The sequence below is a fragment of the Christiangramia flava JLT2011 genome (assembly GCF_001951155.1).
Classification (GTDB): Bacteria; Bacteroidota; Bacteroidia; order Flavobacteriales; family Flavobacteriaceae; genus Christiangramia; species Christiangramia flava.
This window is the reverse complement of the sequence record NZ_CP016359.1, coordinates 115,344-173,014: the sequence shown is the minus strand read 5'-3', so window position 1 is coordinate 173,014 and position 57,671 is coordinate 115,344. Positions and strand designations below refer to the sequence as shown.

General features: G+C 39.1%; 46 protein-coding genes (2 of these 46 cut by a window edge). 35 read left to right on the top strand and 11 right to left on the bottom strand.

Translation table 11 applies throughout. From position 1 onward, the window contains the following. The 4 genes from GRFL_RS00680 to GRFL_RS00665 form a co-directional block, all read left to right on the top strand. Nucleotides 1–1,524, top strand: partial view of a SusC/RagA family TonB-linked outer membrane protein gene (locus tag GRFL_RS00680; protein WP_083642578.1) — the end only. The gene continues 1,611 nt to the left of window position 1, outside the view; only the last 1,524 of its 3,135 coding nucleotides appear in the window; the start codon falls outside the window, past its left edge; the stop codon is at nucleotides 1,522–1,524. Between the two features lie 10 nt (nucleotides 1,525–1,534). Beyond that, complete coding sequence (locus tag GRFL_RS00675) at nucleotides 1,535–3,016, top strand: SusD/RagB family nutrient-binding outer membrane lipoprotein (protein ID WP_083642576.1); 1,482 nt, start codon at nucleotides 1,535–1,537, stop codon at nucleotides 3,014–3,016. 104 nt (nucleotides 3,017–3,120) lie between these two features. After that, nucleotides 3,121–3,522, top strand: coding sequence for a DUF2059 domain-containing protein (locus GRFL_RS00670; RefSeq protein WP_083642574.1), 402 nt, complete (start codon nucleotides 3,121–3,123; stop codon nucleotides 3,520–3,522). A 90-nt stretch (nucleotides 3,523–3,612) separates the two neighbouring features. Further along, nucleotides 3,613–4,452: a 1,4-dihydroxy-2-naphthoyl-CoA synthase gene (locus tag GRFL_RS00665; protein ID WP_083642572.1), complete on the top strand. Its 840-nt coding sequence runs from the start codon at nucleotides 3,613–3,615 to the stop codon at nucleotides 4,450–4,452. A gap of 68 nt (nucleotides 4,453–4,520) precedes the next feature. Here GRFL_RS00665 and GRFL_RS00660 read toward each other — a convergent pair whose 3' ends face one another. The 4 genes from GRFL_RS00660 to uvrA all read right to left on the bottom strand — a co-directional run bounded on the left by GRFL_RS00660 (nucleotide 4,521) and on the right by uvrA (nucleotide 13,527). Continuing rightward, nucleotides 4,521–6,920 carry an alpha-ketoacid dehydrogenase subunit alpha/beta gene (locus GRFL_RS00660; protein ID WP_083645901.1) on the bottom strand — a complete coding sequence of 800 codons (2,400 nt, stop codon included), beginning with the start codon at nucleotides 6,918–6,920 and terminating at the stop codon, nucleotides 4,521–4,523. A gap of 186 nt (nucleotides 6,921–7,106) precedes the next feature. After that, complete coding sequence (locus tag GRFL_RS00655) at nucleotides 7,107–9,851, bottom strand: gluzincin family metallopeptidase (RefSeq protein ID WP_236995851.1); 2,745 nt, start codon at nucleotides 9,849–9,851, stop codon at nucleotides 7,107–7,109. Between the two features lie 142 nt (nucleotides 9,852–9,993). Next, on the bottom strand, nucleotides 9,994–10,686 hold the full coding sequence (locus tag GRFL_RS00650) for an LOG family protein (protein WP_423738281.1): 693 nt from the start codon (nucleotides 10,684–10,686) through the stop codon (nucleotides 9,994–9,996). Between the two features lie 9 nt (nucleotides 10,687–10,695). Then, nucleotides 10,696–13,527: an excinuclease ABC subunit UvrA gene (gene uvrA / locus GRFL_RS00645; RefSeq protein ID WP_083642570.1), complete on the bottom strand. Its 2,832-nt coding sequence runs from the start codon at nucleotides 13,525–13,527 to the stop codon at nucleotides 10,696–10,698. 349 nt (nucleotides 13,528–13,876) lie between these two features. Here uvrA and GRFL_RS00640 point away from each other — a divergent pair, with 349 nt between their 5' ends. From GRFL_RS00640 to GRFL_RS00615, 6 genes are all read left to right on the top strand, one after another. Beyond that, complete coding sequence (locus tag GRFL_RS00640; protein WP_083642568.1) at nucleotides 13,877–14,890, top strand: response regulator transcription factor; 1,014 nt, start codon at nucleotides 13,877–13,879, stop codon at nucleotides 14,888–14,890. A 342-nt stretch (nucleotides 14,891–15,232) separates the two neighbouring features. Next, nucleotides 15,233–16,765, top strand: a complete 1,533-nt coding sequence (locus GRFL_RS00635) for a hypothetical protein (RefSeq protein WP_083642566.1) — start codon at nucleotides 15,233–15,235, stop codon at nucleotides 16,763–16,765. Between the two features lie 105 nt (nucleotides 16,766–16,870). Beyond that, on the top strand, nucleotides 16,871–18,571 hold the full coding sequence (locus GRFL_RS00630) for a hypothetical protein (protein WP_083642565.1): 1,701 nt from the start codon (nucleotides 16,871–16,873) through the stop codon (nucleotides 18,569–18,571). 67 nt (nucleotides 18,572–18,638) lie between these two features. Continuing rightward, a complete protein-coding gene (locus GRFL_RS00625) occupies nucleotides 18,639–20,288 on the top strand; it encodes a hypothetical protein (protein ID WP_083642563.1) in 1,650 nt (549 codons plus the stop codon). A gap of 446 nt (nucleotides 20,289–20,734) precedes the next feature. Further along, nucleotides 20,735–21,778 carry a M12 family metallopeptidase gene (locus GRFL_RS00620; protein ID WP_083645898.1) on the top strand — a complete coding sequence of 348 codons (1,044 nt, stop codon included), beginning with the start codon at nucleotides 20,735–20,737 and terminating at the stop codon, nucleotides 21,776–21,778. 198 nt (nucleotides 21,779–21,976) lie between these two features. Continuing rightward, a complete protein-coding gene (locus tag GRFL_RS00615) occupies nucleotides 21,977–23,212 on the top strand; it encodes a M12 family metallopeptidase (RefSeq protein ID WP_083642561.1) in 1,236 nt (411 codons plus the stop codon). Nucleotides 23,213–23,244: 32 nt separating this feature from the next. Here the strand turns inward: GRFL_RS00615 and GRFL_RS00610 are convergent, their stop codons facing one another. After that, nucleotides 23,245–23,853: an acyl carrier protein phosphodiesterase gene (locus GRFL_RS00610; RefSeq protein ID WP_341475761.1), complete on the bottom strand. Its 609-nt coding sequence runs from the start codon at nucleotides 23,851–23,853 to the stop codon at nucleotides 23,245–23,247. A 69-nt stretch (nucleotides 23,854–23,922) separates the two neighbouring features. Between GRFL_RS00610 and glmM the strand changes: the two genes are divergently transcribed. After that, nucleotides 23,923–25,308, top strand: coding sequence for a phosphoglucosamine mutase (glmM, locus tag GRFL_RS00605; protein ID WP_083642557.1), 1,386 nt, complete (start codon nucleotides 23,923–23,925; stop codon nucleotides 25,306–25,308). Here the strand turns inward: glmM and GRFL_RS00600 are convergent. Beyond that, the gene (locus GRFL_RS00600; protein WP_083642555.1) at nucleotides 25,305–26,210 is read right to left on the bottom strand and encodes a lysophospholipid acyltransferase family protein; all 906 of its coding nucleotides are present in this window, start codon (nucleotides 26,208–26,210) and stop codon (nucleotides 25,305–25,307) included. The two genes, glmM and GRFL_RS00600, sit on opposite strands and share 4 nt — an antisense overlap. A gap of 52 nt (nucleotides 26,211–26,262) precedes the next feature. Between GRFL_RS00600 and GRFL_RS00595 the strand changes: the two genes are divergently transcribed. Beyond that, nucleotides 26,263–26,910 carry a rhomboid family intramembrane serine protease gene (locus GRFL_RS00595; protein WP_083642553.1) on the top strand — a complete coding sequence of 216 codons (648 nt, stop codon included), beginning with the start codon at nucleotides 26,263–26,265 and terminating at the stop codon, nucleotides 26,908–26,910. A gap of 47 nt (nucleotides 26,911–26,957) precedes the next feature. Next, a complete protein-coding gene (locus GRFL_RS00590) occupies nucleotides 26,958–27,641 on the top strand; it encodes an SIMPL domain-containing protein (RefSeq protein ID WP_083642552.1) in 684 nt (227 codons plus the stop codon). A 49-nt stretch (nucleotides 27,642–27,690) separates the two neighbouring features. On the opposite strand, the gene GRFL_RS00585 is transcribed toward GRFL_RS00590, so the two are convergent. After that, nucleotides 27,691–28,809: a TlpA disulfide reductase family protein gene (locus tag GRFL_RS00585; RefSeq protein ID WP_083642550.1), complete on the bottom strand. Its 1,119-nt coding sequence runs from the start codon at nucleotides 28,807–28,809 to the stop codon at nucleotides 27,691–27,693. A 134-nt stretch (nucleotides 28,810–28,943) separates the two neighbouring features. Here GRFL_RS00585 and GRFL_RS00580 point away from each other — a divergent pair, with 134 nt between their 5' ends. After that, nucleotides 28,944–31,310: a GAF domain-containing protein gene (locus tag GRFL_RS00580; protein ID WP_083642549.1), complete on the top strand. Its 2,367-nt coding sequence runs from the start codon at nucleotides 28,944–28,946 to the stop codon at nucleotides 31,308–31,310. Here GRFL_RS00580 and GRFL_RS00575 read toward each other — a convergent pair. Next, nucleotides 31,302–32,486, bottom strand: coding sequence for a Pycsar system effector family protein (locus tag GRFL_RS00575; RefSeq protein ID WP_083642547.1), 1,185 nt, complete (start codon nucleotides 32,484–32,486; stop codon nucleotides 31,302–31,304). The genes GRFL_RS00580 and GRFL_RS00575 overlap by 9 nt on opposite strands. A gap of 57 nt (nucleotides 32,487–32,543) precedes the next feature. On the opposite strand from GRFL_RS00575, the gene GRFL_RS00570 reads away from it, so the two are divergent. Then, nucleotides 32,544–36,269 (top strand): metallophosphoesterase, encoded by a 3,726-nt coding sequence (locus GRFL_RS00570; protein WP_083642546.1) that lies wholly within the window; start codon nucleotides 32,544–32,546, stop codon nucleotides 36,267–36,269. A 68-nt stretch (nucleotides 36,270–36,337) separates the two neighbouring features. On the opposite strand, the gene GRFL_RS00565 is transcribed toward GRFL_RS00570, so the two are convergent. The 3 genes from GRFL_RS00565 to GRFL_RS00555 all read right to left on the bottom strand — a co-directional run bounded on the left by GRFL_RS00565 (nucleotide 36,338) and on the right by GRFL_RS00555 (nucleotide 38,144). Then, entirely contained in the window at nucleotides 36,338–37,216 is an 879-nt protein-coding gene (locus GRFL_RS00565; protein ID WP_083642544.1) for a mechanosensitive ion channel family protein, read from the bottom strand. A gap of 10 nt (nucleotides 37,217–37,226) precedes the next feature. Next, the gene (locus tag GRFL_RS00560) at nucleotides 37,227–37,724 is read right to left on the bottom strand and encodes a Dps family protein (RefSeq protein WP_083642542.1); all 498 of its coding nucleotides are present in this window, start codon (nucleotides 37,722–37,724) and stop codon (nucleotides 37,227–37,229) included. A 99-nt stretch (nucleotides 37,725–37,823) separates the two neighbouring features. Continuing rightward, nucleotides 37,824–38,144 carry a phosphoribosylpyrophosphate synthetase gene (locus tag GRFL_RS00555; protein WP_083642541.1) on the bottom strand — a complete coding sequence of 107 codons (321 nt, stop codon included), beginning with the start codon at nucleotides 38,142–38,144 and terminating at the stop codon, nucleotides 37,824–37,826. Between the two features lie 331 nt (nucleotides 38,145–38,475). Between GRFL_RS00555 and GRFL_RS00550 the strand changes: the two genes are divergently transcribed. The 20 genes from GRFL_RS00550 to GRFL_RS00455 form a co-directional block, all read left to right on the top strand. Then, nucleotides 38,476–39,483 carry a LacI family DNA-binding transcriptional regulator gene (locus GRFL_RS00550; protein WP_083642540.1) on the top strand — a complete coding sequence of 336 codons (1,008 nt, stop codon included), beginning with the start codon at nucleotides 38,476–38,478 and terminating at the stop codon, nucleotides 39,481–39,483. Nucleotides 39,484–39,576: 93 nt separating this feature from the next. Further along, nucleotides 39,577–40,578 (top strand): SDR family oxidoreductase, encoded by a 1,002-nt coding sequence (locus tag GRFL_RS00545; protein WP_083642538.1) that lies wholly within the window; start codon nucleotides 39,577–39,579, stop codon nucleotides 40,576–40,578. A 2-nt stretch (nucleotides 40,579–40,580) separates the two neighbouring features. Then, complete coding sequence (locus tag GRFL_RS00540; protein WP_083642537.1) at nucleotides 40,581–41,864, top strand: nucleotide sugar dehydrogenase; 1,284 nt, start codon at nucleotides 40,581–40,583, stop codon at nucleotides 41,862–41,864. 9 nt (nucleotides 41,865–41,873) lie between these two features. Beyond that, the gene (locus GRFL_RS00535) at nucleotides 41,874–43,268 is read left to right on the top strand and encodes a nucleotide sugar dehydrogenase (protein WP_083642535.1); all 1,395 of its coding nucleotides are present in this window, start codon (nucleotides 41,874–41,876) and stop codon (nucleotides 43,266–43,268) included. A gap of 6 nt (nucleotides 43,269–43,274) precedes the next feature. After that, a complete protein-coding gene (locus tag GRFL_RS00530) occupies nucleotides 43,275–44,210 on the top strand; it encodes a UDP-glucuronic acid decarboxylase family protein (RefSeq protein WP_083642533.1) in 936 nt (311 codons plus the stop codon). 179 nt (nucleotides 44,211–44,389) lie between these two features. Beyond that, nucleotides 44,390–44,623 carry an elongation factor 1-alpha C-terminal domain-related protein gene (locus GRFL_RS00525; protein WP_083642531.1) on the top strand — a complete coding sequence of 78 codons (234 nt, stop codon included), beginning with the start codon at nucleotides 44,390–44,392 and terminating at the stop codon, nucleotides 44,621–44,623. A gap of 2 nt (nucleotides 44,624–44,625) precedes the next feature. Beyond that, a complete protein-coding gene (rfbB, locus tag GRFL_RS00520) occupies nucleotides 44,626–45,684 on the top strand; it encodes a dTDP-glucose 4,6-dehydratase (RefSeq protein WP_083645897.1) in 1,059 nt (352 codons plus the stop codon). Further along, nucleotides 45,684–46,547 carry a glucose-1-phosphate thymidylyltransferase RfbA gene (gene rfbA, locus GRFL_RS00515; RefSeq protein WP_083642529.1) on the top strand — a complete coding sequence of 288 codons (864 nt, stop codon included), beginning with the start codon at nucleotides 45,684–45,686 and terminating at the stop codon, nucleotides 46,545–46,547. Before rfbB ends, rfbA begins: the two co-directional genes overlap by 1 nt. Next, nucleotides 46,547–46,957 carry a sugar 3,4-ketoisomerase gene (locus GRFL_RS00510; protein ID WP_083642527.1) on the top strand — a complete coding sequence of 137 codons (411 nt, stop codon included), beginning with the start codon at nucleotides 46,547–46,549 and terminating at the stop codon, nucleotides 46,955–46,957. The genes rfbA and GRFL_RS00510 overlap by 1 nt, the downstream gene beginning before the upstream one ends. After that, nucleotides 46,941–47,357 carry a sugar 3,4-ketoisomerase gene (locus GRFL_RS00505; RefSeq protein ID WP_083642525.1) on the top strand — a complete coding sequence of 139 codons (417 nt, stop codon included), beginning with the start codon at nucleotides 46,941–46,943 and terminating at the stop codon, nucleotides 47,355–47,357. The genes GRFL_RS00510 and GRFL_RS00505 overlap by 17 nt, the downstream gene beginning before the upstream one ends. Then, complete coding sequence (locus GRFL_RS00500) at nucleotides 47,354–47,893, top strand: acyltransferase (protein WP_083642523.1); 540 nt, start codon at nucleotides 47,354–47,356, stop codon at nucleotides 47,891–47,893. The genes GRFL_RS00505 and GRFL_RS00500 overlap by 4 nt, the downstream gene beginning before the upstream one ends. Next, on the top strand, nucleotides 47,890–49,005 hold the full coding sequence (locus tag GRFL_RS00495) for a DegT/DnrJ/EryC1/StrS family aminotransferase (protein WP_083642522.1): 1,116 nt from the start codon (nucleotides 47,890–47,892) through the stop codon (nucleotides 49,003–49,005). Before GRFL_RS00500 ends, GRFL_RS00495 begins: the two co-directional genes overlap by 4 nt. Nucleotides 49,006–49,529: 524 nt before the next feature. Beyond that, nucleotides 49,530–50,429: a glycosyltransferase gene (locus GRFL_RS00490; RefSeq protein ID WP_083642520.1), complete on the top strand. Its 900-nt coding sequence runs from the start codon at nucleotides 49,530–49,532 to the stop codon at nucleotides 50,427–50,429. Between the two features lie 2 nt (nucleotides 50,430–50,431). Next, nucleotides 50,432–52,225, top strand: a complete 1,794-nt coding sequence (locus tag GRFL_RS00485; protein WP_083642519.1) for an ABC transporter ATP-binding protein — start codon at nucleotides 50,432–50,434, stop codon at nucleotides 52,223–52,225. Between the two features lie 26 nt (nucleotides 52,226–52,251). Continuing rightward, nucleotides 52,252–53,136: a polysaccharide pyruvyl transferase family protein gene (locus GRFL_RS00480; protein WP_083642517.1), complete on the top strand. Its 885-nt coding sequence runs from the start codon at nucleotides 52,252–52,254 to the stop codon at nucleotides 53,134–53,136. Between the two features lie 31 nt (nucleotides 53,137–53,167). After that, nucleotides 53,168–54,277 carry a glycosyltransferase gene (locus GRFL_RS00475; protein WP_083642516.1) on the top strand — a complete coding sequence of 370 codons (1,110 nt, stop codon included), beginning with the start codon at nucleotides 53,168–53,170 and terminating at the stop codon, nucleotides 54,275–54,277. After that, the gene (locus GRFL_RS00470) at nucleotides 54,277–55,323 is read left to right on the top strand and encodes a sulfotransferase domain-containing protein (RefSeq protein ID WP_083642514.1); all 1,047 of its coding nucleotides are present in this window, start codon (nucleotides 54,277–54,279) and stop codon (nucleotides 55,321–55,323) included. The genes GRFL_RS00475 and GRFL_RS00470 overlap by 1 nt, the downstream gene beginning before the upstream one ends. Beyond that, nucleotides 55,316–56,863, top strand: coding sequence for an aldolase catalytic domain-containing protein (locus GRFL_RS00465; protein WP_083642513.1), 1,548 nt, complete (start codon nucleotides 55,316–55,318; stop codon nucleotides 56,861–56,863). The genes GRFL_RS00470 and GRFL_RS00465 overlap by 8 nt, the downstream gene beginning before the upstream one ends. Before the next feature lies 1 nt (nucleotide 56,864). Continuing rightward, entirely contained in the window at nucleotides 56,865–57,548 is a 684-nt protein-coding gene (locus GRFL_RS00460; RefSeq protein WP_083642511.1) for an acylneuraminate cytidylyltransferase family protein, read from the top strand. Continuing rightward, nucleotides 57,541–57,671, top strand: partial view of an HAD family hydrolase gene (locus GRFL_RS00455; RefSeq protein WP_083642510.1) — the 5' end (the start) only. Its footprint extends 499 nt past the window's final position; only the first 131 of its 630 coding nucleotides appear in the window; it begins with the start codon at nucleotides 57,541–57,543; its stop codon lies beyond the right edge, outside the window. The genes GRFL_RS00460 and GRFL_RS00455 overlap by 8 nt, the downstream gene beginning before the upstream one ends.

The following is a 57,671-nucleotide window of genomic DNA, read 5'->3' as shown; positions in this document are numbered from 1 at the left end:
TTCCTGGTGAATTTCACGAAAGACTGGAGTGATGACTTCAATACTTCCTTGACGCTGGGTAACCAGATTTCTGATACCAAAAGAGATTATGCTTACATAAGGGGAGAGACGCTGAATGTACCTGGTATTAACGATATTTCTAATACGATCAATATCTTCGGAAATAAGACCGAATCACAGATCAGGAACGTAGGTGTCTTCGGGGAGCTGAAAATGGATTATAAAAATGAGCTGTTCTTAACCGTAACTGGTAGGAATGACTGGGTATCCACTCTTCCGAAGGAAAACAGATCGTTCTTTTATCCATCGGTAAGTTTGGCTTATGATTTCCACAACCTGATTGACGAGAATAGCGATTTATTGTCATTCAGTAAATTGAGAGCTTCCTGGGCGGAAGTAGGAAAAGGGCCATTATTTGGCCAGGTTGGAAGCTATTATGTTTCTGATGGAAATTTCCCGTTTGGAGGAACCGGTGGCTACCGTGCCGATACGTCTATTGGAGATCCAATGCTGTTGCCAGAAAAGAACCGTTCTTTTGAACTAGGTGCCGATCTTCGCTTTTTCAGTAATCGTTTGCGTTTTGATTATGCGTATTATCAAACCACCGTTAATAACCAGATTTTCACAGTTGGAACGGCATACTCTACCGGGCTTTCAGGAATCGTAAGAAATGCCGGGAAATTCAAATCCTGGGGCCATGAACTTTTGATTTCCTATGATATTTTGAATAATGATGATCTCAAATGGGAAACCTACCTGAACTTCTCGACCAACCGTGGAGAAGTGGTAGAATTGCCGGAAGATATAGAAGCACTGATCTTCGCTGATGCCGGTTTTGCCGGAATCACTTCTGAAATTCGTGATGGAGACCGTCTGGGGTCCCTTTATGGATACACCTGGAGATATGAAAATGGCGAGCGCTATATTGATGAAAATGGTCTCCCCGTGATCAATCTAGATGAAAGAGTGAAAGTTGGAAATGCTTTTCCAGATTTTATCGCTTCCCTGGGTAACCGATTAAATTTTAAAGGAATTACCTTCGACTTCCTGGTAGAATGGAAAAAAGGCGGTGACCTATATGATTCAGGAAGAAGAAATGCCCTTCGAAATGGTATTCTGAAGGTGACTGAATTCCGCGATCAGACCACGGTATTTGATGGAGTAATGGACGATGGCAATGGAGGTTATACCACCAATACCACAGAAGTATTGATCGATCAGGATTACTACAGAAGTTCGACAGCTTACAATAGGGCTGCTGAAATCCTTGTTCAGGATGCTTCCTGGGTGAAACTCCGAAATATTTCTTTAGGTTACGATTTCAAAGGAAGCATTCTTAGCGCGCTGCATGCCGAGAGACTGTCAGTTTCAGCGAGTGCTCAGAATATCCTTGTCTGGACGCCTTACGATGGGTACGATCCGGAAGGAAATCAGTACAGTGCGGGAAGTAACGTTTATGGATTTGCAGGTTTGAGTACGCCACTGTCACAGATCTATTCTGTAGGATTTAAATTAGGATTTTAAAAAATTGATTATGAAGACTTTTTATAAAATATGTTGTTTAATAGCGCTCGTGGGAAGCTTTTCCTGCAGTGACGATTATTTTGACGTAAATACGCCCTCCGGCACGGCAGACCTGGACCAGCTGCGAATTAATGACCTGCTGGCTCCGGTGATTTTCCGGACTGTGGAAGGGCAGTATTCGGCAGAGTTGACCTTCGGAAATTATACGCAGTATTTCGTGGGGCAGGGAGGAACTGCTTCCGGTGAAACCACGGCTTCCGGGCTTTGGTCCAACGTATACCTGTATTCCTTTCCGAATATCGATGTGATCAAACAAAAAGCCGAAGCTTCTGGGGCGATTCATTACGGCGCGGTAGCTGATATTCTGAAGGCCATGAATATTGGTATCGCGACCGATACCTGGGATGATATTCCACTATCTGAAGCATCGATGGGCGATGATAATTTATTCCCTTCCTTTGACACCCAGCAGGAAGCCTACGACCAGTTGTTTGCCTTGCTGGATGGGGCAATCAGTGCCCTTCAAAGTACCGATGATTCTGGGATAAGCCTGGGTAGTGAAGACCTGATCTATAACGGTGACCTGGATAAGTGGCTCAGAGCCGCCTATACCCTCAAGGCTCGTTACCAGTTGCATTTGGTGAATAAAGGAGTCACTTCCCCTCAGGATGTTTTAACAAGTATTGAAAACGGGTTTACTTCCAATGATGATGATTTCCAGATGTTTTACGATGATAGAAGTATCAATCCAAGATATTCTACGGAAATCCTTGCCAGGAATACCGGGAATTTTCATAATGATCTTGCCAGCCAGATCGTGAGCATGATGAACGGAGATTATTACCCATTTGAAAGCGACGCTCTCGAGATCGATCCGCGTTTACCGGTTTTCGGAACGATTGATAACGACGAAGACACCGAGTGGAAAGGATATGTTAGTGGGGCCGGAGGAGTTTCTCCTGATGGTACTCCTGGAAACGTCCAGTTTGTTGAAGGCGGTTATTATACCCGTGCAGATGCGCCGATCGTAGTGATCACTTATGCGGAAGCCCAATTTATCAAGGCGGAAGCAGAATTTCTGGCTAATGGAGGAACCACAACAAGTGCTGGAACAACTGCTGAAGGTTATGAGGCATACCTGGAAGGGATCAGAGCCAGTATGGCAAAATATGGGGTGGATGGAAGCGCTTATTTGGACGATCCTGCTGTAGATGTGGGAATGGACAATCTGATGCTCAATCACATTATGAAAGAAAAATATATCCATAATTTCCTAAATCCGGAAACTTTTGTGGACTTCAGAAGATATGATTTTTCAGATGACGTATTTACCGGTCTTACTGTTCGTGAATCTGAAGGTGAAAGCGGTGATTACGCCGGTATGTGGTTCCGAAGAGCGACCTATCCTTCTACTGAATTGAACCGAAACGGCGACGTGGTACTGGCAAACCAGGAAACTCCTGTGACACCGGTCTGGTGGGACGCCGAGTAAAGTAATCTAACCAATGATAAGAACTGCTGCAATACTTCGTGTTGCGGCAGTTTTTTTTGAAATAAAACGATATCTTACGCCAAATTACAATCATAAATCACAACATGAAAAAAGTAGTATGCATCGGGATATTCCTGCTAAGTTTTTACGGTTTTAGCCAGGAAACTTCCAGTTTTGAAACTAAAACCATCGAATTGATCAAAATGACCTCGGGACAACAATTTGAAGTCATCATGGATCCGCTGGTTAAAATGGTGCCGGAAGAAAATCGAGAAGACTTCAAAAAAGAATTGCGGGATAGCACATTCGAATTATACGCGCAGATGGCTGAAATTTATATGAAAAATTTTACCGAAGAAGACATCGATAAGATCCTCGAATTTTATCACACACCAGTAGGCGAAAAAATGGTAGCCACTCTTCCGGAAATAACTAAAGAAGGAATGGAGCTGGGGCAGGCCTGGGGTATGAAATTACAACCAATTATGGCAAAATACATGCAGTAGAAAGATAACTGCTAATATTTAAAAGCCCGCTGTAGCGGGCTTTTCTTTTTCATACCAGCGGAATATGCTATTTTTACACAAAACAAGAATATGAGCAAGATAGACTGGAAAACTGTGAAGCAGTACGACGATATCACCTATAAAAAAGCGAACGGAGTCGCAAGGATCGCCTTCAACAGGCCCGATGTTCGTAACGCTTTTAGACCAAAAACCACTTCGGAATTACTGGATGCCTTTAAAGATGCGCATGAAGATACATCCATCGGGGTCGTTTTACTCTCAGCTGAAGGGCCGTCCAGCAAAGATGGAAAATGGGCTTTTTGTAGCGGCGGTGACCAGAAAGCAAGAGGGCACCAGGGATATGTGGGAGAGGATGGCTACCATAGGTTGAACATTCTGGAAGTGCAACGCTTGATCAGGTTCATGCCTAAAGCGGTGATTTGTGTAGTTCCGGGTTGGGCTGTTGGTGGAGGGCACAGCCTCCATGTCGTTTGTGATTTAACTTTAGCCAGTAAAGAACACGCGATCTTTAAACAAACAGATGCCGATGTTACCAGTTTTGATGCAGGTTACGGGTCAGCGTATCTGGCAAAAATGGTAGGGCAGAAGAAGGCGCGCGAGATCTTTTTCCTTGGAAGGAATTATTCTGCACAGGAAGCCTATGAAATGGGAATGGTCAATGCCGTTATTCCACATGAAGAACTGGAAGATACCGCTTACGAATGGGCGCAAGAGATCCTCGCGAAGTCACCAACCTCTATCAAAATGCTGAAATTTGCCATGAATCTTACGGATGACGGTATGGTTGGTCAGCAGGTTTTTGCTGGCGAGGCAACAAGACTGGCTTATATGACTGACGAAGCAAAGGAAGGAAGAGATGCATTTTTGGAAAAACGTAAGCCGAATTTCGAAAAGAAATGGATCCCATAATCGGAAAAGAAAAAGCATAAAAAACGCCGCGATGATCATCGCGGCGTTTTTTATAGCTCCTTAATATTTTATCGTAAAGACGGATATTTTTCAGGATTGGCTTCATGCATGATAGCATAGATCTTTTCAAAGATATCTTCCGGGGAAGGTTTTGAAAAATAATCTCCATCACTACCATAAGCTGGCCTGTGTTCCTTTGCCGTCAGGGTTTGCGGTTTACTGTCAAGATACCTCCAGGCATCCTGTTTCTCCATAATTTCCTGCAAAATATATGCGGAAGCACCTCCTGGAACATCTTCATCAATCACCAGCAGGCGGTTGGTTTTTTCAACACTTTTTACAATGTCATGGTTTACATCAAAGGGTAATAATGACTGTACATCGATCACTTCAGCATCAATATCAACTTCCCCAAGCTCTCGGGCAACCTGCTCCACAATACGCAGGGTAGAACCATACGATACCAGCGTGATATCCTTTCCTTCTTTCAGCGTTTCCACTTTTCCGATAGGTGTCTTGAATTCACCAAGGTTTTCCGGCATTTTTTCCTTGAGTCGGTAACCGTTCAGGCATTCCACGATCAGTGCAGGAGTATCCAGATCTAATAACTGGTTATAGAAGCCTGCTGCTTTTGTCATATTTCGAGGAACCAATAAATACATTCCTCTCAACAGGTTCAGCAAACCGCCCATTTGTGAACCACTATGCCAGATACCTTCCAGCCTGTGGCCTCGTGTTCGAACGATCAGCGGTGCTTTCTGGCGGCCACGGGTTCGGTAATGAAGCGTTGCCAGATCGTCACTCATGGTCTGCAGGCAGTACATGATATAATCTAAATACTGAATTTCTGCGATAGGGCGCAAGCCTCGCATGGCCATCCCGATTCCCTGCCCTAAAATGGTGGCTTCACGGATCCCGGTATCTGAAACCCTGAAGGCCCCAAATTTTTTCTGAAGTCCTTCCAATCCCTGGTTCACATCACCAATTTCCCCTGCATCTTCTCCAAAGATCAAGGTCTCCGGACGTTTGCTGAAAATTGTATCAAAATTGTCACGAAGAATGATCCTGGCGTCCACTTCCGTAGTTTCATCAGAATAAGATGGAAGTACTTCCTCTGTAAAATTCTCCTCTTTATAGAGTGTCGAGCTGTAATCAGCTTCGGTTACGGCCTCGTAATCTTTTAACCAGTTCAGTAATTCGGTTCGTGAACTGGAATTCTCTCCAATAAGAAACCTCAGGGTTCTGCGACCTGCTGAAACGATATCTTTTTTAAGTGGCTCACGATTTCCTTTTAGTTCCTCACGGATTGGTTTGATAAAATTGGCGTTTGCACTTTCCTCAAGCACCTGATCAAGAATCTTCAGTAGACTGCGTTTTTTCTCCATCATGGGTTTCAGATACGCGTTCCAGGCTTTTTGCTTGGCATTACGAACCGTCTTTTTGATCTGCTTTTCAAGATCAACCATCTGGTCTTCCGTCGCAAAATCATTTTCAATGATCCAGTTTCGGAGTTTCAGATTACAGTCGTGCTCTTTTTCCCATTTCAGCCGCTCCTCGCTTTTGTAGCGTTCATGCGATCCGGATGTGGAATGTCCCTGTGGCTGGGTTAATTCCACCACATGGATCAGAACAGGGCAGTGCTCCCTGCGTGCCAGCGCCCCGGCTTTTTCATAGGTGTCCATCAACGCGGCATAGTCCCAGCCGTTTACCACCAGGATTTCATACCCTTTATCCTCTTCGTCTCTCTGGAAACCTTTCAAAATTTCTGAAATATTTTCTTTGGTGGTCTGATGTTTTGCATGAACAGAAATACCGTATTCGTCATCCCACACGCTCATCACCATGGGTACCTGAAGTACTCCAGCGGCATTGATGGTTTCCCAAAAATGACCTTCGCTAGTACTGGCATTACCAATAGTTCCCCAGGCTACTTCATTTCCTTTATCTGAAAACTTTTCGGCATCGATGCCTTCTACGTTTCTATATATTTTGGAAGCCTGAGCCAAACCTAACAATCGGGGCATTTGCCCGGCAGTAGGAGAAATGTCTGAACTGGAGTTCTTTTGTTCCATCAGGTTCAGCCAGTTCCCATTCTCATCTATACTCGGAGTCATGAAGTGACCACCCATCTGTCTTCCTGCTGACATGGGTTCGTTTTCCACATCAGTATCAGCATAGAGGCCGGCAAAAAACTGCTCGGGAGTTAATTCGTTGATGGCCATCATAAAAGTCTGGTCTCGGTAATAACCCGATCTAAAATCACCTTTTTTGAAGGCTCTGGCCATTGCAAGCTGCGGTACTTCTTTTCCGTCTCCAAAAATTCCAAATTTGGCTTTCCCGGTAAGTACCTCTCGTCTACCAAGCAGGCTGCATTCCCGGCTGGTAACTGCGACGCGATAATCTTCCAGAACCTGGGATTTAAACTCGTCGAATGAAATTGAACTTTCCGTTTGTGTCTCGCTTTGCATGAACATATTTTTGGATGACAACAAATGTAACGAAAATCAGGATTAAATACAATTCATCATTTTTCCGTTTTATTGACAATTCAATAATTTTAACCTTTATTTATTATTTTTTATTAAAATAAGACGTTAAGTATTATGAATTTGTTGAAAATACTTAAATACGGTTTTGAAATACGGAATTTTTCCTTAATACCAGCGCCTGGTGAAGAGCCTGATGAGCGTATTGATGTCTAAGGATACGATAAACCGGATCTTCTGGTCATAATTAGGGTCGTCCAGTTCCCATCCTAAATTGGAATAAACCGGGAAAAAGAGTTCGAAATAATCCTGAACCAGGCTCACGCGAATACCAGAATCGTATAAAAATTTCCCATTTTCGCCCCTGTTTTTCACCATTCCAATATCACCGTAGGCATAGATCCAGTTCCAGATATTGGTACTGGCGTTCATGGACATCAGCCATTCATTGGCATATTCGGGTTGAAGCTGGGACTTGAAACCACCCTCGGCCATAATGATTTGCTGACTGAAAAGTCCACTGCCTTGGCTTCTTCCGTAGTAATTATAATCGAAAAGATAATCGGTAGGGCGATCCAGGGCAAAGCTGAAATAATCATTATTTCGCTTGTCATTGTACAAAAAGGTACCCGTGAAAAACCGAAGATTGACCTGGCGGTTATTGGTAAATAATTTTCGGTATTCAGCAGTAGCTGAGATCTTGCTGAATTTATCGGAAAGCTGCCAGTCTATCGAAGCCGTTAGATATTTGATGAAATTGGGGTTGCTATAGGCGTAATTTACATTGAAGACATTATAATTTGGTTGTTCCAGCGGAAATTCAGGATTTTCGTCCCGCTGAACTTTTACATTCCTGATCAGCAGGCGTTGCCCTTCATTACTTCGGAGATACGGATTTCTGAAGGCGAAAAGCAGGTATGGCGTGATCTTTTTGTAAAAGAGGTTATATCCATATGAAAAACGGTTTCCGGAGATCCCATAACGAATGGCATATAGCTTCTGATTATCGAACTGATGGGTGTTGGAAAGCCCGCCGGAACCCACAATCGTTTGACTATTAAAACCGTATTTCGGTGAAAAACTGAAATTGAAGGTTTTGCTGAGCACGGTTTTGTTGTAAACCTTCGGGCCAATCGCGATACCATCATACAGGTTATATTCAAATTCCGGCATAAAGAAAATCTGGTTGTAACGGGGATCTTCTATGTCCTGCAGGAGCCGGAACTGGATAGGCTTATTAAAGAGTTTCGTCACACCGCGGTAGTTATTGCGCTGGTTGAACTCCGGGATCTCCTGTTCGTAATTCAGCGCCAACCGGTCAATTCCTTCTCTGGGAACCACCACAGTATCATTGGAAGCGGGATCTTCCACCCATTTTTTGAATACGATATCTCCATCCTTGATACCATAAAGACTTACCGGCATATGCGTATTCCGTAGGTCCCGGATGACTGCCTGAACAGAGTCATCGGTTTTACGAATATCGGTCAGTTTAAAATCAATCTTTTTGTTGGTACCCACATATTCCTGAAAGAACCATGAGATGTCTTTTTCTGAATTATTTTTCAGAGTATTTTCAAAGTCCCGGGCACTCACCTTCCGAAGCATGTTTGCCTCGTAGAATTCTTTGATCGACTGCTGCACGCTTTCGTCTTCCAGGTAAGCCTGCAGGTATTTCATGCCCACACCGGCCTTGTAGGCATTGGCGATATTTTTATTGAATTTTACCAGGGAATCCTGCGAAGTAGTGAGTGGCTGGTCCAGGTTCATTCTGGCCATGTTCATATACAGGAACTGGTACTGGTCATTGAATTCCAGATCTGCCGCATGAAACCATCGTAAACCTATAATCTTGCTAAGATTCCCAAGCAGCTTCATATTCGGGTAATAGCGATCTACATAATCCATCATCAGCGTATACATCATGGCATCAATGACCCACTTTTCGGTACGCGGATTTACCAGGATCGTGTTGGTGAGGTAATTTTCAGTAAGCGTCTTGAAGATCTTAATGTCATACTGGAAACCATCTGGAAAGGGCCTGATGAAACTGGGCAACTGGTTGAGGCCATAGACCGGGTTGTTGAGGTAATCTTCCTGAGTGATGAAAATGTCTTTATGCGGATAAGTTCCCAGGTTTTCTTCCAGGAAATTCAAAGCCTTTGTGAGCACCGCTTTTTTCATATTGAATTCGATGTCTTCGTCTTCAATATTGGTAATGATCTGTTTATCATTGATCGCCAGCGACTCGAAAATATAAGTTTTGGTGATGTACATTTTGCTTTCCAGGCGTTCACTTCCGCTAAAGCTGAGTGTCTTACAGCCTTTCTGAGTCTTGGTACGATCGAGGTTGAGAGAGGAAGCCGCGTAAAATTCGGTTGGAATGTCCAGTTTGATCCGGATATTATAAGGCTGGACATATTGAAGGCCCAGATCCTGATGGCTATATAGCTTCCACCCGTTATCTAAGGGAGCGGGAACGAGGTACCAGTAGCGAAGCTTATAATTATGATCGCGATCCATTCCGAATCGCGTGAAATTATCTTCCGGCACCCGAACGGTATAATGGAAATTCAGGTCTATACTGTCGCCGGGTTGCAACGGTTGCTCGAGATTGATCCTAAGCAGGTCGACGATGTCGCCGGGACGATCCCAGTTCAGAGAATCTCCCTGAGAATCGGTAACTTCATGTATATAAGTATGGCCTCTTTCATGATCTTTGGCAAAATGAAAACGTCTTTTGTAATCTTCCGCAAAACGGCGGGCCAAAGCTGAGTTTTTAGAACTGAACGCATTGTTCCAGTCGTTGAGATAAATGCTAACCAGTTCCCTTTTTTCCGTATTGATAAAACGGATGTGCTGGGAAATTTCCAGGCTCCGGGTACTGTCTACCAGCCGGGCATCGATTTCCATGCTGTTCTGGGCCGAAACCCAAGATGAAAACAGACAAAAAATAAGGGAAAACTGAAGGTATCTCAAGTATGCTTGAATTTAAACTGCTGAGCAATCGGCACTAAATATAAACAAACTTTGATACCTTCAATAATGCTATTAACTAGAAATTAGGACTGAGGTTGTATTCGTCGTAGAATTTGTCCAGGATTTCAATGACCTCGTCTTCGGTATCTACCACCTGGACCAGGTCAATATCGGCCGCACTGATGTTTTGGAAGCTATCAAGCAGGGTAGTTTTGATCCAGTCTACAAGTCCGTTCCAGAACTCGCTACCCACAAGAATAATGGGGAATTTGTCAATTTTATGGGTTTGAATAAGCGTGATGGCTTCGAAAAGTTCATCCAGCGTTCCGAAACCACCTGGCATTACCACAAATCCCTGGGAATATTTAACAAACATTACCTTTCTAACGAAGAAGTAGTCAAAATCCAGGCTCTTGTCATTATCAATATACGGGTTGTCGTGCTGCTCGAAAGGAAGTTCGATATTCAGTCCTACGGAAGTCCCTCCCGCAAGATGTGCTCCCTTGTTCCCGGCTTCCATGATCCCGGGGCCACCGCCGGTGATCACGCCATAACCGTGATCCACGATTTTTTTGGCAATTTTTTCAGTAAGCTGATAGTATTTCATATCAGGTTTTGTCCTGGCAGAACCGAAGATGGATACGCATGGGCCAATCTGGCTTAGCTTTTCGTAACCGTTAACAAATTCTCCCATGATCTTGAAGATCGCCCAGGAATCGTTGGTTTTGATCTCATTCCAGGCCTTGTTTCTATTGTGCTTTTTAATCATTTTTTAATTCTATTTCAGTTCCTTTTTCAGGAATTGAGCGGTATAACTTTTTTTGTTTTTGATAATTTCTTCCGGAGTTCCGGTTGCGACGATCTTTCCGCCGCCTTTTCCACCTTCGTAGCCAATATCGATAATATGATCGGCCATTTTGATCACGTCGAGGTTGTGTTCAATGATCAGGACGGTGTTTCCTTTATTGGTTAATCTATTGAGAACTTCCATGAGCACCCGGATGTCTTCAAAATGTAATCCCGTGGTTGGCTCGTCTAATATATAAAAGGTATTTCCCGTATCTCTTTTGGACAGTTCGGTAGCCAGTTTGATTCGCTGGGCTTCCCCGCCGGAAAGTGTTGTAGACTGTTGGCCAAGGCTGATATAACCCAGTCCAACGTCCTGGATGGTCTTCAGTTTTCGATAGATCTTCGGAATATTTTCGAAGAAATCAGTCGCTTCATTGATGGTCATTTCCAGCACATCAGCAATCGATTTTCCCTTGTATCGAATTTCGAGCGTTTCACGGTTGAAACGTTTTCCCTGGCAGGTTTCGCATTCCACGTAAACATCTGGCAGAAAATTCATTTCGATCACCCGGAGGCCACCGCCTTTACAGGTTTCACACCTTCCGCCTTTTACATTAAAACTGAAACGCCCCGGTTTGTACCCGCGGATGAGTGCTTCCGGAGTTTTGGCAAATAAGCTGCGAATTTCAGAAAAAACACCGGTATACGTTGCCGGGTTAGACCGTGGTGTACGGCCAATAGGTGATTGGTTGATATCGATCACCTTATCGATATGTTCCAGGCCTTTGATCGATTTATAAGGTTTTGGCTCTTTCACGCCATTGAAATAATGGGCGTTCATGATTGGATAGAGCGTTTCATTGATCAGCGTAGATTTACCACTTCCTGAAACTCCGGTGACCGCGATCATTTTTCCTAATGGAATGGAAATATCCACATTCTTCAGGTTGTTTCCCGTGGCTCCTTTCAGTTCTATTTTTTTGCCATTCCCTTTACGCCTTTCTTCGGGCACGGCAATCTCTTTTTCGCCATTAAGATATTGCGCCGTTAGGGTTTCGTGCTGCATTAATTCCGCCGGAGTACCTTCACTAATAATCTCGCCGCCGTGTTTTCCAGCACGCGGACCAATGTCGATGACGTAATCTGCCCGTTCGATCATGTCTTTGTCATGCTCCACAACGATTACCGAGTTCCCGATATCACGAAGACTTTCTAAGGAATTGATCAGTTTTTCATTATCACGTTGGTGCAGCCCAATACTGGGTTCGTCCAAAATATATAGTACGCCCACGAGTTGTGAACCAATCTGGGTGGCAAGCCGAATTCGCTGGGCTTCTCCACCAGAAAGAGATTTAGAACTCCTGTTTAGGTTCAGGTAGGTAAGACCCACGTCCACCAGGAATTGTAGCCGTGTCCTGATTTCTTTGATCACTTCGGAAGCAATTTTCAGCTGTTTTTCTGAAAGATTCTTTTCGATACCATCGAACCAGTCGCTCAGGTCGCTGATGTCCATTTCAGACAATTCCGCGATATTCTTTTCGGCCACACGGAAGTAAAGTGCCTCTTTTTTCAATCGACTGCCTTCGCATTCCGGGCAATCCACCTTGTCCATATATTCTTTGGCCCATCGGCGCAAGCTGGTAGAATCGTTGTTCTTGTAGGTTGTTTCAATAAATTGGGCAACACCTTCAAAATCGATCTTATATTCCCGAGTAATACCCAGCGATTTTGATTCTTTGGAAAATTTCTCTTTTCCGCCGTAGAGGATCATTTGGAGAGCCTCTTCTGGAATCTTTTCAATAGGGTCTGACAAGCTGAACTCAAAGCGATCGGCGATCAACTGAAGCTGGGAGAAAACCCAGTTTTTCTTTTGTGGACCATGAGGTGCCAAAGCACCAGATTTGATCGATTTGGAGCGATCTGGAATGATCTTATGCTCGTTTACCTGGTAAAGTGTGCCAATACCGTTGCAAACCGGGCAGGCACCTTTTGGAGAGTTGAAAGAAAAGCTGTTCGGCTCCGGGTTAGGGTAACTGATTCCCGTTGTGGGACACATTAAATTCCTGCTAAAATACCGGATATCGCCTGTTTCCTGGTCCAGGATCATCAAAGTGTCCTCCCCATGATACATGGCCGTTTTGATACTTTCTTCCAGCCTTTTTTCAGAATCGGTTTTGTCTTCAATCTTCAGCCGGTCTATAACGATCTCAATATCATGCGTTTTGTACCGGTCGAGCTTCATACCTTTTTCAATATCGCGAACCTCCTCATCTGTACGAACCTTTACAAACCCCTGTTTGGCGATCTGTTCAAAAAGTTCCCGGTAGTGCCCTTTTCGACTTCTGATGACCGGTGCCAGAATAGACACCTTACGATCTTTAAACTTTTCTATTATAAGGTCTTTGATCTGGCTATCGGTATAGCTCACCATCTTTTCGCCAGTCTTATAGCTGTATGCATCAGCGCCTCTCGCAAAAAGCAGGCGGAGGAAATCATATATTTCCGTAATCGTTCCTACTGTACTTCGAGGGTTTTTACTCGTCGTCTTTTGCTCGATCGCAATAACCGGTGAGAGTCCGTCAATTTTATCAACATCAGGTCGCTCCAGGCTTCCGAGGAATTGCCGGGCATACGCCGAAAAAGTTTCGATGTATCGCCGCTGGCCTTCCGCATAAATCGTGTCAAAAGCCAGGGATGATTTTCCGGAACCCGATAGGCCGGTAATTACGACCAGTTTTTCTCGGGGAATGTTAACGTCTATATTTTTGAGATTATGGACTCTAGCTCCTAAAACTTCAATCTGCTCGTCGTTGTGTGCCATAAATTTATTCAAGAGGGCAAAGGTAATTATTGTAGTATAAATTAGAAAGGTAGAATGTAAAAGCCTTTTTAAATTAACAGTCCTGCCGTCACAAAATCCTCAAAATTTAGAAGGATTACTTAAGAAAAGTGAAAATCTTGTTAACGTAAACTGTTGATGTCTTAAATTCAGCAGTTTATCGATTTGTATTTTACTGATTGTCAGGCTAATATTACCGCTAATTTTTAGGAAGATACGGGTTTTCCTCTATATTTGGTACTACCAACCAACCTCCAAAACACTTCAATATCCCCTAATTTGACCCGCTATTTTGCTGATGGCTAAGTAGTTTAATGTTGAGAGGTAACCAATGGAAAAAAAGCAACTGCTAATTGTGAGCCGGGATCAGGCGTTGATTGATTCGATAACGGAAAAGGTGAGTGTGGTCTATGAAGTGACTACCGAAGCGGCTATACATGCTGCTTTCAACTGTGCACTCAGTCTTTTGCCAGACACCATATTATTCGATAAAACATCCTATAATAAGGTAACCGATTTTAAAAACCTTAAAAATTTTAAATCCACCCATTTTTTAACAAGAAGTTATCTCCTGGTGTTGAGCAAGAGGGAAGAGATCCCGATGCTTAACAGACGGTACAAATCGATCATAGACGAATTTATTCCGGCCATACAGGATGATGAGCGAATCGCAGAACGAATTAAAAAAGCTTCTTTTAAAAATCAGGTCAATTTCAATTACTGGTACGAATGTTTTATGGGGCTGTTCAATTTAATGGCAAAACCGGTCTTACTACTTCAGCAGAATGCCGTACTTGGAATGAACGACTCCTTTAAAAAGACTTTTAAAATCGAGCAGAAAGATGGCCTGAAGCTTACAGATTTTGTCAATATAGAAAACAAGGCGAAGCTGAAATCCAGTATCCGGAACTTTGTGAGAGGTAAGCATCATAAGGCTGTGACTCATACCTCGATACTGATTGGAAATGATAAGGTACGAAATGCCCGAATCAGTTTATCTAAATTAAGTCGCAACATTACTGATCAATTTATTATGATCATTGATTTTGCCGGTGAAGAATATAGTATTAACCAGGCAATTGGATCGCGTGCCGGCCAGATAGAAAAGTGTTTTGAAGAAAACAGTGAATTAGCAGAGTTCTGCTTCACAAAACGAGAAAAGGAAATAATGGAACTTCTTTGTAAAGGATATAAAACCAAGGAAATTTCCGAGACTTTATTCATTTCTCCGAAGACCATTGAAAAGCATCGTTCAAATATTATTAAAAGAACGAATTCAGAAACGATTTTAGAAAGTGTCGTGTTTGCTCTTAATCATAAGTTAATACAATCACCATTTTCTTAAAAGAATGTTAAACGATCACTAGTATGGAAATTATAGGGGAATTCCCCCATAAACATAAGAGAAAACCTAGCATACATTTACAGAAGTATTAAGTACAGAAGTCACCCCATCTTCCCTATTTAATTTTCAACCCTGCACCCCCAAATTCCTACAGCATATTGAGAAATTTTTGTTGAAATCGATGACGATCGATTTTGATGAACATATTTATTTATTAACCATTCTAAATAGTAAAAAATGCACAACCTAGAAAGACCACCCACCGGTAGGTAGTTCCGGTTTCAGAAACCGGTAATTCCCTTTATTAACCATTCTAAATTTTTTAAACCAAAACTTTGTAACATGAAATTAAATTATAATTACATGGTACTGGCTCTATTGCTGGTACTTTGCCTAACAGGCTGTTCGAAAGACGAAGCATCTTCAGTAAATACACCAGATGAGTCGCAATCAGCCACCATCACTTTCCAGGCTCTGCTGGATAATTTAGCAAACAGGTCTATGAATAAAGCTCATTTCGATCAGGTACCAACCTGTTCTGATGGGGTTCCGGAAATTGCTGTTATCGGCATAGAATACGGTAGCGAAAGTAAAACTGTTGTAGTGGATATTCTGGAAGATGAAGAAGGATATTTTACGGCCTACAGTGAAGATTTGAAAGTTCCGGTCCCAAGTGATGGAACAACTACGGTAACCGTAACCTCTTTCATGGTTTATGATGGGGCTACAGATGGTGATGAGACAGATATGTATTACAGTTCAGACTATGGAAACCTGATCTGGATTGCACCAATTTCCACCGATGATGAAAATGAAGATCAATTTGCTGGTTATGTAGACAATCCACTTCCTTACAGTTTTGAACTAAGTCCTGGAACTAAGCCTTATATTCCTATTGACGTACTTTGTTTCGACCGAAGAATGGTCAACGAATATGGTTATGTATTTTTCGATATCGATCAGAAAGAAATATTCAACTTCTGCCTGTTCGGTAACTACTGTACTCCAAGTGGCAGACACTACGTAGCAAATTACAGCATTGATGTATGGCTCGGTGACGATAATACAGGAATCCAGATCTATGATGGATTAATCTCTGAGGCTGTCGATTCCAACAATGATGGAATTTATGAAGAATCACCATTATGTATTGGTCTACCTGATGATCCGGATACAGCTAACGAAGAGTATTATTTTGAGATCACTTTAAGAGATTCTCCTGAATATGATGCCGGAGACGATGAAGGCCGTGTAGTTCTTGCAGGAGTACTTACTGAAGAAGAAGCTAAAAACCTATTTGTTGGCGATAGCATGTTGGAATACTACCACTTCCAGGTTGGTAATTGCGGCGAAAGCGATACTCCTCCAATCTTCAACGATCCTGAAGATGAAACCATGAGATATAAAAGTTGCTTGGGAGCCTTAAATGGTTCTGAAGCAGTCATCTTTGCGTATGCCAAGTTGGAAGGGAATTACCTCACTACAGAAGTTTGGGCGCCATACGTACCATCAGGAGAACATATGCAACATTTACATGGTTCTGCGGATGATACTTTCATCTCATCCTGTCCAGATGAGTCAGATGATGCTAATAACGATGGCTATATCGATATTAATGAAGGTCTTTCTGATTATGGCTTGCCTCAGTTGTTCTTGACTACTTCAGGAGCTACAAATGCCTCTGGCGGAACCTGGCCATCTGGTAGCAGTTATATGTATTCCAGAACGGTAACTCTTGGTAGTGCTGATACTCCTTCGAAAGCAGCTATGACCCCACTTGATCACAAAACTGTCGTGGTTCATGGTATGATGGTAGATGGAACATTTGATCCAAATATGCCAATCGCATGCGGACAATTAGAACTTAATAACTAATAACAACGGCAGGAGAATCTTTTTCTCCTGCCTTTTTTATAGAACCTTTCAAGGACCACCAATCCTTTATTAACCATTCAAATATTACAACTAAACTTTTTTATTATGAAACAAATCAAACTTTACCTGGGAGTACTGGCAATGTTTGCCATGCTGCTCACTTCCTGTAGCAAAGAAGAGACAGGAGCTGCACCGGGTGAAAATGCAAATGATTCGGCTACTTTAGAATTTGGAGCCGTTTTAAACGATCTAGCCAATAGGGCAATGACCAACAAAGCTCACTTTGATGACATTCCAGATTGCTCTGATGCCGATCCTGCAGTTGCGGTAATTTCATTCTCCTTTGGAGAAACCACTAGAACGGTAACCGTAGATATCATGGAAGATGAGCAGGGATTTTTCACAGCCTATGACGAAATGTTTAAAATTCCTGTAGGAGATGAGCCAACTGAAGTGACCCTGCATTCATTCATGGTCTATGATGGCGCTACTGAAGGAAGCGGACCTTTCTTCGATGAAGAAAACGGAAATCTAATCTGGATCGCACCTTCCGAAGCAGATAGCCCAGGATTGTTTGATGGTTATGTAGATCAGGCTTTGCCAATGACATTTTCTGTAGAGGCCGGAACCAAACCATATATCAGCGTAGAAGTATTATGTTTTGACAGGAGAATGGTCAATGAATATGGTTATCCTTTCTTTGACATCACTCCAAAAGAATTGTATCCACTTTGCTTCTTTGCAAACTACTGTTCTGATTCGGGAAGACATTATGTAGGAAATTATGCTGTAAGTGTATGGTATGATGACGGAATCGGGGAACCAATTCAAATTTATACTAACGAAGATCCAGAAACCGGTATGACCGGAGGGGAATACTCTGCAGATCCTTTATGTCTTGTGATCCCAGAATCGCCATTTGATGATCCAGATCAGGATTATATCATTTATCAGGTAACTCCATTGAGTTGGCCAGATTCTTACGGAACTATCGATGAAACTCCTATGCCAATGGTACATTTAAGCTGGAGTGATATAGAAGAACTATTGAGTGGTGATGATAACGATGAAACTACAGATTATATCCACCTATTTATCAATTGCGGAGATAACCCTGGAGGGGGGGATTGTATAGCAGGAGATTCTGACGAAGATGGTATATGTGATGATGTAGATGATTGTATCGATGTAGATCATGATGAGATTTGTGATGATCAGGACGATTGTATAAATGGTGTTGGTGCAGGGTGTAATCCAACCGGAGACTGTACAGCCGGAGATATTGACCAAGATGGCATTTGTGATGACATCGATGACTGTATCGACGTTGATGAGGATGGTATCTGTGATAATGAAGATTGTGATTACATAGATTGTGAAACTTATGAAGGTTGTGAAACTGCTTTCATGTTCGGAAACGATTATGACCTTGAATTCAGAGATATATATGAAGGAAACGGAAAAGGTAGATGGGGCTGGATCGCTCAAGGTTCAGGTACGTATACTATCTATGCGGCAGCCGGAAATAACTACAAAATGGATAATCCAGTCGGAACAGCAACCGTTTCTTCAGACGGCGATCATGTATATGTAACAATTGATTGGGCAGCAGGTTATGAGTTTACAGAATTGCATATTGATATTTTCTCAAGTATGCCTGACTATTCAGATTTAAAAGCTCCTGGACAGTATACTTATAATGAAAGCGATCATTCAGTTGAAGGTATGTACACTTATGACAACCCTTCCGGTGATGATACTTTCTATATTGTTGTACATGCTCAAAGTTGTTCTTTGGCAGATTAAAGATAGGTGTCGGCCTGCTCTCAACAGTGGGCTGATACTCACCATTCTAAATATTAAAACTTAAATTATGAAAAACATAAAATCATATTTTGCCTATGTTGGGATTTTCGCACTGTTACTTACTGCAGGGTGTAGTAAGGAAGAGTCAGGTGCGGTAAACAACGATCCGGCAGATCTCCAGTCGGCTACACTTACCTTTGGAGCAGTACTGGATGATCTCGCTGAAAGGGCAATGAATGCTTCCAGTAAGGCTCATTTCGACCAGGTGCCAGATTGTATGGAAGCGGAACCAGCGATCGCGTACATCAGGTTGACCTATGGTGATACGGAAATTATTACCACTGTTGATATCATGGAAGATGAAGAAGGATATTTTACAGCCTATAGCGAAGATCTGAAAATTCCTGTAGGAAGTAGTGCTACTGAAGTTACCTTAGAGGAATTTAAGGTTTACGATGGAGACACCTCAGAGCCAAGTGATGCATACTATAGTGAAACATATGGTAACTTGATCTGGATTGCGCCAAGAAGAACGAATGATAATCCTGATCAATTTGCGGGGTATGTCGATCAATCATTACCATTTAGCTTTGATGTGGAAGCTGGAACTAAGCCATATATTAATGTGGATGTATTGTGTTTCGACCGCCGTATGGTTAATGAATATGGATATGTTTTCTTCGATATCGTGCCAGAAACCATTTATCCGTTATGCATATTTGCAAATTATTGTAATGAAAGTGGAAGACACTGGGTTGCTAATTATGCAGTAGATTTAGTGTTTGGAGATGAAGAAGTAAGCCATCAACTGTATGATCATATGGACGATAACGCCATGGCTAGCGTTGGAACCACTCAGAGTGGGGAATTCTATGCAGATCCACTTTGTTTAGTAGTGCCTGGACCTCCAGCTAACATTGCAGATGATGAAACTTATCTAACATTGACCGTCTATCCAAAAGATTGGGGAGCCAGTTATGGAGATATCGATAATTCTCCAGTAGTCTATGAACTTTCATGGGAAGATGTGGAAGCCTTATTAAATGATGATGGAGAAACAAACGAGTATTTGCATATTTTCCTAGGAGAGTGTGAAGGAGCTATGACCGGTGACGGTGGTGGTGAAAACGAACCAATGGATTCTGATGGAGATGGTGTGTATGACAATGAAGATTTATGTCCTGATACCCCATCGGGTACACAAGTAAACAGTGATGGATGTCCAGATCAGGATGGAGATGGAGTAGCTGATACTGATGATAAATGTGCTGATACTCCCACAGGAGTACAGGTTGATGCCGATGGATGTGAAATCGTAAACGAAGTTTTAACTTGTACTGAAAGTCTTGGAGATCCTGCGCAAGGATGTACCAGGGCTTTGATACCAACCGTTGATCCAGTAGATTACACTTTGAAAGATGGATGGTTAATGCTGGTTAGTTCTGATGACGCAATTCCGATCCCATTATTTGAAGATGCTGGTACCGGTTATGGCCCATCGACTGGTAATATGACTCCAAGTTTAAGTGGAGGAGTAATGTCTTTTTCAGTCACTGCCAATGAAAATTACTCAATAAGTGGTTATCTTGTACAAGTGAAAGATTCTGAAGGAGATGATGTAGATGTATATTGTACTACTTCAGGAACTAGTATTGGAAGTGATTTGAGCTATCCAATCTATGTCAAAGCTATTGCAAACGTTTGTCCAACAAACTAATTTGCAAAACTCTTAACCCGACTGAATTAATTGACCGGGGGGTGACTAATTTTGCGGGTTAATTTACTCATCTTCCTATGAAGATGATGATAGGCTGCCTGGATTTTATCCAGGCAGTTTTTTTTATAAAAATTTTCCAGAATTATTTTTTATTACAGAAAAATATATATGTTAGTGACTGTACGTCAGTAAGATATAGTGCTGCTGCTAAAAGAAAACAAAACTGAAACATTAGATTTTTCAGCACTTTCCAAAGGTTCTTTTAAATTCTGTAAAGATTTTTTCGCGCTAACCCAAATCCCGAGGATCACTTTACAGATAGATGATGTGTAAGAAATTAATTGTTAAAAAATTAACGTTAATTTTTCTTAAAGATCATGGAATGAACTTTGCTTTTTACTGGCAAAACAAAAAGGAAAATTGAATCAAAACTTAAAAACCTACTTATGAGAAAACAAAAATTGTTTTTCTTGCTACCGGCTTTAGCATTTTTTGCCTGTAGTAAAGACCCCGTTACTGACCAGACCCAAATTTCAACGGAAAATCAAGCAACAATCATTAATGATGAGATAACTGAAATCGCCTTTCCAGACCAGAAGGGAAAAGTGTCAGATGTCTATTATACCGGGATGAAGCTTCCGGTTGAGAACGTAAACGGTAAACATGTTTACCAGGGAGATATATTGCTACCAAAAGGTAAAGTAAGTAAAAGTCCTGTTCAGTTAGTATATGAGAAAGGAGAAGCTCCAACCGAGAAGAGTACTGGTAGAACTTCACACTATTGGCCTGAGAATACCGTTTACTACGAAGTAGACGGAAGTCTGGGAAATAGTGATAGAGTTTATGATGCGATTCGTCACTGGGAATCGAACACGAATGTTCAATTTGTGAAGCGTTCAGGCCAGTCTAATTACGTATATTTCACTCCAGGTTCTGGTTGTTCTTCATATATCGGTATGATTGGCGGAAAGCAGGATATAACTTTAGCTGATGCTTGTACTACCGGGAATGTGATCCATGAAATTGGCCATTCTTTGGGACTTTGGCATGAACAAAGCCGTGCTGATAGAGATTCTTATATCACTATTCATTTTGATAATATTAAAAGCGGCCGCGAATATAACTTTGAAACCTACGTAGATTCAGGTTATGATGGTGATGAATTCACTTCTAAGCTGGACTTTGGTTCTATTATGATGTATAGTGCTTATGCCTTCTCGGCTAATGGAGAACCTACCATTACTAAGAAAGATGGCTCACTCTACAGCGCACAAAGATCTGCTCTTTCGAGTGGTGACATCCAGGGTATCAATTCTATGTACGGAACCTCCTCTTCTGGAGGAACTGAAATAAATTATATCAACGGCGAATATTATACAATTGCCGGGCTAACTGTGCTTCGCTCATGGGGGCTTTGGTATTATTATTCTGATAATCTTGGCTGGAGGGAAGTAAAACTAACCGACGCCGGTTATTGGACATATGCTTAATTGAAGAATAACCCGATAGGCATCTATCGGGTTATTTTAAACGTTTCTTCACACCTATCCACAATCACCTGTAGAATTAGTTCACAAAAATTTAAGAGGACAGAATTTCTCAGAAAATTTCGCACCAACAACCCAAGTCAAAATGCGTAAATGATCGATGAAATACATTTTTTGAATCTTAACATTAAATCCCTACTTATGAAAAATTCCAAATTACTACTGATGGGCTTATTGGCCTTTTTAACTTCCTGTAGCCAAGGCGAATCAATTAACGAAATCGCAAACGAATCGAATGCGATTGAAGTGCAGGATGACTTTACTGAAATTGCCTTCCCAGATCAGGAAGGAAACTGGTCTGACGTGTATCTCTACGGAAGAAAACTTCCAGTAGAAGAGATTGGAGGTAAATTTGTTTATCAGGGAGATATATTCTTACCCGAGAACCAGGTTTCCAGAACTCCCCAAAATTTAATTTTACAGGCCGGTGAAGATGAAGCTTCAAAAAGTGTTGGCCGTACAAGATTTCTGTGGCCCGAAAATATCGTTTTTTACTCCATAGATCCTTCATTGCCTTCTCAACAGCGTGTTCTTGATGCTATCGCTCATTGGGAAAGCAATACAGCTGTTCGTTTTGTAGAACGAACAGATCAGTCTAATTACGTATATTTTACTCCCGGTTCTGGATGTTCCTCTTATGTTGGAATGGTTGGAGGAAAGCAGTACATCACTTTGGCTGATGCTTGTTCTACCGGTAATGCTATTCATGAAATTGGACACTCCCTGGGATTATGGCATGAGCAAAGCCGTGCAGATCGCGATGAGGTGATTACTATTCACTATGATAATATTGTAAGCGGTCGCGAATACAATTTTTATACTTATGAAGAATCTGGCTGGGATGGAGCGGAATATACCAGCAGCCTTGACCTTGGTTCGATTATGATGTATAGCTCGTATTCTTTTTCTGCAAACGGCCAGCCCACCATTACACGTAAAGACGGTTCTACTTTCCGCGCTCAGAGAAGCGGACTTTCTGCCGGTGATATTGAAGGAGTCAATACCTTATATCCTGGTAGCGAACCAGATACTACCGATACTAGTGGAACTGATACTTCTACCGGCACCGATCCGGATACCAGTACTGGAGGTACTGAAACTGGTACTGGTGAGACAGGCGGAACTGGAACCGAAACAGGAGGTACTGAAACTGGAACAGGTGGAACCGAAACAGGATCGGGAGGAACTGAAACCAGCACAGGAGGAACCACTGAACCTACAACCACCACTCCAACTGAAACTGAATACATCAATGGGGAAACCTATACCATTGAAGGTGTTACCGTGTTAAGACTGGATAATAAATGGTGGGTTTACAGAGGGAAATCCTGGAAAGAAGTAGAACTGGTAAACGGCCGTTGGAGGTACGTGAAATAATTCTATAAAAGCCGGTCTATGACCGGCTTTTTTTATAATAATTCTTCAATTCTTTGTTCCGAATATGCCTGTAATTCCGGAAAGAATTGGCGAAATTCCTCTTCAAAGTCTTTATAGAATTCCTTTAATTGAACGATAGACTGGTCCATATTGGAGCGCCTACCCGTACGTCGGTTCATGCCCTGAAGCACTTTCTGAATACCCTCCAGACTGGCATAACTTAGCAGCCAGTTGTCCGCGATCATAAAATCCATAAATTGCTGAACTCGTTTTGGCAATATGCTGCGATTCTTCAGAAGAAGTTCATAGAATCCGGCTGTATATTGCGGTAAAGGGGTCGTTGAAAATTCCTCCCAGTTAGCTGCCAGAAAATGATCGTAAAAAATGTCAACGATCACCCCGCTATAATGACTGTAAAATGGAAAAAGCCGGTGAGTACTTTTTCTCACGATCGGGTGACCATCAGTAAACGAATCAATTCCACGGTGCAGAATAATCCCATTCTGGATCATTTCAGGAAATTTCAGATAAGCTTTCCCTTTCACGGAATCAGCTATGAAATTACCAATTTTCAACTCGTCAATTTCCGCAGAAAGATAAATATGGGCCAGGAAATTCATAGGCGGAAGATACAAATTCAAAAGGGTAAATTTCTGTTAACATTTGGTCTTTCTTTACAGTGCAATCTATATTTGTGAAAAATTTACTTCATGAGTTTAATAAAATCGATCTCCGGAATTCGCGGAACTATCGGCGGAAATACCGGGGATAATTTAACCCCAATAGATACAGTAAAATTTGCAGCTGCCTACGGAACCTGGCTGAAAGCACAATCTGATAAAAAATCATTAAAAGTCGTGGTGGGTCGTGATGCCCGAATTTCGGGAAAAATGATAATGGAATTGACCATGCAAACCCTTGTTGGTCTCGGCATCGAAGTGATCGATATTGGTCTTTCCACTACGCCTACCGTAGAAATTGCGGTGCCTAAAGAACAGGCAGATGGTGGAATCATTTTAACGGCCAGCCATAATCCAAAACAGTGGAACGCCCTGAAGCTTTTGAATAGCAAAGGGGAATTTCTGGATGCCCAGGCAGGAGCCAGAATCCTGGAAATAGCCGAAAAAGAGGAATATCATTTTGCTGATGTGGATGATCTGGGAAAAATCACTTCCCTGAAAAATTATATCGACAAACATATTGAAGAAGTGCTGGCTTTGAATTTAGTAGATGCGGAAAAAGTACAGCAAAAGAAATTTAAGGTAGTGGTAGATGCGGTGAATTCTTCCGGAGGAATCGCTATTCCGCCTTTATTAGAGAAAATGGGTGTTGAGGTCATAAAGTTATATTGTGAACCGAACGGTCATTTTCCGCATAACCCGGAACCTTTAAAAGAACACCTTGGAGATATTTGCAAACTGGTTCAGGAAGAACAGGCTGATTTTGGGATTGTGGTTGATCCAGATGTGGACAGACTGGCGTTTATAGATGAAACCGGCGAAATGTTTGGCGAAGAATATACGCTGGTGGCCTGCGCAGATTACGTGCTTTCCAAAACTCCCGGAAATACCGTGAGTAATTTGTCTTCTTCCCGTGCTTTGCGCGATGTGACCGAAAAGCATCATGGAAAATACCAGGCAAGTGCAGTAGGTGAAGTGAATGTGGTAACGTTAATGAAAGAATCCGACGCGGTTATTGGAGGAGAAGGAAACGGGGGCATTATTTACCCGGAATCTCATTACGGCCGTGATAGTCTGGTTGGAACCGCTTTGTTCCTTACTTTTTTGGCCGAGAACGGCATGAAGGTTTCGGAATTGCGGAAGTCTTACCCTGCCTATTTCATGAGCAAAAATAAGATCGAGTTGACGCCAGACCTAGATGTAGACGGAATACTGAAAGCAGTGGAGCAGAAATATGCTTCAGAAAATGTTTCTACGGTAGACGGGGTGAAGATCGATTTTCCTGAAAATTGGGTACACCTCCGCAAATCGAATACTGAGCCGATCATTCGAATTTATACGGAAGCTAAATCTCAAAAGCAGGCTGATGAGCTGGCGCAAAGAATGATTGCTGAAATAAAAGAAATAGCAGGTTAATCTACTATTTCAGCATGCGCGGGAGGTTGCGAATCTTTGTGTTTCCAACGCTTGTGCGTCCATAAATAATATTCTGGATTTTTCCTGATCTGGTTTTCCAGAAGGTCTAAAAAAGTTCGGGTGATTTTATGAGGTGGCTCGGCCGGAGCGTTTTCGCTGATCGGTTTAAAAGTAGCTTCGTAAAATCCCCGTTTTTTCTTTTCCACATGCAGGTAGATCACGTTCATATCGAGCTTTTTCGCCAGTCTTTCTGAACCTTCAAAAACCGGTACGCGTACGCCCATAAAATGGAACCAGTATTTGGCACGCTGTAATTTTGGAGACTGGTCTGCAATCATGGCATAATTCCCGGGCAAACCTTCAGTTTCATTTCGCTGAATAGTTTCAGTAGCTTCGTACATACTGATGAGTTTCGCATCAAACTTGCCGCGTATATCTCTGATCAATTGATCAAAATAATGATTCCTGATCTTTTTATAGATTCCGAAGGACCTGAATTTGAGTCCGTGAAGTTGCAGGGAGATAAGCCATTCGTAACTGGCGTAATGTCCGCACATGAAAATAATACTTTTGTTCTGTTCTTCCAGTCGACGAAGGAAATCCAGGTTGGTGTAAGTAAATCGGCGTTTGAGTTCTTTTTCAGAAATACTCATGCTTTTGATCATTTCCAGGAACATATCGCACATATGCGAATAGAATTTTTTGCGAATTTGCCTGATCTCGACATCCGATTTTTCCGGAAGAGCTAGTTTCAGATTCGCAGTAACCGTTTTCTTTCGGTACCCAATAAGATGATAGATCACAAAATAACAGCAATCTGAAAACAGGTAGAAAATGCGGAAAGGAAGAATGGAAACCAGCCAGAGGATAGGGTATATCAACCAGAAAACTAATCCTTGCATAAAAATTCTTTCCGCAAATATATGGTATATTTGACACTAAACTTGGCCGCCCATGGGAGATTTGCATATTGTAACCATTATCATCATCGCGTTGAACGTGATCGTTTCATTTAAAGGTTTTAAGGATCCGGTTTTCTTCAATACATATCGTTTCAATATTGGTGATATCAAGGCCGGTTCCAAGCATCAGATCTTTACCTCGGGTTTTCTGCATGCCAATACCAGCCATCTCTTCGTGAACATGATCACGTTGTACTTTTTTGCTAATATCGTGATCTATGCGCTGGGATCAACTGCTTTTATTATGGTGTACGTGGCCAGTTTGCTGCTGGGGAATTTCTTTTCCTATTATTTTCATAAACACGATTATAACTATACAGCTGTGGGAGCGAGTGGAGCCGTAATGGGAATTTTATACGCTGCCATTCTACTGCAACCAGATATGATGCTTGGTTTGTTCTTTATCATACCAGTCCCAGCCTATGTTTTTGGAATTGGATATTTGCTGTATACCATCTACGGAATGAAGCGGAATAACGATAATATTGGTCATGATGCACATTTTGGCGGTGCCACGGCTGGTTACATCTTAACCATTGTGCTTGCTCCGTGGGTTTTTGAAGCGCATTTACTTATGGTCTTACTTTTGGCCGTTCCCATCGTCATTCTCTTTTTCCTGCATAAAACCGGCAAGATCTAGTTTGGTATCTTTATTGAATTGGTCTTCCAAAATTAAAACCAATTGATATGAAAAATGTAATGCTAGCCCTGGCACTCCTCGCTGCCATTCCGCTTTTTGCGCAAAATCAGAAACCAAGTGTCTCTGTTAACGGGGAAGGAACCGTACAGGTCATTCCAGATGAAGTAGTGATCAAATCCCGAATAGAGCATGAGGGAGAAGACGCGGCCCAGGTCAAAAAGCAAAACGACCAGGTCGTGAACCAGATTATTAAATACCTGAAATCACAGGGTGTTGCTGAAAAAGATATCGAGACAGATTATATGAATCTCAACAAACGCTATAAAAATTACGAGCAGGGAACTTTTACTTATGTGGCCAATCAGGCAATCTCCATCAGGTTGCACGATCTTGATAGTTACGAGCAGATCATGAAAGGTTTGTTGGAAAATGGACTCAACCGTATTGATGGTATCCAATTCGAATCTTCTGAAAAAGAAAAATTTGAAGCGGAAGCCCGAAAAATGGCAGTTCTGGACGCCAAAAGAAAGGCTTCTGAATTACTGAAACCATTGGGGCATGAGCTGGGACAGCCCATTTCACTTTCAGAAAATCAAAGCAGCCCGGTTTTTCCTATGTATCGCATGAACGATGCCGTGGAAATGAGCGCCGCAAAATCTGACGGTCAAACAATCGCTCCGGGTGAGCTCGAAATCAAAATCACGGTGAACGCCACCTTTGAAATTCGATAAAAAAAAAGCGCCTCATTGAGGCGCTTTTTTTATGCTGTCAAATTGGGAATTATTTCAGTAGTTCACCAATTTTAGTTCTCAATTGTTCACCGCGAAGATTCTTCGCTACGATCACGCCAGTTTCATCTAAAATAAATGTTGCGGGAATTGATTTGATGTCATATTTCCTGGCAACTGGATCCTGCCAGAACTGCAAATTGGAAACGTGCGTCCAGGCTCCAAGATTGTCATCTTCAATGGCCTGCACCCATTTGTCTTTTTGACCCGGTCTGTCCAGAGAAACGCTCACGATCTCCAGGCCTTTATCTTTGAATTCGTTGTACGTCTTCACCAAATTCGGACTTTCTTGTCGACAAGGTTTACACCAGGCTGCCCAAAAATCAAGAATGGTTATTTTTCCAAGGTTTTCTGAAAGGCTTACTGTATTGCCTTCAGGATCTGGCGCAGTAAAATCTGGAGCTTTGGAACCCACATCAGTCGCGCTGCTATTATCCAGTTTTTCCTTGATGGATTGGGCTAAAGAAGTTTTCTTAATCTCGTCTGAAAGCTGCTCGAACTTTTCACGCACTTCTTCGTTCGTATGCGTTTTCATGTTCAGCATATCCGCAAGTACCATGGCACCTACGAAGCGATCATTATATTTTTCAAAAATATTCTCCTTAAAAACACGGTCGTTATCACGAAGTGCTACCTGAGCTTCCTGCAGTTCCTGAAGTTTTGCAGTATCCTGGCTCATCATCGCTTTTCTCATATCCTGCTGCATGCCCATCATTTTGCGGTTCAATGCCTTCAGATGGTCAAAATATTCGTAGAGTGCCTTGTTCTCTTTTCCTCCGGAAACTACCGAATTATAGATGGTATCCTTATCAATATCAAAATCGATGCGCTCATTTTCTGCAATAAAGACCACATTTCCATTTCTGCCTTCAAATCTCAGGAAGTTCAGATTTGGCATTTCCTGCTCTTCCATATCGATCTCAAACTTTCCGTCTTTCACAATGGCGGTATCGACAGTTTTTGGTCCGCGGGACTGCATATCGATTTCAGAAATAAAAACCTTCTGGCCATCTTCCATTCCGTCTACCTTTCCGGAAAGGTAAAATCCTTTATCATCCTGGCAGGAAAATAAAAGGCCGATAGCCATTACTAAAACTGAAATTTTCTTCATATTTCTATAAAATTTTTCACAAAAGTACTGAACTCACTTTTCATAGCCTTCCCGAATTAATAAAATATTGTTAATTTAGAAAGGCTCTGCTGCCAAGGGCGTCTATAAAAATTACTTTTACTGAAATACCCGGTATGATGCAACGAATTGAAGATTTTCCTTTTGAAATACAGATCAGCTTCCATAAGGTGATTGAGCAATATGAAAAGGAATTGGAGCATATCGAGAATGAGATCTCCCGGGAATACATTCAGCAGGTTATCAAATATGTGGCAGATTATCCGGAGCTGAAAGAGGGGTTTACTGATCCTAACCTGATCGAGAAATTCAAGCCACAAATTAGGATCCTGCTGGACGACCTTTTTCCCACGATCCTAACCAATAATGAGATCAAAGCGGCGGCTGTCCCGTTTCACAATATCATATTTAATTCTTCCAAGCGTTTTAAGCAGATCCTGAAGGATGCCGGAAAAGAGTACAAACTTTCCATGCGCAACCTGGACGATGATATCGCCTATCTTTTTGCCTGTATACAGATCCTTAAAAAACAGGGGTTTAATGTGGATATTTCCAGGCCGTTTTATTATGATATTCCTGATGAAAATGGCGTAACCCGCCATTACAGGCTGGCTTTGAACGCCGATTTTGTGGAAATTATTCGGAAAGATTCGGCACCTGAAATTACCCAGGACGATGTGGATCACCTGGTGGAGAATATTGATGATCTTGAGCTCTGGAAAGAAAAATTCCCTCCGGATAGTTACATTTTCAAAGGCTTTACCATTGTGAACCTTACTGATGTGACGATTGACGATGCCATTTCAGAATTAAAAACAACGCTGCTTTTTGAAGAAGTGAATGAAAAGGAAGAAGTGGCGCGGCTGCAGGAAATTTTTCGTTCCATTTACAAAATATCTGATCTGCGCGTGGGAATCACCTCCTTCAACCGCCGCGATATGGTGTTTGAAAGACTGAATAACAATGAAGAGATCAGCAGTTATATTCTGGACCAGGAACTGGTGAATGAATGTGATACAGGGATTTGTGAAAGCGGTCTTCAGAAGCTTATCGAGCAGAACGATTACTTCACAATTTCCAACGTGGATGATTACCTGAAAAAACACAACAATCTCTTAGGGAAGAATCTCAAAAAACATGAAGTGAAAAGCTGTATTCTGGCGCCAATTGCCAAAAATGGGAGATTACTGGGTGTTCTGGAACTGGTTTCAAGACGTAAAAATGAACTGAACAGTATTAATGCGATCAAGCTGGACGATATTTTACCATATATTGTCACTACGATGGAACGCAATCAAAATGATTTTGAGAATCGTGTGAAGGCGGTCATCCAAAGCGAATGTACTTCTATTCACCCAAGCGTTTTATGGGTTTTTGAAAAGGAAGCCAAGAAATTCATCAAGGATTTTGACAAAGATGGTCTGGCTTCTTTTAAAGACATCACTTTTAAAGACGTTTATCCGCTGTACGGGCAGATCGATATTGTGGCTTCTTCGGAAGCGCGAAATGATGCGATCAAAAAAGACCTGCTGGACCAGCTGGATATTATTCTGAATATCATTGGAAAAGCATACGAAATCGAACAATTACCGATTTATGATCAGGTGAAATACCGCATTTCTGATTTTAAGGAAGAATTGGAAAGTAAACTGAATGCCAGTAGTGAACAAAAAGTTTTCAATTTGCTTCAGAAAGAAGTGAATCCGTTAATGAGCCATCTTAAAAAACAATCTGAAGAGATTAAAAGTCTGGTTCAGGAATACAAGGATAAACTGAATCCCGAAACCGGGATTGTTTACAACCACCGCCAGAAGTATGATCAAACCGTTCAGCAGATCAACAGAACGATGTCGCGATATATCGACAGGAAACAAATCCAGGCACAGCAAATTTATCCGCATTATTTTGAAAGGTATAAGACAGACGGGGTGGACCACAATATGTACATAGGAGCATCCATGGCCAACAAAAAACCTTTTAATAAGGTGTATTTGTTCAATCTGAGGTTGTGGCAGCTTAGTACGATGTGCGAAATGGAAAATCGCTTTTATAAGCTTCAGGAAAATACGCCGATCAAACTGGATGCGGCATCGCTGATCCTGGTTTATAATTCCACGATGTCCATTCGTTACCGAATGGATGAAAAGAAATTTGATGTGGACGGCACGTATAACGCGCGTTACGAGATCATCAAGAAACGTATTGATAAGGCTTACGTCAAAGGAACGGAAGAAAGAGTCACTCAAAAAGGTAAGATGACCATCGTGTATTCCAGTACTTCAGATGAACGGGAATACTTGCAATACATTAAATACCTTCAGGCCAAGAAATATCTTGGCGAACAGGTTGAAATTCTCGAACTGGAGGATGTCCAGGGAGTGGTTGGGTTGAAGGCCATTCGAGTGAATATTCTGTACACGCTCGATAATGAACATTCCGAAGAGACTATTACCTACGAAGACTTAATGGAAGAACTACATTAAGTAAAAAGAGACGATATAAGACAATACAGAAATGACAATCCCGGTCATGAATACGGTATAGGTCAAACGCAGCAGCATGTACTTTCGGTGAAGCACTTTTCCCAGGCTATGCAAGTCCAGCGTCAGCATTTCGTAGACATAATCTTTGTCTTTCATCAATTCATCCATAGCCCATTTGAACTGCCCAAATGGCATTTTGTGATAATTTCCGAAGAAAAGCAGGTTTACTTCTCTCTTTTTTACCTGGTCTTTTGTGAACTCTCCGCTAGTTACGTTCGGCCTTGTGGACATAATAGACAGGATCATGGATGCCACGCTGAAAAGTATCAGAACTAAGGTAGGTATGATTAAATGTTTGTTGGAAGCTGCTTCCAGTTTTGGGATCATATCAGCGATCGCAAGGGAAATGATAATGGCGTTAACCGAAAGTAAAATATTCGCTTTGGTATCAGCAATATCACTGAGTTTAATGTGGTTCCGAAGCGTGGTACGGTAGAGCGTCTGGATACTCCTCTCCGGATTATCGTTCTTATACTTTGCCTTCATTCTGGCTTTGTGCTCTTCCTTTTTCAGCTTTTTCTCCTGCTTGTTTTTTGCCTCGATCAGCTCTAGAAGGTTTTCCTGTTTCTTCGGTTCCCATTCCTTAATGGCATAATCGGTATAAAACTGGTGTTTCTCAGTGAGGACTTTAATATTTTCATTAAGCCATTCGGTCGCGGTATATGTCTTGATGCGGTGCAGCTCGAGTTCCTGGCGTAGTAACTCGCTGGTTTCTCCAAAATAGTCTTTTCCGAAGTGGGATGAATCGGCATCACGAATGATCTCTTCTCCCTGATCTTTTGGCTGATAACTGAAATTAGTGGCCAGGATCAATTCTTTCACACGGTCTATCAATTCCTGAGTGGCGTTATTTTCCTTAAGAAAACTCTCAGCAATTTTAGCACTTTCTTCTTCGTGCCCGGCGTATGTTTTTGTGTAACCAGTATCATGCATCCACGCCGCAACCATAAGCGCCTCCTCGTCTTTAACATTAATTTCAGACTTATCGATCAATTCTTTAGTACTTTTAACCACTCGCTGTGTATGCTGGTAATTGTGATATATAAAGGTGTTTGGCAGCTTTTCTTTAAATAGTTCTTCGACAAATTTATCGGCTTTCTCAACGAGGTTGTTCATACTGAAGATTCTTGTTTTGCTAAGCCAAAGTACAAAAAATATTGACCAAAAATCTTTATGAAAAACTTAAAACTTTTTGTCTCCCTACTGCTTTTTTCATCGATTATTTCTTGCGTGACCGTTCATCCTCGCTACCGTGATGGCGAGCCTGAAAAAGATTTCGGTTATCCTGAAAATAAGACTATTGAGAAATCATTTTATTTAATTGGTGATGCCGGTTATTCACCGCCTGGAGGAAGTTCTGCCGGGCTCATCGCTTTCAAAAGATTTCTGGACTCTGTGAACAAACCTCAGAATTACACTATTTTCCTTGGGGATAATATCTATCCAGATGGCATGCCGCCTGATAATGGTTCTACGGAACGGGAAGAAGCCGAATATCGAATGGATGCACAGCTCGATGCCATTGAAGGCTATGATGGGCATGTGATCTTTATTCCTGGGAATCATGGCTGGTATAATGAAAGGATAGACGGTTTGAAAAGACAGCGAGATTACCTGAAGGAAAGTTTTGGGGATTCTCTGGTATGGTCTCCGGAAATTCCCTGCGGATTTGAATCGATCGATGTATCTGAAAATATCCAGTTATTGGTTATTGATAGCCAGTGGTACCTGGAAGATTGGGATAAGAACCCAACCATTAATGACAATTGTGACCAGATCAAGACCCGTGAAGCAATGTTTCTCGAGTTGGAATCTGAAATCAAGAAGAATCAGAATAAAACAGTAGTGGTCGCCCTGCATCACCCGGTTTACACTAACGGAATTCACGGCGGGCAATATAGTTTTGACAGGCATTTATATCCCTCCCAGAAAAAAATTCCTGTACCAATTCTTGGCTCACTAGCTACCTTGATTAGAACTACCGGTGGAGTATCCATTCAGGATGCACAAAATAACCGTTACAAATCGCTCGCCGATCGTATTTCAGCGATCGCAAACACTTCAAATGGCCGACTAGTTTTTGTTTCCGGTCACGAGCATTCTTTACAATATATTGAACACGACAGTGTGAAACAGGTGGTCTCAGGAGCAGGATCCAAGGCTACTTACGCTACTTTGAGCAACGATGGATATTTCGCGTACAATGGCCAGGGCTTCGTGGTTTTAGATATTTTTACTGATGGTTCTTCCTGGGTAAGTTATTACGGGAATGAAGATAATAAGCCGAAATTGCTCTATCAGAAAGAAGTTTTGGAAACTCCGGTTCCATATGAAATGAAGACGTATCCAGATTCATTTCCGCCAACTTTTACTACTTCAATTTATTCCGAAGAAGAAACCGATAAAAGTCCGGTTCATAAAACTGTTTGGGGAGAGCGATATCGAAAATTGTATGCTACGAAAGTTACGCTTCCCACTGCCGACCTTGATACACTTCACGGTGGTTTAAGTGTGGTTCGGGAAGGTGGCGGACATCAGACAGTTTCACTGCGATTGAAAGACAGCCTGGGCCGCGAATATAATTTGCGCAGGGTTCGAAAAGATGCGCTGCGTTTTCTTCAGAATGTGGCTTTTAAAAATCAGCCCGTAGATAATAAACTCGATAATACTGTCGCGGAAAACCTGATCCAGGATTTTTATACTGCCGCCCATCCTTATGGATTTCTGGCGGTGCCAGATTTGAGTCAGGCCGCTGAAGTTTTCCATACCAACCCGGAAATTTACTACCTGCCAAAACAAGAGGCACTAGGAAAATACAATTCCATTCATGGGGATGATATTTACATGTTGGTTGAAAGGCCGGAAGAAGGCTGGAAAGGATATGAAAGCTTCGGAAGCCCCAATCATGATATTGTGAGTACTGCCGGGATGATCGAACGCTTACGCCGGGACGAAAAATACGTGCTGGATGAAAAAGCGTATGTTCGGGCTAGGATTTTTGATATGTTGATTGGCGATTGGGACCGTCACCAGGACCAGTGGAGATGGGCTGAAGTAGAAGATGCGGAAGGAATTCATCATTTTGAACCGGTGCCTCGTGATCGCGACCAGGTTTTCTCCAATTTTGATGGAGCGTTCTTTGGGACATTGAGAGCTTTAACCGGTTTTGCCAACCAGTTTGCGGTGTACGGTGAAGATATTAAAGACGTGGAATGGTTCAACATTGCGGCACTTGGATTAGACCGGTCGCTGCTTCAGAATGTAGGGAAGGATACCTGGAAGGAACAGGCAGCCTTTATCCAGGAGCATATTACCGATGAGGTGATTCAGAAGGCCTTTTCCAAGCTTCCGGAGGAAACAAGAGGAGAAACTACGGAAGAATTGATCGCCAATGTGAAGGGGCGCCGGAACAATATTGTGAATATTGCTGCCCGTTATTACGAACACCTGGCAAGTCTCGCGATTGTGACCGGGACCGATAAAGATGATTTTATCGATATTCTCCGCATGCCGGAAGGCGATACTAAAGTGACCATTACTAGAAACAAGGATGGAGAAAGAGCTGAAACGCTGAGTGAAAAGATCTATCACCCAGATGAAACCAGTGAGATCTGGATCTACGGTCTGGACGATGACGACCAGATATTTGCCAAAGGTGAGGGGAGATCCCCAATTTTTGTGCGAGTAATCGGAGGTCAGAATAATGATGTATATGATATTGATAACGGGCAAAACTTAAAGATCTACGATCATCGGTCGTTGCCAAATACCGTAAAGAATCCCGGAGACGCTGCTTTCCGATTTACCGATAATTACGAGATCAATACTTACGACAAGGATAAAAAGATCTTTTCTTCCGGGTCTATTTTGCCGGAATTAGGCTATAATCCAGACGAGCATCTTTCCGTAGGTCTTGATTTTATTAAATCGAATAACGAGTTCAAGCGAAATCCCTTTACCTCGCAGCATAGCTTCAAATTACGGTATCATTCGGCAACCAGCGGATTTATGCTGGATTATGAGGCTGAATTTGCTACCATCATTGGTAAATACAACCTGTTTGCAGGGGCAAATTACACCAACCCGAACTGGAGCAATAATTTCTTTGGCTTCGGAAATGAGACCGCGAATAATGATGACGAATTAGGATTTGATTATAACAGGGTTGGCCTGGAGCAGATCCAATTAAGAACCGGTTTAAGGAATAAGACTCCTTTTGGTAGTTTTTTCCAGTACAGCGCCACATTTGAGGCAATAAAGGTACAGGAGGATGAAAACCGTTTTATTACTACCGGATTTGATAATGCCACACCTGGTTTCTTCGATCGAAAATACTTCGCGGGACTGGATGCGCTGTATCGCTATGAAAGTTACGATAATCGCCTTACGCCTACGCGCGGAATGCTTTTCGAATTGAATCTGGGAGGTAAAATCAATACAGCAGACCCTTCTCAAACCTTTGGATATTTTAAACCATACATGGGATTCTATAATGCGCTTACCAGGAATCGGAAACTGGTATTGAAAACTAGAGTTGACGCGCATATTAATATAGGGACAGATTATGAATTTTATCAGGCTGCCACCCTTGGAGCTGATTCAGGTTTACGCGGCTATCGTTTTGAGCGTTACTCGGGTAAAAGTTCTTTTGGAACCGGAGCCGATCTGCGATATAGCTTTGATACTGTGAAAACAAGTTTTCTGCCATTTCAACTAGGAGTCTACGGAGGATACGATATTGGTAGAGTGTGGGCACAGGATCAGCATAGTAAGTTGTGGCACGACAGTTACGGTGGTGGTTTCTGGATCAATTCGGCAGACGCTATCCAGGGTAGTCTGAGTGTTTTCACCGGAAGTGAAGGAGCTAGATTAACCGCCGGAGTTGGATTGAAATTTTGATAATACTAATTTATAAAAATGAAAAAGCCGGCAAATTGCCGGCTTTTTTAGTATTCAGAATAATGTTGCTATTCTTTATTCAGGTTAAGAGAATTCTTGAAATCGATCGTTCTAATAGGGAATGGAATATTGACTCCCTGAGCGTCGTAAGCCTTTTTGATCTCAATAATTGCCTTATGCTGGGCAACAAGAATATCGCGGTTCTTGGTTACATCTGCCCAGAATCGAACCACGTAATTGATGGAACTGTCCCCAAAACCGGTATACATGAATTCTACTTCTTCGTTACCTCGTTGCGGGAAATTATCTCGAATCGTTTCTAAAGTCAGTTTTTCGACCATTTCCAGATTGCTTTCATAACCCACACCGCAATTCACGAAAATTCGAGAACGAGCTGTTCGAGTGAAATTCTTAAATGGTTCCTCAACTATTTTGGAGTTAGGGATCACCACATAATTATTGTCTGACTGTTTGATCACAATATTCCGCAGATTGATTTCGGTAACTGATCCTGCATAGCCATTGGTTTCCACCCAGTCACCAATTTGGAGTTCCGGAAGAAAACTCAGGATCACACCGGAAAAGGTGTTGTTCAAAGTCCCCTGAAGTGCCAGACCAATAGCGAGACCAACCACACCGGCACCAGCAAGTACCGAAGTCAATACTTTGTCCAGATTCAGCAGTCCCAGGGCAATAAAAAAGCCAATTAAAATGATGATCGCTTTCAGCACTTTAACGGCCATCAAACGAATAGAGTCTTGTTTGATCTGTTTTCTGAAAACCCTGTCAAACAATTTACCGGCGTATCGGGCTATAAAAATAAAGGCGATAAATACGATTATCGCCAATAAAAAATTAGGCAGATTCAGGATTAAAGTATCCAGCCATCCGCCTAATTTTTCCCATATTCCCTTAATAGATTCCTGAATATCGAATTTTAAAATCATAAGGGATAGATTATTTTGTTGCTGGTGTATGTACCTCTTTCGTTTTCATTTTCCATGCATCTAACATCCAGCTTGTTTTTTCAAGTTCTCGGATGTACGCACCAATAAGATCAATGGTTCCCTCATCACCGGCATCATCAGCGGTCTTAACAACCTGGCGCATTTGTTTCAGGATAGCGCCGTGATCTTCCAGTAAAATTTCGATCATTTCATAATCTGAAAGTTCTGATTTGGACTCTTCCAAATTAGACATTTTAAGGTAATCGCTGAGGTTGCTGGTTGGTTGGTATCTTAATGTAAGAATCCTTTCAGCAATTTCGTCTACCTTTATTTTCGCATCTTCATACAATTCTTCAAACTTTTCATGAAGGTCAAAGAAATTTTTTCCGATCACATTCCAATGAAAATTTCGCAGTTTTTGATAGTATAAATGATAATCGGCAAGCAGGACATTCAACTGTTCCACAGTAGATTTTGTCTTATCAGTATTTAATCCTAAGTAGTTCATAGCTTTTATTTATTGATTTTTAATTTACTATACAAAAATACAATAGTTTTGACTGTTTCTAAAGGAAACAACCTGTTTTAATACAATATTAACTTCGGATTAATTGATTGGTCGATGATCTTTCAGATCCAGTTTTTCCAACATTTTTTTAGAAACCTGTCCGCTGGAGATTCCGTATCCATCAGTTAAAACCCCTTTTCTACCATTGGTCGTTGTGATGGCGTATAAAATGGCATTGTCATCTGGATTGCTCATGCCTTCGAAGCGTAGGACTTTGTCTACTTCAAACTCTTCTACACCAAAAGTCTCTTTTTTTGATTTCAGTTCGATTTTTTCGTCAAGAAGGTTGAAATCGTGTTCGTAACCTTCTTCCAGCTTCAGTTTGTTTATAGCTTGTGATAGTGTTCCGTAATCTTTCATTTTGTAAAATTTTTAGAATTTAAATTACTACGAAGCACTCTGATAGCCAAAGATACTACTAGGTTTAGGATAAGTTTAACTCAACAATGACGGTAGTTACCACGGTTTTTTGGAATTCCCCAAACTTAGCGGAATCACTAATAACAGGAAAAAATACCAGCCCGTTACCAGGCCGATTATTGTGATCAAGGCGGCGAGAATATATAACCAGTGTTTGCGAAGAAATTCCATGATTAGTTTTTGTAAAAATAGAATCATCTGTGGGAAAAGCGCTAATTTTGAATTATTTTGCGGAAAAAGATGACTTCGGATATAAATATTTTACCAGGCTATGAAAAGTAAAATCACCCTCAAAGAACTTGCGAAATTGCTGAACGTTTCGGTTTCAACCGTTTCGAAAGCTCTAAATGACAGCCCGGAGATTAGTCCGAAGACAGCTGAGAGGGTTAAGGAACTGGCAAAACTTCATAATTACAAGCCAAATCCCGTTGCAGTAAATCTCAAAAAGAGTAAAACCGGAACTGTAGGTGTAGTGATCCCGAATATTTCGAACAGTTTCTTCGCCAGGGTACTTTCGGGGATAGAAGCCGAAGCCCAGAAGTATGACCTTCAGGTTATTACTTATATTTCTAATGAGTCGTATGGCAGGGAAAAGCAGATCTGTGATTTGCTCACGGCTGGATTTGTAGATGGCGTATTGATAGCGGTTTCCGAAGAAACTCAAAGAAAAAGGGATTATGACCATCTATTTAATTTGGTGGAATATGATATTCCTGTAGTTATGTATGACCGGATTAATGTGAGTATACCTGCAGACAAAGTAGGGGTGGATGATGAAAAAAGTTTTTTTGAAGCGACAGGCTATTTTAAGTCAAAAGGTTTGAAGAAAATTGGGATAGCCTCGGCCATTCATCATTTGGGTGTTGGTAAATCTCGAATTCAAGGCTATGAATCAGCACTTTCCAAAACTGAAAAACCTTTTATTGCCGCCAGCTCCAGGCCGAACGTGTTAAAAGAGAAGATTCAGGATTTATTGATACAGGATGGCGTAGAAGCGCTTTTGTGCACTGATTTTGAAAGTTCCCTAATGGCCGCGCGCATTGCCTATGAAAATGATTTGAAGATCCCGAATGATCTAAAATTGATGGGCTATATCAGTAAAGAGGTCGCGGAATTCCTAACACCATCACTGAGCTATATCGAGCAACATCCTCGAGATCTGGGTTCCACGGCACTGCAACTACTTCAGAACAGACTGGATGGCAGGAGTACACCAGGCAAATTCGAAGAGGTCATCATTGAAACAACAATTGTGCATTTAGAGTCTTCGGAAATTTAGTGGGATTATTTATCAATTCTTTAAGAAGCACTTTAACAATTCTTAATTAAGATATTTTATATTTGCCAACTGCAAATTGTTAAAATTTTTAGTTTGAATTCTGAATCTCAGTTTGAAGAACTCTCTTCAAAAAACATTCTTATTACAGGTGGGGCGGGCTTTATTGGATCTAATCTTTGTGAAAAATTATTAGAAATTGGAGCTAATATTGTATGTCTTGACAATTTTTCTACCGGACATAAAAAGAATATCGAACCATTTATAAATAATGAGAAATTTACACTTATTGAAGGCGATATTCGGGATCTAGATACCTGCCAAAAAGCTTGTAAAAATATTGATTATGTCTTGCATGAAGCGGCTTTAGGCTCGGTTCCACGATCTCTTAAAGATCCGATCACTAGCAATGAAGTAAATGTTTCGGGATTTTTAAATATGCTTGTTGCCGCTCGTGATAATGATGTCAAAAGATTTGTGTATGCGGCCAGTTCTTCTACTTATGGAGATTCCGAAGCTCTTCCGAAAGTAGAAGATAAGATTGGAAAGCCTTTGTCTCCGTATGCGATCACTAAATATGTAAACGAATTATATGCGGATATTTTTGGAAAAGCTTATGGTTTAGATACTATAGGTTTGCGATACTTCAATGTTTTTGGGCGAAGACAGGATCCTAACGGAGCTTATGCAGCGGTTATTCCGAAGTTTGTCATGCAATTTATGCAACATGAAAGTCCGGTGATCAACGGAGATGGGACCTATTCCAGAGATTTTACGTACATCGACAATGTGGTGCAGATGAATTTACTCGCTCTTACGGCTAGTAAAAAAGAAGCAGTGAATGAGGTTTATAATACAGCGGTGGGAGATCGGACAAATCTGGTAGAGCTTACGCAATATTTGAAGGAATATCTTTCAGAATATGATTCAGAAATAAAAAATGTGGAAGTAAAACATGGTCCAAATCGGCCTGGAGATATTCCGCATTCCTTAGCTTCCGTAGAAAAGGCTAAAGAATTGTTGGGGTATGATCCTCAATATAAAATTGCCGACGGATTGAAAGAGGCCGTTAAATGGTATTGGGATAATTTAAAATAACAATGACTGAAAATATTAAAATAGCAGTTATCGGTTTGGGTTACGTAGGACTTCCTTTAGCCCGACTTTTTGCCACCAAATATCCGGTTGTTGGTTTTGATATCAACCAGGCGCGAGTAGATGAATTAAAGTCTGGTACAGATTCTACCCTAGAAGTAGAAGACGATTTGTTAAAATCGGTTTTAAAAGACTCAGATTCTTCGGAAAATGGACTATTCTGTTCTACGGATCTCGCTTCCATTGAAAATTGTAATTACTACATTATTACTGTACCAACGCCTGTAGATAAGAATAACAGGCCGGATCTCACGCCACTTTACAAGAGTAGTGAAACAGTGGCAAAAACCTTGAAAAAGGGAGATGTGGTGGTGTATGAATCTACCGTTTATCCTGGAGTTACAGAGGATGAATGTGTACCGGTTCTTGAAAATATCAGTGGTCTCAAATTTAACGAAGATTTTTTTGTGGGTTACTCACCAGAACGAATTAATCCGGGTGATAAAGAACACACCGTTGAAAAAATTTTAAAAGTTACCGCAGGTTCCACTCCAGAAATTGGAGAAAAAGTCAATGAACTTTATAGAACGGTGATCAGTGCAGGAACCCATTTGGCGCCTACCATAAAAGTGGCCGAAGCCGCAAAAGTGATTGAAAATTCCCAGCGAGATATCAATATTGCCTTTGTAAATGAATTGGCTAAGATTTTCAATATGATGAATATTGACACACAGGCGGTTCTTGAAGCAGCTGGAACGAAATGGAATTTTCTTCCTTTTCGTCCGGGTCTTGTTGGTGGGCACTGTATTGGAGTAGATCCTTATTACCTGGCTCAAAAAGCTCAGGAAATTGGATATCATCCTGAAATTATTCTCGCAGGAAGACGAATGAATGATTCCATGGGGCAGTATGTTGCGAGTGAAGTGGTTAAATTAATGCTTCAGAAGGATTTAAAGATAAAAGGAGCGAATATTTTAATTTTAGGGATCACTTTTAAAGAAAACTGTCCGGATGTTCGAAATACGAAGGTGGTCGATGTGGTTAAAGCATTGAAAGAATATGGAGTGAATCTAACGATTTTTGATCCTTTGGCCAATCCTGCTGAAGTAAAGCATGAATATGGTTTGGAAACTGTATCAGCGGTGCCAGAAGAAAATTTTGATGCTATTGTCTTGACGGTAGCGCATAAAGAATTCCATAATCTGGATCTGGAAAAATTGAAAGCTCCAGGTGCTGTGGTATATGATGTGAAAGGAGTTCTTGGTGATAAATGTGATAAAAAACTTTAATATTTAAAAGTGAAAGTAAAGAATATTTGTTGCATCGGTGCAGGATATGTTGGGGGACCAACAATGGCAGTAATTGCCCAGAAATGTCCTGAAATCAATGTTACGGTAGTTGATATAAACGAGAAACGAATCGCAGCGTGGAATGATGAAAATGTGGAAAATATTCCTATTTATGAACCAGGTTTGTCAGCAGTAGTTGCGGAAGCACGAGACAGAAATTTGTTTTTTTCCACTGATGTCGATGCGGCGATTGATAAGGCCGATATGATTTTCATTTCCGTTAATACACCAACCAAAACCTACGGAATTGGTAAAGGTATGGCCGCCGATTTGAAATATATTGAACTGTGTGCCAGGCAAATTGCCCGGGTAGCAAAAGATGATAAGATTGTTATCGAAAAGTCTACTTTGCCTGTGAGAACTGCGGAAGCGTTGAAAAGTATTTTGGATAATACCGGTAACGGTGTGAAATTTCAGATTTTATCAAATCCTGAATTCCTGGCAGAAGGTACCGCGGTTGAAGATCTTTTGGATCCAGACCGTGTCCTAATCGGTGGAGATATTGATACCACAGAGGGAATGGATGCGGTACAGGCTCTGGTTGATGTTTATGCACATTGGGTTCCAAAAGATCAAATTTTGACCACTAATGTATGGTCTTCAGAATTATCAAAACTTACTGCTAATGCGTTTTTAGCTCAGCGAGTTTCCAGCATTAATTCACTAAGTGAATTATGCGAGAAAACAGGGGCAGATGTGAATGAAGTTTCTCGTGCGATTGGTATGGATAGTAGGATTGGTTCAAAATTCCTGAAATCGTCAGTTGGTTTTGGTGGGAGTTGTTTTCAAAAAGATATCCTGAATCTTGTTTATATTGCCAAGTCTTTTGGACTTAATGAAGTAGCCGATTATTGGGAACAGGTGATCATTATGAACGATCACCAAAAAAAGCGTTTTGCTGAAAATATCGTTAAAACACTTTTCAATACAGTTTCTGGAAAGAAAATTGCCTTTCTGGGATGGGCGTTTAAAAAGGATACTAATGACACCCGGGAGTCTGCGGCCATTTATGTCGCTGATTACCTTCTGAATGAACAAGCAGAAATTGTGATATACGATCCGAAAGTGACGGAAGAGCAAATTTATGCAGACTTGGATTACCTCGGTACCAGATCAGAGGAAGAGAATAGAAAACTGGTTAAGGTGGTCAATACTCCGGTAAACGCAACAGAAGGAGCTCATGCTGTAGCAGTTTTGACAGAATGGGATGAATTCAAGGAACTTGACTGGAACGAAATTTATAAGAAAATGTTGAAACCCGCATTCTTGTTCGACGGTCGGAAAATCCTCGATCGAAAGTCTAAAGAAGCGATTGGATTTCAATTTTATTCGATAGGTAACTAGAAATTGATGAAAAGAATATTAATTACAGGAGGAGCCGGTTTTTTGGGTAGTCATTTATCGGAAAAACTTTTAAATGAAGGCAACGAAATCTTATGCGTTGATAATTTTTATACTGGCTCTAGAAAAAATATACATCACTTACTGGATCATAAGAATTTTGAATTAATGCGACATGATGTAACACATCCATTATTTGTGGAGGTGGACCAAATTTATAATTTAGCATGCCCCGCAAGTCCAATTCACTATCAGTTTGACCCAGTACAAACTACTAAAACAAGTGTTTTAGGGGCTATTAATATGCTTGGATTGGCAAAAAGATTAAAGGTGCCTATACTCCAAGCAAGTACAAGTGAAGTCTATGGAGATCCTGAAATACATCCACAACCGGAATTTTATAGGGGGAATGTGAGTACTACTGGTCCAAGAGCTTGTTATGATGAGGGTAAAAGATGTGCTGAAACTTTATTTTTTGATTATTACCGTCAGCATAATGTAGATATCAAAGTTATAAGAATTTTTAATACTTATGGACCAAATATGAATCCAAAGGATGGAAGGGTTGTGAGTAATTTTATTATGCAGGCATTGCATAACGAGGATATAACGATTTATGGCGAGGGACATCAAACTCGTAGCTTTTGTTACGTTAGTGACCTAATAGATGGAATGGTGAAAATGATGAATTCTCCCAGTGGTTTCACGGGTCCAGTTAATATTGGAAATCCAAAAGAATTTACCATGTTGGAACTTGCGGAGAAAATTGTTGAATTAACAGGAAGTAGAAGTAAACTAAAATTTCAAAATTTACCAAAGGATGATCCACGTCAAAGACAGCCAGTCATTGATTTAGCCAAAAGAAAATTGGAGTGGAATCCGAAAATTAATTTGGAGGAAGGCTTGAAAAAAACGATTGACTATTTTGCTAAGCTAGAAGAATGAAAAATCAATTATTGATAATCTTTGAATGTGCTTTGGATATGGAAAAGAATTATAAATGTGTATCTCTAATAGCAAGGGAAAATAGAGGTTAAATCATTAGTTGAATCTGCTTTCATCAGTGCTGCTTTCATTAATAATTAGCTTAAAAAAATTATATCCCTTAGAGGAAAATAGTTGAATTGATTAATAAAAAGGAAAATTGGAAATTTTCTGAATTGGAAACCCTTGATATTAATTCTTATAACAGGGATTTAGAGGCTAAGGAAATAAATATGAACGATATAGCAAGGGTTAAGGTAAGAACTACGCATCGACTGATGCCGGACTCTTATAGAGATAACCGTATAACTGGCAGCATAGTACTAATGGATGAAAATATTAACGAAACCGTAGCAGCGGGGATAAATGTATGAAAATGACTCGAAACTTTCATAAAATTTTGGTAACAGGGGGTGCAGGCTTTATTGGTTCCCATGTGGTGAGATTATTGGTTAATAAATATCCAGAATATCAGATTTATAATTTGGACTCATTAACCTATGCAGGAAACCTGGAAAACCTTAAAGACATTGAAGAGAAAAAAAATTATCATTTTATAAAAGGTGATATTACTGACGCTGATTTTATTCATAACCTGTTCGCAGATTATGCCTTTGATGCAGTGATTCATCTTGCTGCTGAGTCGCATGTAGATCGGTCTATTTCCGATCCCCTTTCTTTTGTAAGGACTAATGTAATTGGCACTATGAATTTATTAAATTCTGCTAAAAATAATTGGGTTAGTGATTTTTCTGAAAAAGTATTCTATCATATAAGTACAGATGAAGTATATGGTACTTTAGGAGAAGAAGGTTTTTTTAGAGAAGATACCCCTTATGATCCAAATTCTCCATATTCTGCTTCAAAAGCTAGTTCAGATCATTTTGTAAGGGCATATGGTGAAACATATGGTCTGCCATATATAATTTCAAATTGTTCCAATAATTACGGACCTAATCAATTTCCAGAGAAATTAATTCCATTATTTATAAATAATATCATTAAGAAAGAAAACCTTCCCGTATATGGTGATGGAAAATATACACGGGACTGGTTATTTGTTAAAGACCATGCTGTAGCGATAGATCTTCTTTTACACAAGGGAGCTATTAAAGAGACATTTAATATTGGCGGTTTTAATGAATGGCAGAATATTGAACTTATTCAACTTTTATGTTCTGTAATGGATCGGAAACTTGGAAGAAACAAGGGAGATTCTGAAGAATTAATAACATTTGTGAAAGATAGGCCTGGGCATGATAAGCGTTATGCTATTGATGCTTCGAAAATCAATTCAGAACTAAGATGGAGGCCAAGTGTCACTTTTGAAGAGGGAATTGAAGAAACTATAGACTGGTATTTGAAAAACGATAAGTGGCTGGAGAATGTAACTAACGGAGATTATCAGAAATATTATCTAAAACAATATAAGTGATGAAAGGAATTATTTTAGCAGGAGGAACTGGAACCAGGTTGTTTCCAATAACCATAGCTGTGAGTAAACAATTATTACCTGTTTATGATAAACCAATGATTTACTATCCTTTATCGGTTCTAATGCTTGCAGGAATAAAAGAAATCCTTTTTATCACTACTCCTCATGATCAGGATGCTTTTAAGAAACTTTTAGGTGATGGGTCTCAAGTAGGGTGTAAATTCGAATATGAGATCCAGGAGGAACCTAATGGTTTAGCCGAAGCATTTATCATTGGAGAAAAATTTATTGGTAATGATAGAGTTGCATTGGTGTTAGGTGATAATATATTTTATGGCAATGAATTTGGTAAACTTCTAAGAAGTAAGACAGAGGTTGATGGAGCATCAATTTTTGCTTATCCAGTTAAAGATCCACAACGATACGGTGTAGTGGAATTCGATGAAAATAAAAAAGCTTTAAGTATTGAAGAAAAGCCAGATAAACCTAAATCAAAGTATGCGGTACCAGGATTATATTTTTATGATAATAAAGTTATCGAATATGCTAAGAAAGTTAAGCCTTCTGCAAGGGGGGAAAAAGAGATCTCTACTTTAAATCAAATGTATTTAGACAAAGGAGAATTAGAAGTGGGCGTTATGACTCGGGGAATGAGTTGGTTTGATACAGGGACTGTTGAATCTTTAGATGATGCTACAGAATTTATTAGAGTTTTACAAAATAGACAAAGTACCATGATTGGTTGTATTGAAGAGGTTGCCTATCGACATCAATTTATTAATAGTAACGAGTTAAAAATAGCTATTGAAAAATATGGGAAAAGTAAGTATGGGGAATATTTAAAAAATATTATAGAACTATAATGAAAGTAGAGAGACTAATAGATCTTCCAAAGATAGATGACTATAGGGGAAATTTATCCTTTTTTGAAAGCGAAAACCATATTCCATTTAAAATTAGAAGAACTTATTGGATTTATGATGTTCCGGGTGGCGCGATGAGAGGAAGCCACGCTTTTAAAGAATCTCAAGAATTTATTGTAGCACTTTCAGGCAGCTTTGATGTGATTTTAAATGACGGCAAGCTAGAAAGAAAATACCAGCTAAATAGATCCTATTATGGATTATATATTCCGAATTTACTTTGGAGAAGTTTGGAGAATTTTTCTACCAATGCATTAGCGATTATTGTATCGTCTATATCCTATGATCACAATGATTATATTCGAGACTTTGAAAAGTTTAAACTATTCCGACATGAGATGGGAAAATAATACTGTGTTTGATTGTTCTGTTATAGAAATTTCCAAAGTACACAATGTGGCTGGAAATATTACTATTATTGAAAATGAAGATAATATTCCCTTTGATGTTAAAAGAATTTATTATTTATATGATGTACCCGGAGGGGAATCTCGAGGAGGGCATGCTCATTACGAATTAGAACAATTTATTATTGCCGTTAGTGGTAGTTTTGACGTTATACTGGATGACGGAAAAATAAAAAAGGTTGTTTCTCTAAATAGGCCAAATCTTGCCCTCCATATAGTACCCGGAATGTGGCGTGAACTCGATAATTTTTCTTCAGGGGCGATATGCTTAGTTTTGGCCTCTCACAAATATGATGAAAAAGACTATGTGAGAGATTACAGTAAATTTAAAAATTTAAAATGATACATGAAACAGCTGAGGTTTATTCAGATAAAATAGGGGAAAATACCGATATATGGCAATTTAGTGTGGTACTTAAAGAAGCTGTTATTGGGAAACATTGCAATATTAATTGCAACGTTTTTATCGAAAATGATGTTATTGTTGGAGATTATGTTACAGTAAAGTCAGGAGTTCAGTTATGGGATGGTCTTAGAATAGAGGATAATGTTTTTATTGGCCCGAATGTAACTTTTACGAATGATTTAATACCGAAATCAAAGCATTATCCTGAACGTTTTCTCAAAACGTATATTGAAGAGGGAGCATCTATTGGTGCTAACTCAACGATTATTGCAGGAAATACCATAGGTAAATTTGCACTTATTGGGGCTGGGAGTGTAATTACAAAACCAATCCCCCCCTTCTCTCTATGGTATGGTAATCCAGCCAGTCACAAAGGTTTTATAACACGGGAGGGAAAGATTTTGGACTTGAACCTTACCGATGAAAATGGAAAAAAATATAGTACTCAAACCGGAGAACCTCTGTTATTATGATAAAATTTCTTGATTTAAAAGCAATAAATGATCAATACCGCCAGGAATTAATAAAAGCTGCTTCAAGAGTTATAGAATCCGGATGGTATTTGCACGGAGAAAACTTAAAAGAATTTGAAACTCAGTTAGCAGATTATATTGGAACTCCTAATGCTGTTGGAGTTGGGAATGGATTGGATGCGTTGCGTTTAATTTTCAAAGCATATATAGAACTTGGTGTTATGCAGCAGGGTGATGAAATAATTGTGCCCGCTAATACATATATAGCTTCGATTCTAGCAATAACAGATAATGATTTGAAACCGGTCTTGGTAGAGCCAGATATTAATACCTTCAATCTCGACATTGATAAAATTGAAGCTCATATTTCCAAAAGAACTAAGGCTATATTAGTAGTGCATCTTTACGGCCAAGTTTGTTGGAGTGAGCGCTTGGAAGAGATAGCAAATCAATATAAATTAAAAATAATTGAAGATAATGCACAGGCAATTGGCGCTGAATTTCAATATAAGAATGGAGATATCAAACTTTCCGGAAATTTAGGCGACGCGGCAGGCTTTAGTTTTTATCCTGGCAAAAATCTGGGTGCATTAGGGGATGCAGGAGCGGTAACAACTAATGATTCAAAATTGGCTGAAGTTGTTAGTGCTTTAGGGAATTACGGAAGCATAAAAAAATATATTAATGATTTTCAGGGCTTAAATAGTAGATTAGATGAAATTCAAGCAGCCTTTCTAAATGTTAAATTAAAATTTTTAAAACAGGAATACGAGGCTCGGAGGACAGTGGCGGATTTTTATCTCGCTAATATTAAAAATAGCAATATAATTTTACCAAAGGTTTTTGATAGGAAAAATCATGTTTGGCATCTTTTTGTAATCAGATGTAAAGTAAGAGATAAACTGCAAGAATATTTGCTAGAAAGAGGTGTCCAATGCTTGATTCATTACCCGATACCTCCTCATAAACAAACGGCTTATAAAGAGCTTAATGAACTTTCTTTTCCAATTACTGAATCAATACATCAAGAGGTTCTTAGTCTTCCCATGAGTCCAGTTCTGGAAAAAGAAGAATTGGTGAAGATCGTAGATACTATAAATGAATTTGAATAAGAAGCCTCGTAAGAAATACTTTGGATATCTGTTTTCCGTTGATGCCATTAAATATGAAATTAATTGTGAGCCTGATTGCCGACGACCAATCCATTCCGAGGTGAAAGGAAATAGGAAAATAGATGTCTATTGCCACTTCGGTTTTACTCTTTGAGAATATAATAAATTAGGATATATATATTCCAAGCTAGAAGTAAAACCTCTAAAATTTATATTGAGGAATAATGTAAGCTTTAATACCTTTTATATTTTCGATGATTTCTTTTAAAATATGGAATAAGAGTACTGTGAGGGAGTAACTATGATAGAGCCTGTAGAGCTCATTAAGTAATTCTTCTGGACATTATTAGTGCTCTTCGGCCTATCGAAAACGGGTCTGAAATATTTACAAAATAACACATTACAATGCTTAAAAGGTTTAGGAGTTGGAAACAAATATCTTAGGTGATCGTTCAATAATTAATAAAAATTTCCTGATAAGGTCGTAAAACCTGGGGTAAAAGTTAAATTTTCAAATATATATAATGAACTCTAATAGAATAGATATTTCTAATTTGAATAATCAACAACCCTTAGTATCCTTTTGCTTGATGACCTACAATCAAGAAGAATTTATTGAAGAGGCTTTGTCGGCAGCTTTTTCTCAAGAATATCCTAACCTTGAAATCATTATTTCAGATGATTGTTCCAAGGATAGGACTCAGGAAAAAATTAAGGAAATTGTTAGTAGCTATAGCGGAGAGTACAAAATTATAGTCGATAATAATAGTTCAAATGAGGGTTTGGCTTCAAACTTTAATAAAATCGCGAGCCTTGCAAATGGAGAATTCATAATAATAGCAGCAGGAGATGATATTTCTTTGCCTGATAGGACTGAAAAATCTGTTAAGTACATGCTTAACAATCCGAATTGTCTAATTGCAGATTTTCATGTGGATTTCATTGACTCTAAGGGGGTAGTTACCAAATGCAAAAATAAACTCTCTGATCTTCAATTTAATAAGAATGATTTATTTAATGGTGAGGTCCGAGGGGTTCGAGGATGTTCAAGAATTTACAGAAAAATGATGTTTTCAGTTTTCGATCCTTTGAATCAAAATTGTCCCACAGAAGACTCACCATGCGTATGGAGGGCTCTAATCCTTGGGAACGTTGCTGTTCTAAAAGAAAAAACTGTTTTGTATCGAAAACATCCAGCTAGTATATCTTCTCCTAAGAATATGTATAAGTTAAATATAAATAAGATTATAAATCAGTATAAAAAAGATATAAGAAAAGCATATTCTATTGGTATAATTTCTAAAAGGGAATACAGAAAATTTTTAAATACCGCTGAAAGGGAAAGAATGTATAGGGAAGTTTTGCGTGCCAGGAAATTTACAGCAAGTTTATTTAAAATCTGGAAGGTTAAAATTTTAGGTTAAAAATGAATAAAATAAAAGAAATCTTAAAAAACACCTTTGATTCATTCTTTTACTTCTTTGGATATCTTAGGTATAGAATGTTAATCGTATTTTTCCTAAGTCTGTCAGTAGGAGTTCTAGATGGTTTCGGTTTAGCTATGTTCATTCCTTTACTTCAAATGTTCGGAGAAAGTGGTGAAGCCGACGGTGATTTAGGTAAACTACAATTCTTGCCTGACCTTTTAACGAGCTGTGGAATTCCTTTTAATGTTATAACAGTTCTTATGTTAATTTTAATATTCTTTGCGTTCAAAGGTTTAGCTAAATTTTTGCAAACCTATGTAAATGTCATTTACATGCAATTATTTATGAGGATTGTTAGAGTCAGAAATATTCATCTTATGAACACATTCTCTTTTTCCCATTTTGTTACTTCAGATAGTGGCAGAATTCAAAATACATTTAGTGGAGAAGTTGAAAAATTAAATATTGCTTTTTCATCCTATATGAAATCCTTTCAACAAGCCATTTTAGTACTGGTTTATTTAGTCTTAGCCTTAGGCTCTAATTTCAGTTTTGCTTTAATGGTTGGTATAGGTGGTGCAGGAACTAATATTCTATTCAAATTTTTATATAAAAAGTCTAAGTCGTTGTCAAGAGAAATAACAAATGAAAATCATACTTTTCAAGGATTGCTAATCCAGCATGTAGCTTTTTTTAAATATTTAAAATCAAGTGGACTAAATATAAAGTTTTCGGAAAAATTAATTAGAAGCATAATAAGGATTGAGGGAATTCAAAGAAGAATAGGTTTCATAAGCTCCATAATGTTAGGTGTAAGGGAACCTTTAACAATCTTTGTTGTTGTGATCGCAATGATTTTGCAAATTAAGTTTTTTGGTACTAATATCGGTACGGTAATTCTTAGTTTATTATTGCTATATAGAGCATTAACATTTTTAATGGCCATGCAGGCAGATTGGAATAGATTTTTAGCTGTTTCGGGATCATTAGAGAATATGAATAATTTCGTTACAGAATTAAATAAAGGGAAGGAAAGCAATGGTTTAAAGCTCGTTGAAGGTCTCAAGACTAAAATATCTTTAAAAAATGTATCGTTTAGTTATGGTGATAAGCAAATTCTAAACTCAATAAATATTGATTTAAATAAGAATGAGACTATTGCCCTTGTAGGTCAGAGTGGTTCAGGTAAAACAACATTAATGAATATTTTGACGGGACTTATAATTCCTGAGAAAGGAAAGTTGCAAATTGATGGTATTGATTATAAGGATTTAGATTTATATAGCTTAAGAAATAATATTGGGTTTATTTCTCAGGAGTCACCAACATTTAGTGATACCATTTTTAATAATATTACGTTTTGGGATGAACCATCAGAATTGAACAAGAAGCGATTTTTATTTGCTATTAAAAAGGCTTCTATTTTTGATTATATAATGCAATTACCGGATAGGGAAAATACTTTTATAGGCAATAATGGAATTAATCTGAGCGGTGGACAAAAACAGAGGATTGCCATTGCAAGAGAACTTTATAAAAAGGTAGATTTATTATTTATGGATGAGGCAACTTCAGCACTAGATGGGGAAACAGAGGCTTCAATTCAAAAGAATATTGAGGAGTTGCACGGGGAGTATACTATAGTAATGATTGCCCATAGATTAAGTACTATTAAAAATGCAGATAGAATTATTTTATTGAAAAACGGGCAGATTTCAGCTTCAGGTTCATTCAATGAATTAATGCAAAGCTCTCCGGAATTTCAGAACATGATCAATTTACAGGAGTTTTAAAATAGAATTATTCTAAAATATTAAAAATGTCAAAAATTAAAACGGATTTATACAAGCATTTTGTAAAAACCGGAAGTCTATTTTCTTCTGATTTTACAAATTATCTTATCAAGGATCCTATTTTATTATACTATTCAGATTTCAGTAAAAACTGGGGAGATTATATTAATCCGTTTTTAGTCAATAAAATTACAGGTAAACGAGTAGTTTCCTACAAACGGATATATAATGTTAAGAATAAACAGAAGCTTTTCGGGGTTGGAAGTATTTTACATCACCGGGGACTCGAAAATTCAATAATTTGGGGATCTGGATTTATTTATCCTCCAAAAAAATTACATGGTAAACCATCTCAGATATTGGCACTGAGAGGAAAGAAGTCAGCAAAAATTTTTGAAGATTTTGGAGTTTCTCACAACGGTGTGTATGGTGACCCAGCATTATTATTTCCAAGCTTTTATAATCCGGTTGGTGAATTAAAATATAAAATTGGAATCATACCTCATTATTCAGAATTGGGAGATTTTAAAAATAGTCAAGTTCTTTCTGAAAATAAGGATGTTAAGATTATAAGTCCAATGGTTCCTAAAAATGAGGTATATAAAATAATTGATCAAATAAAAGAATGTGAAATAGTCATTTCGAGCTCTCTACATGGTTTGATATTGGCAGATTCATATCAAAAACCTTCTTTAAGGTTTAATTATTCAAATAAACTGGTCGGAGGAAATTTTAAATTTGAAGATTATTATAGTGGAGTGGGTTTAAAAAACCATAATACTATTCAAATCAATGATGTTAATAAAATCGCATTCCAAGAAATTTATGATAAATGCAGTATAAAGGAATTAAAATTTGATGGTAAAAAACTAGAACAGGTTTTGGTGAATTATATCGAGGAAAAAGGTTAGTTTTTTTAAAACAAATTATTTATACAAGATTATGAATAAAGGGAAAATTTTAGTGGTCGTAGGTTCATTCAAAATTGGGGGTGCAGAAAAAATGGCAATTGTAATTGGAGAGGAACTGGCCAACAGAGGTTTCCTGGTTAATTATGCAATTCAAAAACCTATTTTTCAAATACCTCATGAAATTGAGTCAGAACGAATTCATATTTTGAATAAAAAGAAAGATAGTGGGAAATATTATCATCATTTAAATAATGTCATACAAATAAAAAGACTCGCTAAAAAATTTAAGCCAGATGTAGTTATAGGACTAACATATTTTAGTAGCTTTCTTTCTTGTTTTACTTTATGTAATAATATTATTGGAACATTCGATGTTAACCCTTACGCTCTAGGTAAAAAGCGACATCGAATCGCAGATTTTGTGTGTAGATGGCCAAAAGTAAAAAACATCGTGGGGCCCTCAAAAGGGACAATTATGGAACTTAAGGAAGCCAGGCCAAGGTTTAGTGAGAAATTCATAACGATATATAATTCTCTGGATTTCGAAAAGGTGGAGAATCTAGCAAATGAGGATATTCAAGAATCTTATTTAATTCAAAAGCCTTATCTCTCTGCAATGGGAAGACTTAGTGATCAAAAAAACTTTACTATGCTAATCTCAAGCTATGCTAAAAGTAATATTAACGAAATATATAATCTTGCCATAATTGGAGATGGACCCAAAAAGGAAAAATTAGAGAAACAAATTAAAAAATTAGGCTTAGAATCTAAAGTATTCTTAATTGGATTTAAAAGTAATCCATATCCTTATATTCAGCAATCTGAATTTTTTATTAATACTTCATCATTTGAAAGTTTCTGTGTTGTTATTCTTGAAGCATTGGCTTTGGGAAAAATGGTTGTTGCCACGGACTGTCCTTCAGGTCCTGGAGAATTGGTTCAACATGGTTATAATGGATATTTGACTGAGGTGAATAATATTAAATCTTTGGTTAATAGGTTAAATCATTTGTCTAATAATCCTCATATTATCAAAGAAAAGGGATTAATCGCAAAAAAAAGTGTGGATAAATTTAGGGTGGATGCTATTGGAAATAAATGGGAAGAATTAATTATTAAAGTCATTAATAAATATAATTAATGGTTAAGGCAGAATTAATGAAAAAAAAAATGATTATTCATTTAGGCTTTCCAAAAACAGGGACAAGTTATTTGCAGAAGAATATATTTACTAGATTGGATGGTGTTAATTACCTTGGAAGGTGGGATAATTCTTATTCAAATGGAGCTTTGGGATTAAAAAATTTCGTATCCTTTTTATTATTCATGCCTGAAGATGCATTTTTAAATAGGTTGCCACAAATGGAGGAAGTATTATTGAATAACCAATTGCATCTTGAAAAAAATGGGAACGGAATAACAAACATCCTTTTATCTGATGAAGCACTAATTTTTAGGACTATTGATCCTTTTGGCATTCGCTGGCATGGTAAATTTAGTGGTTGTATAGATCGATTATTAAGAAGGTTGAAAATTTTCGCAGATTATTCTGGTTTCGATTTGAAATTAATTCTAACCCTCAGACATCAGGCCGACCTAATTCATTCTTTGTATTGTGAACGCTATTATGTTTATCGAAAGATGTCAGATATTGATACATTTTCAAAATATCTTTCAACTGTTTTGAATTCTAAATTCTATGATTATGGAATTTCAAATTTTCAATACGATCTATTAATTAATAAAATACGGGGTTTTTTTCAGAAGGAAAATCTTTTAATACTTAAGTATGAGCATATGAAAAATGATCCTTTGCAATTTTATAAGAAATTGGTGGAATTTACCGGGTGCCATACCGATGTTCGAGAATTATTACCTAAAGTGGAAAAAAATATAGAAAATAGGAGAAAAATTGACCATAATAAAAAGATTGCTAATTTAGGATTTCATATACCCAAAATTTTTGAAAATTTAAATTCGTCAATTGTAGCTTTTCTTTATAAAGTAGGGTTAATCAAAAGTAATACAGTTTGGGAATATCGGCTTAAGAATGGTTTATGGTTTCATAAACCTAAGATTATAACAATGACCAAGGAGCAACGAAGAATGATTAACGATACTTTTGAGAAAAGTAACAGAATTTTAAGTCAAGATTATAAAGAATTTTTAGATTACGTAAATGAATAAGAATTTTAAAATATTAGACTGCACTCTTAGGGATGGAGGTTATTATACAAACTGGGATTTTGATAAAGATTTGGTTAAAATGTATTTTCAGTCTTTTAATGATCTTCCTGTCGATTATTTGGAAATCGGATATAGATCAAATCCAATGAATAAATATTTAGGAGAATATTTTTATTGTCCCGAATATATATTGAAACAAACTCGAGAATTAAGCAATAAAAAACTTGTCATTATTCTGAATGAAAAAGATGTGCGGGCAGAGCATGTGCCAGACTTATTAGGCCCTTGTAGGGGGTATATTGCAATGGTTCGAATTGCGATAGATCCTCAAAATTTCACTCGGGCGTTAAAATTAGCAGAGGCTGTTAAAAGCCTAAATTTCGAAGTGGGCTTTAACGTAATGTATATGTCCAATTGGTCAGATTATCCTGACTTTTTAAATCAGCTCGAAAATGTAAATGGTATTGCAGACTATTTCTATATGGTAGATTCTTATGGGGGCGTCTATCCTGATGATGTTAAAGATACTTTCAATATTGTTCGTGAAAAAACTGATGTTGACTTAGGATTTCATGGACACAATAATCTTCAATTAGGTTTAATCAATACTCTAACGGCTATCGAATGTGGTGTTTCGATTGTGGATTCTACAGTTACCGGAATGGGTAGAGGTGCCGGGAATTTAAGTACCGAATTACTTCTTACTGCACTAAATGCTAAGGATGTATTAAAACAAGTTGATTTTAATGCTTTAAGTAAAATTGTGGATCCATTTGCAAAAATGCAAAAAGATTATGATTGGGGTACCAACTTACCGTATATGGTTTCTGGGGCAAATTCTTTACCACAGAAAGAAGTTATGGAATGGGTAACCAAAAGATACTATTCTTTAAACAGCATTATTCGGGCGCTATCTAATAAATCTCTGGGTGTTAAGGATAATGTTGAGCTAAAAGAATTTAATACAAAAGGTGATAACTACAATGAAGCGATTATCATAGGAGGTGGTCCCAGCGCTTCGAATTTTTCAAAAGCTGTTAAAGAGTTTATTCAAAATAAACCTAATTGCTTTATTATTCATTCAAGTTCCAAAAATGCTAAAAAATATAAGGATGTAGATTGTTTGCAAATTCATTGTCTCGCTGGAAATGAGGGATATAGGTTGGAGGAAGCTTTACATGAGATTTCTGAAACGAATAAAATGGCAATCTTACCTCCCTATCCTCGCACCATGGGGACTTATATTCCATCAAACCTGGAAAAGGTATCCTATCAGTTAAATGAAATAACCTTTACCTCAAAGTATCTAGAATCTGTTACATCTTTAGCCTTTGAGATTCTGGTTAAAATGAAAATTAAAAGATGTTATGTTATTGGTTATGATGGTTATGATGGGAATATTTCGCCGCAGGAGATGGAACTATTTAATGAAAATGAATATTTATTTAATAAGATAAAAGAGAAAGGTATTAATCCAGTTGCTTTAACTCCTACCAAGTATTCTGAGTTAAATCAACAATCTGTTTTTTCATTAATATAATATGTCTATTGCCGTATTTTTGCCAGTTCGTAAGGGGAGTCAAAGAGTAATTAATAAAAATAATCGTCCTTTTGCAAATAAGGAAGGAGGTCTCCTTGAGGTAAAACTTGAGCAGCTTTCAAAATTGAAAGTTTCAGAGATAATACTCTCCACAAATGATGAAAAAAGTCTTGAATATGCACAAAAAATATCTTTACCCAAATTAAAAATAGATGTAAGGCCGGATAGTCTGGCGATGAGCAATACGAAGTTAGAAGATCTAATTTCTTATGTCCCAACTATAACAGATTGTGAGCATATTTTGTGGACTCACGTTACTTCACCATTGGTTACTAATAAAATTTATGAAAAGGCGATTGATGCTTATTTTGAAAATCTGGAAAACGGATATGATAGTTTAATGAGCGTCACCCCATTTCAAAATTTCCTATGGAATAAGGAGATAGGAGAAGTTGAAAATAATATTACCAGGGAATTGCGCTGGCCTAGAACACAGGACTTAAAAAAACTATATGAAATCAATAGTGCAATTTTTTGTGCTAATAGAAGAATATTTACAGGAAAGAAAGATCGAATAGGAGGTTCTCCATTCTTATTTGAAATTTCAAAAATAGATGCGTTAGATGTTGATTGGGAAGATGATTTTTTAATTGCGGAGGCTGTATACCAAAAATTATATGTTTGATAGTATAGAAATTATTTTTTGGGATTTCGACGGGGTCATAATGGATTCTATGAAAGTAAGGGATGAAGGATTTAAAATAGTTCTCAAAGATTACCCTAGTGATCAAGTTGAAAAATTAATGGA

Bases quoted from the DNA above. Each gene is read 5' to 3' on its own strand.
- GRFL_RS00675 (WP_083642576.1), top strand. From the start codon at position 1,535: ATGAAGACTTTTTATAAAATATGTTGTTTAATAGCGCTCGTGGGAAGC.
- GRFL_RS00670 (WP_083642574.1), top strand. From the start codon at position 3,121: ATGAAAAAAGTAGTATGCATCGGGATATTCCTGCTAAGTTTTTACGGT.
- GRFL_RS00665 (WP_083642572.1), top strand. From the start codon at position 3,613: ATGAGCAAGATAGACTGGAAAACTGTGAAGCAGTACGACGATATCACC.
- GRFL_RS00660 (WP_083645901.1), bottom strand. From the start codon at position 6,920: ATGCAAAGCGAGACACAAACGGAAAGTTCAATTTCATTCGACGAGTTT.
- GRFL_RS00655 (WP_236995851.1), bottom strand. From the start codon at position 9,851: ATGGAAATCGATGCCCGGCTGGTAGACAGTACCCGGAGCCTGGAAATT.
- GRFL_RS00650 (WP_423738281.1), bottom strand. From the start codon at position 10,686: ATGATTAAAAAGCACAATAGAAACAAGGCCTGGAATGAGATCAAAACC.
- uvrA (WP_083642570.1), bottom strand. From the start codon at position 13,527: ATGGCACACAACGACGAGCAGATTGAAGTTTTAGGAGCTAGAGTCCAT.
- GRFL_RS00640 (WP_083642568.1), top strand. From the start codon at position 13,877: ATGGAAAAAAAGCAACTGCTAATTGTGAGCCGGGATCAGGCGTTGATT.
- GRFL_RS00635 (WP_083642566.1), top strand. From the start codon at position 15,233: ATGAAATTAAATTATAATTACATGGTACTGGCTCTATTGCTGGTACTT.
- GRFL_RS00630 (WP_083642565.1), top strand. From the start codon at position 16,871: ATGAAACAAATCAAACTTTACCTGGGAGTACTGGCAATGTTTGCCATG.
- GRFL_RS00625 (WP_083642563.1), top strand. From the start codon at position 18,639: ATGAAAAACATAAAATCATATTTTGCCTATGTTGGGATTTTCGCACTG.
- GRFL_RS00620 (WP_083645898.1), top strand. From the start codon at position 20,735: ATGAGAAAACAAAAATTGTTTTTCTTGCTACCGGCTTTAGCATTTTTT.
- GRFL_RS00615 (WP_083642561.1), top strand. From the start codon at position 21,977: ATGAAAAATTCCAAATTACTACTGATGGGCTTATTGGCCTTTTTAACT.
- glmM (WP_083642557.1), top strand. From the start codon at position 23,923: ATGAGTTTAATAAAATCGATCTCCGGAATTCGCGGAACTATCGGCGGA.
- GRFL_RS00600 (WP_083642555.1), bottom strand. From the start codon at position 26,210: ATGCAAGGATTAGTTTTCTGGTTGATATACCCTATCCTCTGGCTGGTT.
- GRFL_RS00595 (WP_083642553.1), top strand. From the start codon at position 26,263: ATGGGAGATTTGCATATTGTAACCATTATCATCATCGCGTTGAACGTG.
- GRFL_RS00590 (WP_083642552.1), top strand. From the start codon at position 26,958: ATGAAAAATGTAATGCTAGCCCTGGCACTCCTCGCTGCCATTCCGCTT.
- GRFL_RS00585 (WP_083642550.1), bottom strand. From the start codon at position 28,809: ATGAAGAAAATTTCAGTTTTAGTAATGGCTATCGGCCTTTTATTTTCC.
- GRFL_RS00580 (WP_083642549.1), top strand. From the start codon at position 28,944: ATGATGCAACGAATTGAAGATTTTCCTTTTGAAATACAGATCAGCTTC.
- GRFL_RS00575 (WP_083642547.1), bottom strand. From the start codon at position 32,486: ATGAACAACCTCGTTGAGAAAGCCGATAAATTTGTCGAAGAACTATTT.
- GRFL_RS00570 (WP_083642546.1), top strand. From the start codon at position 32,544: ATGAAAAACTTAAAACTTTTTGTCTCCCTACTGCTTTTTTCATCGATT.
- GRFL_RS00565 (WP_083642544.1), bottom strand. From the start codon at position 37,216: ATGATTTTAAAATTCGATATTCAGGAATCTATTAAGGGAATATGGGAA.
- GRFL_RS00560 (WP_083642542.1), bottom strand. From the start codon at position 37,724: ATGAACTACTTAGGATTAAATACTGATAAGACAAAATCTACTGTGGAA.
- GRFL_RS00555 (WP_083642541.1), bottom strand. From the start codon at position 38,144: ATGAAAGATTACGGAACACTATCACAAGCTATAAACAAACTGAAGCTG.
- GRFL_RS00550 (WP_083642540.1), top strand. From the start codon at position 38,476: ATGAAAAGTAAAATCACCCTCAAAGAACTTGCGAAATTGCTGAACGTT.
- GRFL_RS00540 (WP_083642537.1), top strand. From the start codon at position 40,581: ATGACTGAAAATATTAAAATAGCAGTTATCGGTTTGGGTTACGTAGGA.
- GRFL_RS00530 (WP_083642533.1), top strand. From the start codon at position 43,275: ATGAAAAGAATATTAATTACAGGAGGAGCCGGTTTTTTGGGTAGTCAT.
- rfbB (WP_083645897.1), top strand. From the start codon at position 44,626: ATGACTCGAAACTTTCATAAAATTTTGGTAACAGGGGGTGCAGGCTTT.
- rfbA (WP_083642529.1), top strand. From the start codon at position 45,684: ATGAAAGGAATTATTTTAGCAGGAGGAACTGGAACCAGGTTGTTTCCA.
- GRFL_RS00510 (WP_083642527.1), top strand. From the start codon at position 46,547: ATGAAAGTAGAGAGACTAATAGATCTTCCAAAGATAGATGACTATAGG.
- GRFL_RS00505 (WP_083642525.1), top strand. From the start codon at position 46,941: ATGAGATGGGAAAATAATACTGTGTTTGATTGTTCTGTTATAGAAATT.
- GRFL_RS00500 (WP_083642523.1), top strand. From the start codon at position 47,354: ATGATACATGAAACAGCTGAGGTTTATTCAGATAAAATAGGGGAAAAT.
- GRFL_RS00495 (WP_083642522.1), top strand. From the start codon at position 47,890: ATGATAAAATTTCTTGATTTAAAAGCAATAAATGATCAATACCGCCAG.
- GRFL_RS00490 (WP_083642520.1), top strand. From the start codon at position 49,530: ATGAACTCTAATAGAATAGATATTTCTAATTTGAATAATCAACAACCC.
- GRFL_RS00485 (WP_083642519.1), top strand. From the start codon at position 50,432: ATGAATAAAATAAAAGAAATCTTAAAAAACACCTTTGATTCATTCTTT.
- GRFL_RS00480 (WP_083642517.1), top strand. From the start codon at position 52,252: ATGTCAAAAATTAAAACGGATTTATACAAGCATTTTGTAAAAACCGGA.
- GRFL_RS00475 (WP_083642516.1), top strand. From the start codon at position 53,168: ATGAATAAAGGGAAAATTTTAGTGGTCGTAGGTTCATTCAAAATTGGG.
- GRFL_RS00470 (WP_083642514.1), top strand. From the start codon at position 54,277: ATGGTTAAGGCAGAATTAATGAAAAAAAAAATGATTATTCATTTAGGC.
- GRFL_RS00465 (WP_083642513.1), top strand. From the start codon at position 55,316: ATGAATAAGAATTTTAAAATATTAGACTGCACTCTTAGGGATGGAGGT.
- GRFL_RS00460 (WP_083642511.1), top strand. From the start codon at position 56,865: ATGTCTATTGCCGTATTTTTGCCAGTTCGTAAGGGGAGTCAAAGAGTA.